This is a genomic window from Enterobacter sp. Bisph1, from assembly GCF_000814905.1.
Classification (GTDB): Bacteria; Pseudomonadota; Gammaproteobacteria; order Enterobacterales; family Enterobacteriaceae; genus Kosakonia.
Map to the genome: position 1 here is coordinate 55,599 of NZ_JXAG01000040.1, position 54,398 is coordinate 109,996.

The 54,398-nt window shown below is 55.6% G+C and carries 56 protein-coding genes and 5 tRNA genes (1 of these 61 only partly in view); 35 read left to right on the forward strand and 26 right to left on the reverse strand.

The annotated features are described in order from the left end of the window. Nucleotides 1-266 carry the 3' end of a sigma-70 family RNA polymerase sigma factor gene (locus tag RW65_RS12470; RefSeq protein WP_039057072.1) on the forward strand. 289 nt of this gene lie to the left of the window's left edge, so only the last 266 of its 555 coding nucleotides appear in the window; its start codon lies off the left edge, out of view; the stop codon is at nt 264-266. Beyond that, a complete protein-coding gene (locus tag RW65_RS12475; RefSeq protein WP_039057073.1) occupies nt 253-897 on the forward strand; it encodes a DUF1109 domain-containing protein in 645 nt (214 codons plus the stop codon). Before RW65_RS12470 ends, RW65_RS12475 begins: the two co-directional genes overlap by 14 nt. Before the next feature lie 18 nt (nt 898-915). On the opposite strand, the gene RW65_RS12480 is transcribed toward RW65_RS12475, so the two are convergent. From RW65_RS12480 to RW65_RS12490, 3 genes are all read right to left on the reverse strand, one after another. Beyond that, nucleotides 916-1,989: an ABC transporter ATP-binding protein gene (locus tag RW65_RS12480; protein ID WP_039057074.1), complete on the reverse strand. Its 1,074-nt coding sequence runs from the start codon at nt 1,987-1,989 to the stop codon at nt 916-918. Further along, nucleotides 1,982-3,751 carry an ABC transporter permease gene (locus RW65_RS12485; protein ID WP_039057075.1) on the reverse strand — a complete coding sequence of 590 codons (1,770 nt, stop codon included), beginning with the start codon at nt 3,749-3,751 and terminating at the stop codon, nt 1,982-1,984. Before RW65_RS12485 ends, RW65_RS12480 begins: the two co-directional genes overlap by 8 nt. An 83-nt stretch (nt 3,752-3,834) precedes the next feature. After that, nucleotides 3,835-4,923 carry an ABC transporter substrate-binding protein gene (locus tag RW65_RS12490; protein WP_039057076.1) on the reverse strand — a complete coding sequence of 363 codons (1,089 nt, stop codon included), beginning with the start codon at nt 4,921-4,923 and terminating at the stop codon, nt 3,835-3,837. A gap of 451 nt (nt 4,924-5,374) precedes the next feature. Here RW65_RS12490 and phnC point away from each other — a divergent pair, with 451 nt between their 5' ends. The 4 genes from phnC (at nt 5,375) to phnE (RW65_RS12510) (ending at nt 9,026) form a co-directional block, all read left to right on the forward strand. Next, entirely contained in the window at nt 5,375-6,217 is an 843-nt protein-coding gene (gene phnC, locus RW65_RS12495; RefSeq protein WP_039057077.1) for a phosphonate ABC transporter ATP-binding protein, read from the forward strand. 35 nt (nt 6,218-6,252) lie between these two features. After that, nucleotides 6,253-7,194, forward strand: coding sequence for a phosphonate ABC transporter substrate-binding protein (gene phnD / locus RW65_RS12500; RefSeq protein ID WP_039057078.1), 942 nt, complete (start codon nt 6,253-6,255; stop codon nt 7,192-7,194). An 81-nt stretch (nt 7,195-7,275) separates the two neighbouring features. Continuing rightward, nucleotides 7,276-8,148 carry a phosphonate ABC transporter, permease protein PhnE gene (gene phnE, locus RW65_RS12505; protein WP_039057079.1) on the forward strand — a complete coding sequence of 291 codons (873 nt, stop codon included), beginning with the start codon at nt 7,276-7,278 and terminating at the stop codon, nt 8,146-8,148. After that, nucleotides 8,145-9,026, forward strand: a complete 882-nt coding sequence (gene phnE / locus RW65_RS12510) for a phosphonate ABC transporter, permease protein PhnE (RefSeq protein WP_039057080.1) — start codon at nt 8,145-8,147, stop codon at nt 9,024-9,026. Before phnE (RW65_RS12505) ends, phnE (RW65_RS12510) begins: the two co-directional genes overlap by 4 nt. On the opposite strand, the gene RW65_RS12515 is transcribed toward phnE (RW65_RS12510), so the two are convergent. Continuing rightward, entirely contained in the window at nt 9,013-9,684 is a 672-nt protein-coding gene (locus RW65_RS12515) for an HAD family hydrolase (RefSeq protein ID WP_039057081.1), read from the reverse strand. The genes phnE (RW65_RS12510) and RW65_RS12515 overlap by 14 nt on opposite strands. A gap of 215 nt (nt 9,685-9,899) precedes the next feature. Here RW65_RS12515 and RW65_RS12520 point away from each other — a divergent pair, with 215 nt between their 5' ends. The 4 genes from RW65_RS12520 (at nt 9,900) to tcp (ending at nt 14,030) form a co-directional block, all read left to right on the forward strand. Continuing rightward, complete coding sequence (locus RW65_RS12520; RefSeq protein ID WP_039057083.1) at nt 9,900-10,211, forward strand: ArsR/SmtB family transcription factor; 312 nt, start codon at nt 9,900-9,902, stop codon at nt 10,209-10,211. A 2-nt stretch (nt 10,212-10,213) separates the two neighbouring features. Beyond that, the gene (locus RW65_RS12525) at nt 10,214-10,738 is read left to right on the forward strand and encodes a rhodanese family protein (protein WP_039057084.1); all 525 of its coding nucleotides are present in this window, start codon (nt 10,214-10,216) and stop codon (nt 10,736-10,738) included. A 78-nt stretch (nt 10,739-10,816) separates the two neighbouring features. Continuing rightward, the gene (locus RW65_RS12530; RefSeq protein ID WP_039057085.1) at nt 10,817-12,232 is read left to right on the forward strand and encodes a DNA cytosine methyltransferase; all 1,416 of its coding nucleotides are present in this window, start codon (nt 10,817-10,819) and stop codon (nt 12,230-12,232) included. A gap of 133 nt (nt 12,233-12,365) precedes the next feature. Continuing rightward, nucleotides 12,366-14,030, forward strand: a complete 1,665-nt coding sequence (tcp, locus tag RW65_RS12535) for a methyl-accepting chemotaxis citrate transducer (protein ID WP_039057136.1) — start codon at nt 12,366-12,368, stop codon at nt 14,028-14,030. A 112-nt stretch (nt 14,031-14,142) separates the two neighbouring features. On the opposite strand, the gene RW65_RS21985 is transcribed toward tcp, so the two are convergent. Next, on the reverse strand, nt 14,143-14,301 hold the full coding sequence (locus tag RW65_RS21985; RefSeq protein ID WP_039057086.1) for a YqaE/Pmp3 family membrane protein: 159 nt from the start codon (nt 14,299-14,301) through the stop codon (nt 14,143-14,145). 179 nt (nt 14,302-14,480) lie between these two features. Here RW65_RS21985 and RW65_RS12545 point away from each other — a divergent pair, with 179 nt between their 5' ends. Together RW65_RS12545 and alaE are read left to right on the forward strand one after the other, a co-directional pair. Beyond that, entirely contained in the window at nt 14,481-14,660 is a 180-nt protein-coding gene (locus RW65_RS12545; RefSeq protein ID WP_039057087.1) for a GDFGVC terminal motif YodC-like protein, read from the forward strand. A 448-nt stretch (nt 14,661-15,108) separates the two neighbouring features. After that, the gene (gene alaE, locus RW65_RS12550; protein ID WP_039057088.1) at nt 15,109-15,558 is read left to right on the forward strand and encodes an L-alanine exporter AlaE; all 450 of its coding nucleotides are present in this window, start codon (nt 15,109-15,111) and stop codon (nt 15,556-15,558) included. A 26-nt stretch (nt 15,559-15,584) separates the two neighbouring features. Here alaE and RW65_RS12555 read toward each other — a convergent pair whose 3' ends face one another. After that, a complete protein-coding gene (locus RW65_RS12555; protein ID WP_039057089.1) occupies nt 15,585-15,929 on the reverse strand; it encodes a DUF2002 family protein in 345 nt (114 codons plus the stop codon). A 162-nt stretch (nt 15,930-16,091) separates the two neighbouring features. On the opposite strand from RW65_RS12555, the gene RW65_RS12560 reads away from it, so the two are divergent. The 14 genes from RW65_RS12560 to emrB all read left to right on the forward strand — a co-directional run bounded on the left by RW65_RS12560 (nt 16,092) and on the right by emrB (nt 30,121). Next, the gene (locus RW65_RS12560; RefSeq protein WP_039057090.1) at nt 16,092-16,418 is read left to right on the forward strand and encodes an ElaB/YgaM/YqjD family protein; all 327 of its coding nucleotides are present in this window, start codon (nt 16,092-16,094) and stop codon (nt 16,416-16,418) included. Between the two features lie 240 nt (nt 16,419-16,658). Further along, nucleotides 16,659-16,919, forward strand: coding sequence for a glutaredoxin-like protein NrdH (nrdH, locus tag RW65_RS12565; RefSeq protein ID WP_197058889.1), 261 nt, complete (start codon nt 16,659-16,661; stop codon nt 16,917-16,919). Next, nucleotides 16,916-17,326, forward strand: coding sequence for a class Ib ribonucleoside-diphosphate reductase assembly flavoprotein NrdI (gene nrdI, locus RW65_RS12570; RefSeq protein ID WP_039057092.1), 411 nt, complete (start codon nt 16,916-16,918; stop codon nt 17,324-17,326). Before nrdH ends, nrdI begins: the two co-directional genes overlap by 4 nt. Further along, on the forward strand, nt 17,299-19,443 hold the full coding sequence (gene nrdE, locus RW65_RS12575; protein ID WP_039057093.1) for a class 1b ribonucleoside-diphosphate reductase subunit alpha: 2,145 nt from the start codon (nt 17,299-17,301) through the stop codon (nt 19,441-19,443). The genes nrdI and nrdE overlap by 28 nt, the downstream gene beginning before the upstream one ends. Nucleotides 19,444-19,453: 10 nt before the next feature. Then, nucleotides 19,454-20,416, forward strand: coding sequence for a class 1b ribonucleoside-diphosphate reductase subunit beta (gene nrdF / locus RW65_RS12580; RefSeq protein ID WP_039057094.1), 963 nt, complete (start codon nt 19,454-19,456; stop codon nt 20,414-20,416). 386 nt (nt 20,417-20,802) lie between these two features. After that, nucleotides 20,803-22,005, forward strand: coding sequence for a glycine betaine/L-proline ABC transporter ATP-binding protein ProV (gene proV / locus RW65_RS12585; RefSeq protein WP_039057095.1), 1,203 nt, complete (start codon nt 20,803-20,805; stop codon nt 22,003-22,005). Then, nucleotides 21,998-23,062 (forward strand): glycine betaine/L-proline ABC transporter permease ProW, encoded by a 1,065-nt coding sequence (proW, locus tag RW65_RS12590; protein ID WP_039057096.1) that lies wholly within the window; start codon nt 21,998-22,000, stop codon nt 23,060-23,062. Before proV ends, proW begins: the two co-directional genes overlap by 8 nt. Nucleotides 23,063-23,120: 58 nt before the next feature. Then, complete coding sequence (gene proX / locus RW65_RS12595) at nt 23,121-24,122, forward strand: glycine betaine/L-proline ABC transporter substrate-binding protein ProX (protein ID WP_039057097.1); 1,002 nt, start codon at nt 23,121-23,123, stop codon at nt 24,120-24,122. 161 nt (nt 24,123-24,283) lie between these two features. After that, on the forward strand, nt 24,284-25,468 hold the full coding sequence (locus RW65_RS12600; RefSeq protein WP_039057098.1) for an MFS transporter: 1,185 nt from the start codon (nt 24,284-24,286) through the stop codon (nt 25,466-25,468). Between the two features lie 129 nt (nt 25,469-25,597). Next, on the forward strand, nt 25,598-26,335 hold the full coding sequence (locus tag RW65_RS12605) for an AzlC family ABC transporter permease (protein WP_156123999.1): 738 nt from the start codon (nt 25,598-25,600) through the stop codon (nt 26,333-26,335). Further along, nucleotides 26,328-26,663 (forward strand): L-valine transporter subunit YgaH, encoded by a 336-nt coding sequence (ygaH, locus tag RW65_RS12610; RefSeq protein ID WP_039057099.1) that lies wholly within the window; start codon nt 26,328-26,330, stop codon nt 26,661-26,663. Before RW65_RS12605 ends, ygaH begins: the two co-directional genes overlap by 8 nt. A gap of 90 nt (nt 26,664-26,753) precedes the next feature. Continuing rightward, a complete protein-coding gene (gene mprA / locus RW65_RS12615) occupies nt 26,754-27,284 on the forward strand; it encodes a transcriptional repressor MprA (RefSeq protein ID WP_039057100.1) in 531 nt (176 codons plus the stop codon). A 116-nt stretch (nt 27,285-27,400) separates the two neighbouring features. Next, on the forward strand, nt 27,401-28,573 hold the full coding sequence (gene emrA, locus RW65_RS12620) for a multidrug efflux MFS transporter periplasmic adaptor subunit EmrA (protein WP_039057101.1): 1,173 nt from the start codon (nt 27,401-27,403) through the stop codon (nt 28,571-28,573). A 15-nt stretch (nt 28,574-28,588) separates the two neighbouring features. After that, on the forward strand, nt 28,589-30,121 hold the full coding sequence (gene emrB / locus RW65_RS12625) for a multidrug efflux MFS transporter permease subunit EmrB (RefSeq protein ID WP_039057102.1): 1,533 nt from the start codon (nt 28,589-28,591) through the stop codon (nt 30,119-30,121). Nucleotides 30,122-30,168: 47 nt separating this feature from the next. On the opposite strand, the gene luxS is transcribed toward emrB, so the two are convergent. From luxS to mltB, 18 genes are all read right to left on the reverse strand, one after another. Next, a complete protein-coding gene (gene luxS, locus RW65_RS12630; RefSeq protein WP_039057103.1) occupies nt 30,169-30,684 on the reverse strand; it encodes an S-ribosylhomocysteine lyase in 516 nt (171 codons plus the stop codon). Between the two features lie 151 nt (nt 30,685-30,835). Continuing rightward, entirely contained in the window at nt 30,836-32,380 is a 1,545-nt protein-coding gene (gshA, locus tag RW65_RS12635) for a glutamate--cysteine ligase (RefSeq protein ID WP_039057104.1), read from the reverse strand. Nucleotides 32,381-32,460: 80 nt separating this feature from the next. Next, nucleotides 32,461-32,889, reverse strand: a complete 429-nt coding sequence (locus RW65_RS12640) for a YqaA family protein (RefSeq protein ID WP_039057105.1) — start codon at nt 32,887-32,889, stop codon at nt 32,461-32,463. Next, a complete protein-coding gene (yqaB, locus tag RW65_RS12645; protein ID WP_039057106.1) occupies nt 32,886-33,452 on the reverse strand; it encodes a fructose-1-phosphate/6-phosphogluconate phosphatase in 567 nt (188 codons plus the stop codon). Before yqaB ends, RW65_RS12640 begins: the two co-directional genes overlap by 4 nt. A gap of 335 nt (nt 33,453-33,787) precedes the next feature. Further along, a tRNA-Arg gene (locus tag RW65_RS12650) sits at nt 33,788-33,864 on the reverse strand. 210 nt (nt 33,865-34,074) lie between these two features. After that, nucleotides 34,075-34,151: transfer RNA gene (locus RW65_RS12655), tRNA-Arg, on the reverse strand. Between the two features lie 211 nt (nt 34,152-34,362). Continuing rightward, nucleotides 34,363-34,439, reverse strand: a tRNA-Arg gene (locus RW65_RS12660). Nucleotides 34,440-34,627: 188 nt separating this feature from the next. Continuing rightward, nucleotides 34,628-34,704: transfer RNA gene (locus RW65_RS12665), tRNA-Arg, on the reverse strand. Nucleotides 34,705-34,708: 4 nt separating this feature from the next. Beyond that, nucleotides 34,709-34,801: transfer RNA gene (locus RW65_RS12670), tRNA-Ser, on the reverse strand. A gap of 335 nt (nt 34,802-35,136) precedes the next feature. Next, nucleotides 35,137-35,322: a carbon storage regulator CsrA gene (csrA, locus tag RW65_RS12675; RefSeq protein ID WP_007370562.1), complete on the reverse strand. Its 186-nt coding sequence runs from the start codon at nt 35,320-35,322 to the stop codon at nt 35,137-35,139. A gap of 238 nt (nt 35,323-35,560) precedes the next feature. Beyond that, on the reverse strand, nt 35,561-38,191 hold the full coding sequence (gene alaS / locus RW65_RS12680; protein ID WP_039057107.1) for an alanine--tRNA ligase: 2,631 nt from the start codon (nt 38,189-38,191) through the stop codon (nt 35,561-35,563). Between the two features lie 129 nt (nt 38,192-38,320). Continuing rightward, nucleotides 38,321-38,821, reverse strand: coding sequence for a recombination regulator RecX (gene recX / locus RW65_RS12685; protein WP_039057109.1), 501 nt, complete (start codon nt 38,819-38,821; stop codon nt 38,321-38,323). Between the two features lie 68 nt (nt 38,822-38,889). Beyond that, entirely contained in the window at nt 38,890-39,957 is a 1,068-nt protein-coding gene (gene recA / locus RW65_RS12690; RefSeq protein WP_039057110.1) for a recombinase RecA, read from the reverse strand. A gap of 89 nt (nt 39,958-40,046) precedes the next feature. Then, nucleotides 40,047-40,544, reverse strand: coding sequence for a nicotinamide-nucleotide amidase (gene pncC, locus RW65_RS12695; protein ID WP_039057111.1), 498 nt, complete (start codon nt 40,542-40,544; stop codon nt 40,047-40,049). 136 nt (nt 40,545-40,680) lie between these two features. Then, nucleotides 40,681-41,559: a metal ABC transporter substrate-binding protein gene (locus tag RW65_RS12700; protein WP_039057112.1), complete on the reverse strand. Its 879-nt coding sequence runs from the start codon at nt 41,557-41,559 to the stop codon at nt 40,681-40,683. Between the two features lie 12 nt (nt 41,560-41,571). Then, a complete protein-coding gene (locus RW65_RS12705) occupies nt 41,572-42,435 on the reverse strand; it encodes a metal ABC transporter permease (protein WP_039057114.1) in 864 nt (287 codons plus the stop codon). Continuing rightward, nucleotides 42,432-43,097 (reverse strand): metal ABC transporter ATP-binding protein, encoded by a 666-nt coding sequence (locus RW65_RS12710; RefSeq protein WP_039057115.1) that lies wholly within the window; start codon nt 43,095-43,097, stop codon nt 42,432-42,434. Before RW65_RS12710 ends, RW65_RS12705 begins: the two co-directional genes overlap by 4 nt. A 227-nt stretch (nt 43,098-43,324) precedes the next feature. After that, nucleotides 43,325-44,407 carry a lytic murein transglycosylase B gene (gene mltB, locus RW65_RS12715; protein ID WP_039057116.1) on the reverse strand — a complete coding sequence of 361 codons (1,083 nt, stop codon included), beginning with the start codon at nt 44,405-44,407 and terminating at the stop codon, nt 43,325-43,327. A 272-nt stretch (nt 44,408-44,679) separates the two neighbouring features. Here mltB and srlA point away from each other — a divergent pair, with 272 nt between their 5' ends. The 7 genes from srlA to gutQ all read left to right on the forward strand — a co-directional run bounded on the left by srlA (nt 44,680) and on the right by gutQ (nt 49,589). Beyond that, nucleotides 44,680-45,240: a PTS glucitol/sorbitol transporter subunit IIC gene (gene srlA, locus RW65_RS12720; protein ID WP_039057117.1), complete on the forward strand. Its 561-nt coding sequence runs from the start codon at nt 44,680-44,682 to the stop codon at nt 45,238-45,240. Continuing rightward, nucleotides 45,237-46,214 carry a PTS glucitol/sorbitol transporter subunit IIB gene (gene srlE, locus RW65_RS12725; protein ID WP_039057118.1) on the forward strand — a complete coding sequence of 326 codons (978 nt, stop codon included), beginning with the start codon at nt 45,237-45,239 and terminating at the stop codon, nt 46,212-46,214. The genes srlA and srlE overlap by 4 nt, the downstream gene beginning before the upstream one ends. 10 nt (nt 46,215-46,224) lie before the next feature. Next, nucleotides 46,225-46,587, forward strand: coding sequence for a PTS glucitol/sorbitol transporter subunit IIA (gene srlB, locus RW65_RS12730; RefSeq protein WP_039057121.1), 363 nt, complete (start codon nt 46,225-46,227; stop codon nt 46,585-46,587). 18 nt (nt 46,588-46,605) lie between these two features. Further along, nucleotides 46,606-47,385: a sorbitol-6-phosphate dehydrogenase gene (srlD, locus tag RW65_RS12735; RefSeq protein WP_039057122.1), complete on the forward strand. Its 780-nt coding sequence runs from the start codon at nt 46,606-46,608 to the stop codon at nt 47,383-47,385. Nucleotides 47,386-47,430: 45 nt separating this feature from the next. Next, a complete protein-coding gene (gutM, locus tag RW65_RS12740; RefSeq protein WP_039057123.1) occupies nt 47,431-47,790 on the forward strand; it encodes a transcriptional regulator GutM in 360 nt (119 codons plus the stop codon). Between the two features lie 67 nt (nt 47,791-47,857). Next, on the forward strand, nt 47,858-48,631 hold the full coding sequence (gene srlR / locus RW65_RS12745; protein ID WP_039057124.1) for a glucitol operon DNA-binding transcriptional repressor SrlR: 774 nt from the start codon (nt 47,858-47,860) through the stop codon (nt 48,629-48,631). Then, entirely contained in the window at nt 48,624-49,589 is a 966-nt protein-coding gene (gutQ, locus tag RW65_RS12750) for an arabinose-5-phosphate isomerase GutQ (RefSeq protein WP_039057125.1), read from the forward strand. Before srlR ends, gutQ begins: the two co-directional genes overlap by 8 nt. On the opposite strand, the gene norR is transcribed toward gutQ, so the two are convergent. Then, nucleotides 49,586-51,100 (reverse strand): nitric oxide reductase transcriptional regulator NorR, encoded by a 1,515-nt coding sequence (gene norR / locus RW65_RS12755; RefSeq protein WP_039057126.1) that lies wholly within the window; start codon nt 51,098-51,100, stop codon nt 49,586-49,588. The genes gutQ and norR overlap by 4 nt on opposite strands. Before the next feature lie 183 nt (nt 51,101-51,283). Between norR and norV the strand changes: the two genes are divergently transcribed. Together norV and norW are read left to right on the forward strand one after the other, a co-directional pair. Continuing rightward, on the forward strand, nt 51,284-52,735 hold the full coding sequence (gene norV / locus RW65_RS12760) for an anaerobic nitric oxide reductase flavorubredoxin (protein WP_039057127.1): 1,452 nt from the start codon (nt 51,284-51,286) through the stop codon (nt 52,733-52,735). Then, nucleotides 52,732-53,865, forward strand: coding sequence for an NADH:flavorubredoxin reductase NorW (norW, locus tag RW65_RS12765; RefSeq protein WP_039057128.1), 1,134 nt, complete (start codon nt 52,732-52,734; stop codon nt 53,863-53,865). The genes norV and norW overlap by 4 nt, the downstream gene beginning before the upstream one ends. Here the strand turns inward: norW and RW65_RS22880 are convergent. Then, a partial coding sequence (locus RW65_RS22880; protein WP_039057129.1) for a Kae1-like domain-containing protein occupies nt 53,846-54,398 on the reverse strand: 553 nt, incomplete at its 5' end. The two genes, norW and RW65_RS22880, sit on opposite strands and share 20 nt — an antisense overlap.

Here is a 54,398-nt window from a genome sequence, read left to right on the forward strand (position 1 = left end):
ATCTGCAACGCGAGGTACAAATCGAACCGGAGGATCTCTGGCTTGCCGGTACGCCGCAGCCGTCCACCTCCGATGATGAGCTGGCGTTGCTGCTCAACCAGCTTCCTGCACGCCAGCGGGAAGTGGTGGAGCATGTCCATTTGCGGGAAATGACGCTGGCGGAAACCGCGACGCAGCACAATTTAACGGTCTCCGCCGTGAAATCCCTGCTGCATCGCGCCCTGAATAATCTTCGTCGGTTAGGAGCACATCATGGCCGATCATGAGCAGTTAATAGAAAAATTAAGCCGGTCTGCCGCACCGGTAAAACGCCCCCTTAAACCGGGCTGGCGGACGCTGAGTTGGATCGCAGTCGCACTACCCTGCGGTATCGCGGCCGGTTTGCTGCTTAGCAGAACGCTGACGGACTGGTCGCAACCGGGCGCCGGTTGGGCGCTGGCTCAGTTATTGCTCACTTTTATTGCCGGGATGCTGGCGGTGCGTAACGCGTTTTTAATGAGTATTGCCGGGCGCGCGCCCCTCGGTTGGCCGTGGTTTGTGCCGCTGGCGGCGGTCTGGCTGGTCAGCATTGTCAGTAATCTGCACCGCGCGGTGGCGCTGCATGCGTCAGTGGAAGGGCCAAACTGTTACCTGTTTATGGTTACCGTTAGCGTGCCGATGGTGGCGATAGTGATTGCTTACCTGCGCCGCACCCGCACGCTGTTCCCGGTGCGCAGCCTCGCGACGGCGGGTTCGGGCGTCGCCTGTATGGCGCTTACGCTGCTCTCCCTTTGCCACCCGACCCATATCAGCATGATGGATTTGCTGATGCATATCGCGGCGTTCAGCACCATTGTGCTGGCAACGATAGCGCTCGGGTATAAGTGGGTGGCGATCCCGCCCATGCGCAGTCGTTAACTGCGCATGGCGTAGCTGTTAGCTTTTTTTCGGGAAGATCCACAGCTGCTCGGCGGGTAGCACCACGCGATAGTTCTGCTGGCTGCGCTGCTGGGTGCCGTAGACGCGGATAACGTAATCATCGCCGGAGGTGCGGAACAGGTACTCCCAGCGATCCCCCAGATACATGGTGGTCAGCATCGGCAGTTCCAGCGAGTTATCCTGCGGCGAGTCAGAAAGCCGCAGGCTTTCCACGCGGATCACCGCTGTCGCCTCCTGGCCCACAACGACGCCCGGTCCGGCAACGCCCCACAGTGCCCAGCTAGCCCCTTCGATGCGCGCTCTGCCGTTGACGATTTCGATCACTTTGCCATGCAGCCGGTTGTTGCTGCCCATAAACTCGGCGGTAAACAGCGTCGACGGCGTCGCGTACATCTCCTGCGGCGTGCCCTGCTGTTCAATCACCCCATTGTTGAGTAACAAAATGCGGTCGGAAATCGCCATCGCTTCATTCTGATCGTGGGTGACCATCAGCGCCGACAGGCCGAGCTTGACGATCAATTCCCGCAGAAAAACCCGCGCCTCTTCCCGCAGCTTCGCATCGAGGTTCGATAAGGGTTCATCGAGCAGAATCACCGGTGGGTTGTAAACCAGCGCCCGACCAATCGCCACGCGCTGCTGCTGTCCGCCGGAAAGCTGGTGCGGATGACGTTTACCCAGCGTGCCGAGACCAAGCTGGTCCAGCACGCTTTGTACGCGGGAGGCGATCTCCGCCGACCCAACTTTGCGCAGCTTGAGGGGGTAAGCGACATTCTCGAACACGGTTTTATGCGGCCACAGGGCGTAAGACTGAAACACCAGCCCGAGGTTGCGCTCCTCTGCGGGTACTTCGCTGCGCGGCGTGCCGTCGTAAACCACGTTTTTGCCAATGGTGATGCGCCCTTGGGTTGGTTTTTCCAGCCCGGCGACAGCGCGAAGCAAGGTAGTTTTGCCGCTGCCGGAAGGACCTAAAAGCGAGACCACTTCGCCGCGTTTTAGCTCCATGGAGACGCCTTTTAACACCGGGTTGTCACCGTAGGTGAGATGCAGATTTTCGACCGCCAGCTCAATCATGTAATTTCACTCCAAAACGCAGGGCCACGCCAAGACCGATGACCACCAGCAGAATATTGATAAACGACAGCGCGGCGACGATATCGATCGCCCCGGCCGCCCACAGCGAGACCAGCATCGAACCGATAGTTTCCGTACCGGGAGAAAGCAAATAGACGCCGGTGGAGTATTCACGCTCAAAAATCAGAAACATCAGCAGCCAGGCACCAATCAGGCCATAGCGCGACAGCGGCACCGTTACGTGACGGGTGACTTGCCCGCCGGTTGCGCCTGTGCTGCGCGCCGCTTCCTCCAGTTCCGGTCCCACCTGCAACAGGGTGGAAGAGATCAGCCGCAGGCCGTACGCCATCCACACCACGGTGTAGGCCAGCCAGACGCTGAAGATGGTATTACGCAGGGAACGCAGCCAGACAATCAGGTTCTCCCGCAGCCATTCGGCGACGGGCAAACCGGACAGCCAGCCGTTTTTCAGGGACTGGTCGAGCCACATCGGTAAAAAGAGGAATACCCATAAAAAGGCCAGCCCCGCCAGCAGACCCGGCACGGCGCGCGGTACCAGCACGCTGTAATCGAGAAACCGCGTCACATTGTCCTGCTTACGGTGCATGGCAATTCCAACAAACAAATAGCACACCACCGCCAGCGCGCCGCCAAATACACCAATCGCCATCGAGTTGACTATCGCGCGCAGGAGATTCGGCTGCTGCCAGATATTACGGAAGGTATTCAGTGAGACTTCATCCCACAGCGAAACGCCCACGCCCCAGTTAGAGATAAAGGCGCGCAAAACCACGCCGATCAGCGGTACGCCGATGGTTACCGTCAACCACGCCACTACAACGGCACCGGCCACCCAGCGCCATTTACCCAGTGGCAGCGCGCGCGCCTGCGAAGCTTTGCCTTTCATGGTGACGAAGCGGTTGGCGGTGCGCATCAGGCGGCGCTGCAACATCACCAGCGGAATGGTGATACAGATCAGCACCACGGCGACGGCGGCCATCAGATGATAAGAAGGGGTGCCCAGTTTGTTGGTGAGTTTATACAGGTAGGTGGCGAGCACCATATTGCCTTCCGGATCGCCGAGCACCAGCATCAGACCAAAAACCTCCAGCCCCAGGAAGAAGAGCAGCACGCAGGCGTATAAAATGGACGGACGCACCATCGGCAGACTCACGGCGGTCATCACCTGTAGCGGCGTTGCGCCCACTGTGCGCGCGGCTTCTTCCACGTCCGATCCGACGCTGCGCAGGGCCGAAGAGATATAGAGATAGGCATGGGGAACGTGGGTCAGCCCGGCGATCACCACGATGCTGAACATCGAGTAAATATTCCACGGCACAAAACCGATAAGCTCCTGCGCCCAGCGCGAGAAGAAGCCCACCGGCCCGGCAGAGACCACATAGCCGAATGCGAGCACCATCGGCGAGACAAAAATCGGCACGAGGATCAGCGGCTCGATAAAGCGGCGTCCGGGTAAATCCGTGCGCACCATTAAAAACGCCAGAATCCCGCCCAGCGGAATGGCAATCACCACCAGGCCGAAGGCGAGAATAAAGCCGGACTTCAACGCCAGATAAAAATCGGGATCGGTAAAAATAAATTCAAATGCTTCGAGACTCAGCTCTTTAGAACGAACAAAAAAGGGCGCCGAGAGAAAGCTCTGCACCACAATAAATAACAGCGGAATATAGATAACCAGCGCGGTAATTAACACAATGACGCCGCGCGGCAACCCTTGCCATTTTCTGCGCACACTATTCATACATCATCCCTTCGGTCAGGAAACTGCAAACCTGCCTGCTGCAAAAAGGTTGTGCGCCGTTACGCGCACAACCGGTTCGGGCATTATTTCGCGGCGGCAGTGCGCCACTGTTTTATAAATTCCAGACGTTTTTTCGGCTCAAGATATTCCAGCAACGACTCGTCCACCGCGATCGGCTTCAGGGCGTCGCCAAGCTGTTTGGTCAGGCCGTCGATATCGTTTTTGCCTTCAATATCGTTACGCAGGGAGGGAATATCCGCCTGGTTGGCAAGAATGGACTGCCCTTTTTCCGATAACACATAGTCAAACCACAGTTTTGCGGCGTTGCTGTGTTCCGCTTCAGCACTGATAAAGGAGACGCGCGACAGCACCAGCACATAATCTTTCGGGTAGGCCACGCCCAGTGAATTGTCCCCTTTCGCCCGCGCTTCGGCGTAGGAGCCGAGGATATTGTAACCAATCAGGTTTTCACCGGAGGAGACGCGTTCCATCATCGTGCCGGTGGAAGATTGCACCGTTAACCCGCCTTTGGCGACATCGGCCAAATGGGTGAAGTAGTCCTTGTCATGTTTGCTGTCTTCTACCGCCAGCATAAAGCCGAGGCCCGATTTTTCGATATCGTAAGTGGTGACTTTGTTTTTGAATTTATCGGGCTGGCCGGCAACCAATTTGCCCAGCGCGGTATGGGAATCCGGGACTTCACCCGCCGGGATCAGGCGCTTGTTATAGATGATAATCACCGGTTCATAAGTGGTGCCGTAAGCTTTTTTCTGCCACACCGCCCACTTGGGTAATTTATCCAGCTCCGGCGAGGCGTACTCTTCGGCGTAATCCGTTGCCAGTTTCAGCGCGGTGTCCATTGATGAACTCCAGACCACATCGCCGCTGCCGCCGCCGGAGGCCTGTTCGCTAAGATAACGGTTATACAGTTCGGTACTGTTCATATCGTTATATTCGACTTTGATGCCCGGATATTGCGCCTCAAACCCTTTGATCAGCGGCCCGGCGGCTTTGGTGTCGGTGGTGGAATAAATCACCACTTTGCCCTCTTTGGTCGCAGCGTCGACGATTTTCTGGTAATCCGCCGGATATCCCTGCGGCACGGCGGCCAGCGCGGCGCCGGAAAAGAGCGTCGCCAGCGTCACCGCCAGAACCTTTAATTTCTTATCCATGCACAAACCCCTTTGTTATCATTTTTCAACACAAATTTAACATATAGCCTGCGAAACGGCCGGTGTAACGCGGGCGCAGGCTTTTTTCCAGTTTTTGTGACGCTGGTGTGATTTAAAAAAGGGGGTTGCACCTTAACGGGGAACAAAAGCTTAATTATTTATAAATCAGCTAAATAGATGAAAATTTTATTTCACGGGCAAGAAGATTAAATTATTCACAGCGAGGAAGGCGTATTAAAAAGAATTACCCCGGATAAACGCGTTTTTATTTGTTATGCAGCAAGCAAGGTAATTAACGCTATTCATTACCAGGCATCAGCGTAAAGCGCCCGCAAATAGAATTTACCGCCGCCAAAACTCGACGTTCACTATTTGTTCGCTTTTTCGTCATAAAACAGTCATCACCTTTGCCCTTAATGGTCGCCAGCTTAATGATAAATGCGGAAGAGTTATGAACAGCGCGCTGGCAAAAATCTCTGAAGATCACTATTCAACGTTGCCGCCATTAAACACGGTGCCAAAGCAAAAGGTATTGAGCGTAAAGAACTTACGCAAAGCCTATAACGCGCATCAGACGGTGCTGCAGGATATCAGTTTTGACCTGCACAGCGGTGAAATGGTCGGCGTGATTGGACGCTCCGGCGCGGGGAAATCCACCCTGCTGCATGTGTTGAACGGCACTCATAGCGTCACCTCCGGGGAGATTTTGAGTTTCCCGGAAGTGGGTATGCCGCGCAATGTCGCCCATCTTAAAGGGCGCGCGCTGAATCAGTGGCGCAGCCAGTGCGGGATGATTTTCCAGGATTTTTGTCTGGTACCGCGCCTTGATGTGTTGACCAATGTGCTGCTTGGCCGCTTAAGCCAGACCTCAACGCTGAAGTCGCTGTTTAAACTCTTTACCGATGAAGACCGGGCGAAAGCCATCGCGCTGCTGGAGTGGCTCAATATGCTGCCTCACGCGTTGCAGCGCGCGGAAACCCTCTCTGGTGGGCAGATGCAGCGTGTCGCTATTTGCCGGGCGCTGATCCAGAACCCCTCTATTTTACTGGCGGACGAACCTGTCGCTTCGCTGGATCCGAAAAATACCCAGCGCATCATGAATGTGCTGCGCGAAGTCAGTGCGCAGGGCATCAGCGTGATGGTCAATCTGCACTCGGTGGAGCTGGTGCAGGAGTATTGCACGCGCGTTATCGGCGTATCCCAGGGACGGCTTATTTTTGACGATCATCCGTCGCAGTTAACGCCGGACGTGCTGCACGCGTTGTACGGCGATGAGATCGCTCAATTGCATTAATGATTCCTTCCAATGAGACGACACAGGCAATGACAATGAAAAAAACTATTTCGGGCGCATTACGTTTATCGGCATTGATGGCAGGTCTGCTGCTGGCATGGCAGGCAACGGCTGCAGAACAGCCGAAGGAATTGAACCTCGGCATTATGGGCGGGCAGAACGCCACGCAACAGATTGGCGATAACCAGTGCGTTAAAGATTTCCTCGATAAAGAGCTGAATGTCGACACCAAACTGCGCAACTCGTCCGACTATTCCGGCGTTATCCAGGGCCTGATCGGCGGCAAAGTGGATGTGGTTTTAAGCATGTCCCCCTCCTCTTATGCCTCCGTCTATATCAATAACCCGAAAGCGGTGGATATTGTCGGGATTGGGGTCGATGACAAAGACCAGTCGCGCGGTTATCACTCGGTGGTGATTGTCAAAGCCGACAGCCCGTATAAAAAGCTGGAAGATCTGAAAGGTAAAGCGTTTGGCTTCGCCGATCCGGATTCCACTTCCGGCTACCTGATCCCGAACTACTCCTTTAAACAGAAGTTCGGCGGCAATGCGGATAATAAATTCAATAACTACTTCTCCAGCGTCACCTTCTCCGGCGGCCACGAGCAGGACATTCTCGGCGTGCTGAACGGTCAGTTCGCCGGCGCGGTCACCTGGACCTCAATGGTCGGCGATTACGATTCCGGCTACAGCGTCGGTGCGTTTAACCGCCTGATCCGTATGGATCACCCTGACCTGATGAAAAAAATCCGCATTATCTGGGAATCGCCGCTGATCCCGAATGGCCCGATCCTCGTCAGCAACAATCTGCCGGCGGATTTCAAAGCGAAAGTGGTGAGCGCGGTGAAAAAACTTGATACCGATAATCATGCCTGCTTCGTCAAAGCGATGGGCGGCACCCAGCATATCGGCCCGGGCAGCGTCGACGATTTTAAACAGATTATTGAGATGAAGCGCGAGCTGGTTAACGCCCGTTAATCCGTTATTGCCGCCTTTCACCGGCCCCTGCGTAAAAACAGGGGCTTTTATTCGAATGTCATCGAGGATTTAGCGCAACGCATGAACAGGTCGAATACCGCGTTTGAGCACTACTATCAGCAGGTCAGAATGCGCCAGAAGCGCGACAGCTTAGCCTGGTCGCTGGTGATTGTTAGCCTCTATCTGGCCGCCGGCAGCGCGGCGGAATTTAATCTCGCCACCATCTGGCACTCCCTACCCAACTTTCTTGATTACATGCGCGAAACGGTGCCGACGCTGCACGGTTCGCTGCTGTTTGCTGATAGCCATACCAAAGGTTCGCTGGCCTATTGGGGTTACCGGCTGCCGATCCAGTTACCCCTCATTTGGGAAACCCTACAGCTGGCGCTGGCGGCGACATTGGCCTCCTTCGCTATCGCCGCGGTACTGGCCTTTCTGGCGGCGGGCAATACCTGGTCTCCCCCACCGGTGCGCTTTGCCGTACGAACGCTGGTGGCTTTTTTGCGTACCATGCCGGAACTGGCGTGGGCGGTAATTTTCGTCATGGCCTTCGGTATTGGCGCTATCCCCGGCTTTCTGGCGCTGGCGCTGCATACCGTTGGCAGTCTGACCAAGCTGTTTTATGAGGCGGTCGAGAGCGCACAGGAGAGGCCGGTGCGCGGGCTGGCGTCCTGCGGTGCCACGCATTTCCAGCGTGTTCGCTTCGCGTTGTGGCCGCAGGTGAAACCGATTTTTCTCTCCTACGCCTTTATGCGCCTCGAAATTAACTTTCGCTCCTCCACCATTCTTGGGCTGGTGGGCGCGGGCGGCATCGGCCAGGAGCTGATGACCAATATCAAACTCGACCGCTACGATCAGGTCAGCATCACGCTGCTGCTGATTATTATGGTGGTTTCCGCACTGGATACGATCTCTGGCCGCCTGCGCCAGTGGGTGCTGGAGGGGAAAAAATGAGCCACTGGCAAGGGATACCCGACGTGGCGTTGAGCCGTCAACTCAACGGGAAATTGTTTCAGGCGCAGGGGCGCTATTTACGCCGTCTCGGGCTGATAGTCCTGGCGGTGCTGCTCTATTACGCCTGGTTCTTTATGCAGTTCGGCATTCCTGTCGAACAAGCGTTGACCGGCGTACAGCAGATTGGCCGCTATATTGCGCGCATGTTCGTGTGGCACGATTTCTGGAACTGGCCGTTTGCCTACTACTTCACGCAGATTGGCATTACGCTTGCGATCGTCTTTGCTGGCACCCTCACCGCCACGCTGTTTGCCCTGCTGCTGTCGTTTCTGGCGGCGCGAAATATTATGAAAGGCGGCATCGCGGCGGGCATCGCCTTCTGTATGCGACGCCTGTTCGATGTGCTGCGCGGCATTGATATGGCGATTTGGGGGCTGATCTTTGTCCGCGCCGTTGGCCTTGGGCCGCTTGCCGGGGTGCTGGCGATCGTTATGCAGGACACCGGTCTGCTCGGGCGTCTATACGCCGAGAGTCACGAAGCGGTCGATCGCGCCCCGGCGCGCGGCTTAACGGCGGTGGGCGCGGGCGGCTTGCAGAAACACCGTTTTAGCACCTTTACCCAATCTTTCCCGACCTTTCTGGCCCTTAGCCTTTATCAAATCGAGTCCAATACCCGCTCGGCGGCGGTGCTGGGGTTTGTCGGCGCGGGCGGCATTGGCCTGATCTATGCCGAGAATATGCGGCTGTGGAACTGGGATGTGGTGATGTTTATCACCGTGATTCTGGTGGCTATCGTGATGATCATGGATAGCGCGTCGGCCTGGCTGCGCCGACGCTATATTACCGGTAAATCGATCCCGCTGTTTAAACCGCAGTAAGCCGCCAGTTGAGTACTGGCCAGCCCATTACTTCGCCGTGGGCGGCCAGTTTCTGGCACGGGTTCACCAGATAAACGCGATCGGCGCGCTGGCACAGGGGCAGATCGTTAATCGAGTCCGTATAAAAAACAACCTCCCCGTCATACTGTGGATGGCGGGCGAGAAAGTTGTCCAGACAGGCGATTTTGCCCTGCTGGTAACTCGGCGTACCGTCAATCTCACCGCTGTAGCAGCCGTTTCGGGTTTTCACCTCCACGCCGATCCCATGCTCAATGCCGAGCACCGGCGCAATGGCGTTGACCAGCAAACTGACGGAGGCAGAAATAATCAGCATCGGCTGGTTTTGCGCCCGTAGCTCGGCAATCAGCGCCCGCGCCTGCGGGTAAATACGCGGCACAATCTCCGTTGCCACGCAGTTCGCCACCAGACGGTCCACCTGTGCTATCGGCATAGCGGCTAGCGGCGAGAGAGTCAGCGCCACGTATTCATGGAGATCCATTTCACCACGCGCGTAATCCGCCATTAACCGTTCTTCATGGTGTAAATACTCCCCGCTATCGGCGATGCCCTGGCGCACTAAATAGCGGCTCCAGTAAGTGCTGCTGTCACCGTGGATTAACGTATTATCGAGATCGAAAACATACAGCGCTTGCTCCATTGTCCCTTCCTGTTGATTAACTTCTGCGCCCACCAGCCTGGCGAAAAAAGATGACAGCTTAAAGAATCTTGCCCTCAATAAGTTATACACCAGCGTGAGGACGTTCCTGCCAACTGCGGGTGGAATACGCGCAACGATAGCTCGCTCAAGTACGCCCTTGCATTTCACGCCCCTTTATTTTAGTATTATCTAAATTAAGTAAAAGCTAAAACAATATGACAACTCCTGATATCACCCAACTACAAACGCAGGCAGAGAAAGCTTCTGGCCTGCTGAAAGCGATGAGTAACCCGCATCGCTTACTGATCCTCTGCATGCTGTGCGACGCGCCCGGCACGTCGGCGGGGGAACTCAGCACCATTACCGGTCTTAGCCCTTCAGCCACGTCACAGCATCTGGCGAGAATGAAAGAGGAAGGCCTGATCGAAAGCCAGCGTCAGGCGCAGCGGGTGAACTACTTCATTAAAGCGCCGGCCATCAGAACGCTGGTGCAGACGCTAAAAAACATTTACTGCCCGGAGGCTTAGCTATGCGTTACACCTTGATTACTCCCAAAGAAGCCCGTACCCAGCAGCAGAACGGCGCGCCGGTAGTGGATATTCGCCAGCCGGATGAATTTCGTCGCGAGCATCTACCTGACGCGGTTTCCCTGCCGTTAGATGAGCTGCTTGCCGGAAAAGCCGTTTCGCAGGCGGCAAGCGCACAGACGGTGATTTTCCACTGTCAGTCCGGGATGCGGACGCAACAAAATGCCGACGCGCTGGTACGTGCCGCGTCGCCGGCCAATGTGCTCATCATCGAAGGCGGTCTTAATAACTGGAAGCAGGAAAAGCTGCCGACCGTCGAAGATAAACGCCAGCCGCGCCCGCTAATGCAGCAGGTGCAGATTGTTGCCGGTAGCCTGATTCTGCTCGGCGTGGTGCTGGGTTATGCCGTTGACATCCGCTTTTTCCTGCTGTCGGGCTTTGTCGGCGCCGGGCTACTGTTTGCTGGCCTGAGCGGCTGGTGCGGTATGGCGCTACTGCTGGCGAAAATGCCGTGGAACCGTCGCTAGCGCACAGCGTGGCTTTTGAAGATTCTCCTCTGGGTCAAATGAGTGATATATTTCCCGGCCTAAACCCAAGGAGATGCCATGGCGGAATATGATTCACTTGCGCAGGATGTGCTGGCGCAGGCAGACACTGACCAGCAGCGACAGCAGGACCGGGCTTTACTGGATCAGGTGCTGGAGATTTACGGTCAGAAATATGTGGCGGAGCAGCTTAAACATGCGGGCAAAGCTGAGTGGAGCCGTGAATCCCTTAACCGCTGGGTGAATGGCAAAGGCAGCGCCAAAACCTTCACCGCTGCCGAAGTGGCGCTGCTGCGCAGCCTGTTGCCCTCCCCGCTCGCCCATCATCCCGCGTATCGCTTTCGCTTTATCGATCTCTTCGCCGGGATTGGCGGCATCCGCAGCGGTTTTGAAGCCATTGGCGGGCAGTGCGTTTTCACCAGCGAATGGAATAAAAACGCGGTGCGTACCTATAAAGCCAACTGGTACAACGATCCTGCCGCTCATACCTTTAACCAGGATATCCGCGAAGTGACCCTGAGCGGTAAGCCGGACGTTTCTGAAGCCGATGCTTACGCGCATATCGCCGCGACCATTCCCGATCATGATGTGCTGCTAGCCGGTTTCCCCTGCCAGCCCTTTAGCCTGGCGGGCGTCAGCAAAAAGAATGCGCTGGGCCGCGCCCACGGCTTTGAGTGCGAGGCGCAGGGCACGCTGTTTTTTGATGTGGCGCGCATTATCAAAGCCCGCCGCCCGGCGATTTTCGTGCTGGAAAACGTGAAGAATTTAAAGAGCCACGACAAAGGTAAAACCTTTAGCGTCATCATGAATACCCTTGATGAATTGGGTTATGACGTGGCCGATGCCCGGCTCAACGGTAAAGACGATCCGAAGGTTATCGACGGCAAACATTTTTTACCCCAGCATCGCGAACGGATTGTGCTGGTCGGTTTTCGCCGCGATCTCGATCTTGCCGAGGGCTTTACCCTACGCGATATCAGCCGTTTTTACCCTGCGCGTCGGCCCGCCTTTGGCGAACTGCTGGAGCCGACCGTTGATAGCAAATATGTGCTGTCGCCCAAGCTGTGGGATTACCTCTATCGCTATGCGAAAAAACACGCCGCCAAAGGCAACGGGTTTGGCTTCGGGCTGGTTGATCCTACCCGCGCCGATAGCGTAGCGCGCACCCTTTCCGCGCGTTATCACAAAGACGGTTCGGAGATCCTTATCGATCGCGGCTGGGATAAAGCACTCGGCGAGGCGGATTTTACTCACGCAGAGAACCAGGCGCGCCGCCCGCGACGGCTGACGCCCCATGAATGCGCGCGCTTGATGGGTTTTGAAAAGGTCGGCGAACAGCCGTTTCGCATCCCCGTTTCCGACACTCAGGCCTATCGCCAGTTTGGCAATTCAGTGGTGGTTCCGGTGTTTGCCGCCGTGGCAAAGCTGCTGGAACCGCGGATTGCCCTCGCCGTAAAACGGCGCAGGAAAAGTTAAATGTGCTGCCCGGCATGCAACGTGCCGGGTCACTGTTTACGCGCTAAACAAGTGTTTAAAAAGTGATCATAAAGTTAATGCAGGCCAGGTCGATATTACTGGAGCAATCCCGACTCTTTTATGGACTATGGCCATGCTCAAAAATATACGGGTTATTACCGGCATCATTATCGCTCTTACCTTTTTTTGTCTTCTACAATTCGTCACCGGTGGTCTGTTCTATTCGGCGGTCAATAACGACCGGGTGAACTTCCAAAACAGCGGTGTTCTTAACGCACAGCAGGAAAATTTGGGTGACAGCGTTATTACGCTGATCAAAACCCGTGTTACCGTGACCCGCGTAGCGATCCGCTTTTTGAAAAACCAGCGCGATCCGGCTTCATTAGCAAGCATTGAAAAGTTGCTGAATGCGGCGGAGGATTCCCTTAAAAAATCTGAAGGTTTTTTCAACAATTACAAAAACACGCCTCGCGTCAACGGGCAAGACAGCGCTCTGGCGGATGAAGTCTCGCAGAACATCATCAAAATGCATGATGTGCTGCAACAATCGATAACCTACCTGCGCGCCAATAACTACGAAGCCTACGGCAATCTGGATGCGCAGAAGGCCCAGGAAGAGATGGATGCCAGCTACGATAAATGGCGGGCGGAAAACAACACCTTCCTGCAAGCCGCCGCACAGGAAAACCAGAGCAGCTTTACCAGTATGCAATGGACGCTGGGCATTATTTTGCTGGTGGTGATTGCGGTGATGACGGTTATCTGGCTCGGTCTGCAGCACCTGCTGCTGCGCCCGCTGCACAGCGTGATGGGCCATATACGCGCGATTGCCGGTGGTGATTTAACCCAGAGCATTTCTGCCCAGGGGCGTAACGAAATGAGCCAGCTCGCCGCCGGTCTCCATGAGATGCAATCCTCGCTGGTTAAAACCGTCAGCGCAGTACGCAACAGTTCCGACTCGATTTATACCGGCGCGAGCGAAATCTCTACCGGCAATAACGATCTCTCATCGCGCACGGAGCAGCAGGCATCCTCACTGGAAGAGACCGCCGCCAGCATGGAGCAGTTAACGGCCACGGTGAAACAGAACACCGACAACGCCCGTCAGGCTTCGCAGCTGGCGAAAAACGCCTCGGATACCGCCGCACGCGGGGGCCAGGTGGTAAGCACGGTGGTGCGTACCATGAGCGAAATCTCCGACAGTTCTCAACAGATTGCCCATATCACCGGTGTGATTGACGGCATTGCTTTCCAGACCAATATCCTCGCGCTTAACGCCGCAGTAGAAGCAGCGCGCGCAGGTGAGCAGGGCCGCGGCTTTGCGGTGGTAGCCGGGGAAGTGCGTACGCTGGCCAGCCGCAGCGCGCAGGCGGCGAAAGAGATCAAAACGTTGATTGAGAACTCCGTCAGCCGCGTCAACTCCGGGACCACACAGGTCGCGGAAGCCGGCGATACGATGAAAGAGATCGTCAATGCCGTAACGCGGGTAACGGATATTATGGGTGAAATTGCCTCTGCGTCCGAAGAGCAGAGCAAAGGGATTGAGCAGGTTAGCCTCGCGGTATCACAGATGGATAGCGTGACGCAGCAGAACGCCTCGCTGGTGGAGGAATCCGCCGCCGCCTCGGCGGCGCTGGAAGAACAGGCCGAGCAGTTACGTCAGGCGGTTGCTGTGTTCCGTATTAATGGACACAGCACCGTGCCAGGCGTGAAGGCAGGTAAACCACCGGTCGCCACGCTGCGCCCGGCGGTAGCCGCCAGCCAGCCCACCAGCGATAAAAACTGGGAAACTTTCTAATACCCGCAAAAAAGCCAGCGCGATGCCGTGCGTCGCGCTGGCCGTTCTGTTCTTTCATCCGGGATGAAGCTTGACGAGAAGATTTGCTGCGTGGCAAACCACCCGCCAGGGGTTAATCGCGGGTTTGCACCCAAAAGGCGTGAATCAGGCCAGGGAAGTAGCCCAGCAGTGTAAGCAGGATGTTAATGATAAAGGCCATACCTAAGCCCTTACCCAGCAGTACGCCCAGCGGCGGCAGAATAATTGTGATAACAACACGCCAGAAACCCATATAAGCCTCCTATGCAAAGTAAATCCAGCTGATTGAAAAGTAAGACAATCCATTTAAGCCTAGCTGCTCAAATGGCATATGCCAATCGGATTGGTCGCTTTTACCCTCTTTTACGCTGTACCCGGGCTGACGTTCAGGCTATGTTTATCTTCACAAACTCATTACAAAAGGAGCAACACATGTTTTCTATTGGCGATATTGTGCAACCGCGTATTGGCGGTGCGACATTAAAAGTGGTTGAAGTGCATGAGGATCAGATTGTCGCGGTGCCTGCGAGCGACGAACAGGCGGCGAAAATTACCTTAAAAGCGGAAGATGTTTCCCTGTATCAGGAAGACGGAGATTTCGGCGTCTGCTGATCGGCTGCGGTGGGATTCTTCCCACCGCACCAAATCGCATATTCAATCACTATTCCCGCATAATTAAACGCATTCATTTCCAGCATTAAATACTGCCATTTACGCTTAACCAGTATAAAAATGCTGCCTGCGCCGTTAGTCCCCCCGCCAAAGCATAGCGCGCTAAATTCTCTTTTTTACCGACTCTTGTGCGGCTGCATCGTCGTGGAAAATATACACAATACACTGATTTAATAAGACTTTTATAAACATACCAACGTAAATAATGCGACAGGCAAAAAATACGCAGCGGCAAAGCACTTTATCCAAACAATCGCCGAAATTAAAAATTTATCGCTAGTTGTTACTTTACAGGCAGATGGATAACCTATCCTCGTTAATCCAGCCGTTGTAAAACGCTAAAAAAATCGTTCACCGACCTGTTTATTGCTTATCAAGGAGCGCGTTCATGTTCTCTTCGCAGTCTCGCCTGCGTCACGCCGTAGCGGACACCGTTGCCATGGTGGTCTACTGCTCGGTAGTGAACATGCTGATTGAAATATTTCTCTCCGGAATGAGCTTTGAGCAGTCACTTTCATCGCGGCTGGTGGCGATTCCCGTCAACATTATTATTGCCTGGCCCTACGGACTGTATCGCGATCTGTTTATGCGCTACGCGCGCCGCATTAGCCCGTCAGGCTGGATGAAAAATCTGGCGGATGTGCTGGCCTATGTGACCTTTCAGTCACCGGTATATGTGGCGATCCTGCTGAGCGTGGGTGCCGACTGGCCGCAGATTATCGCTGCCGTCAGTTCGAATATCGTGGTGTCAATGATGATGGGCGCGGTATACGGCTACTTCCTCGATTACTGCCGCCGCCTGTTCCGGGTGAGCAATTACCATCAGGCCAAAGCCTGATGGTGGGCGGCACAAGCGGCTCTCGTTTAGTGCGACTCGCCAAATAATCCGCTAATAAACTTTTCCAGCGCCACGCGCGAACTAAAGCCGTGCGGAATGCCGTAATGCTCCTGCGCGTCGCCGCCAAAGTAGAGCGGAAAGTTCTGGTAGTGATCGCACAATTTGATGTCCGAGGCGGGGTCCGCAAGTGATGAACTGCGTTCTTTCAGCGTGGGATGAATAACCAACGCCGTGCGTCCCATACGCGCTTCGCGGTTAACGTAAACGTAATTTTCGCCACGGCGATAACCATAGGTTTTCGGCGTCGCGACATCCATAGTGAATCCCACTTTTTCCAGTACGCGTGCCACTTCATCGGGTCTTAAATACATAGATTTTCCTCGTCATCTTTCCACAGCCTCGCCACCTTACATGACAGAGCATGGACCGTGACTCAGATAATTCCACAAACGGTGCTGAAAGACGTGATTGCCGTCTGGCATTGAAATTTATGGTCTAAACTTAGATTCACACCTAAAACGAGGGAGGATCTTATGCTTAACAGACCGAATCGCCGTGACGTAGATGAAGGTGTCGAGGATATCAACAACGATGTTAACCAATTAGCCGATAGCCTCGAATCACTGCTGAAATCCTGGGGCAGCGATGCGAAAGATGAAGCAGAGACTGCAAGACGCAAAGCACAAGCGCTGCTAAAAGAGACCCGGGCGCGCATGCACGGTCGCAACCGCATGCAGCAGGCGGCGAAAGACGCCGTAGGATGTGCCGATACATTTGTTAAAGACAGGCCCTGGAGCAGCGTTGGCGCTGCCGCCGCGGTCGGGATTTTTATCGGCGCCCTGCTTAGCCTGCGCCGCTAGTTCTCTCCCCATAAACCCCTGCCGGGATCGCCCGGCAGGGGTTTTTCTTTGCCTTAAACTCCCTGTTTCTGTGTAAAACGCGTACACACTCCCCTTACCCACGGTTTCTCTCCTTTCGGTAAATCCCATGGCAATTTCCTATATATGGTATGGTTGAAACTTTTTATAACTACATCTAGTATTTTCTCAATGATACACCGACTCACTGACGCGACCTTTCGCGCCGTTCCTTCATTCTAAATGGAAATACGAATCATGAGCATTACTATTTACACCAGAGATGATTGTGTTCAGTGCCACGCCACAAAACGCGCGATGGCCAGCCGCGGTCTGGCGTTCGAAATGGTGAACGTTGACCATCAACCGCAAGCGGCGGATGAATTGCGGGCCATGGGTTTTCGCCAGTTACCGGTGGTTATCGCAGGTGACACACAATGGTCCGGCTTCCGCCCGGATCTGATTAACCGCTTACCTCTCCTGCCCGGCGTTGCTAACGCATGAGCACCCTCGTCTACTTCTCCAGCAGCTCAGAAAACACCCGGCGTTTTATTGAACGTCTCGGGCTGCCGGCGGTGCGTATTCCCCTTAACGAGCGTGAACGCATTCAGGTAGACGAGCCTTTTATCCTGGTAGTACCCAGCTACGGCGGCGGTGGAACGGCGGGCGCGGTACCGCGACAGGCGATCCGCTTTTTAAACGATCCCCATAACCGGGCGTTGATTCGCGGCGTGATTGCCGCAGGCAATCGCAATTTCGGTGAAGCCTTTGGCCGTGCTGGCGATGTGGTGGCGCAGAAATGCGGCGTCCCTTATCTGTATCGCTTTGAACTGATGGGCACGCAGCAGGACATCGACAATGTACGTAAAGGAGTGACGGAATTTTGGCTACGACAACCGCAGAGCGCGTGATGCAATCCGCGCCCGATTACCACGCGCTGAATGCGATGCTCAATCTTTATGATAAAGAGGGGCATATTCAGTTTGAGAAAGACCGCGAAGCGGTGGATGCTTTTATGGCAACCCATGTGCGGCCCAACAGCATGACCTTTACCAGCCAGCAGCAGCGGCTTAGCTGGCTGGTGGCGGAGGGGTATTATGATGAGAGCGTGCTGGCGCGTTACGACCGCGACTTTGTTATTGCGTTGTTTGCCGAGGCGCACAACAGCGGTTTTCGCTTTCACACCTTTCTTGGCGCATGGAAGTTTTACACCAGCTACACGCTGAAAACCTTCGATGGCAAACGCTATCTGGAAGATTTTGCCGATCGCGCCTGTATGGTCGCGCTGACCCTGGCACAGGGCGATACCACCCTGGCGCGCCAGTTAACCCATGAGATCCTCTCCGGGCGTTTCCAGCCCGCCACGCCGACCTTTCTTAACTGCGGTAAACAGCAGCGCGGCGAGCTGGTCTCCTGCTTCCTGTTGCGTATTGAAGACAATATGGAGTCCATTGGCCGGGCGGTAAATTCCGCGCTGCAGCTCTCCAAACGCGGCGGCGGCGTGGCCTTTCTGCTCTCCAATTTGCGTGAAGCCGGTGCGCCGATTAAGCGTATTGAAAACCAATCTTCCGGGGTGATCCCGGTGATGAAGATGCTGGAAGATGCTTTTTCCTATGCCAACCAGCTTGGCGCGCGCCAGGGCGCGGGCGCGGTTTACTTACATGCGCATCACCCGGATATACTGCGCTTTCTTGATACCAAGCGCGAAAACGCCGACGAAAAAATTCGTATCAAAACCCTGTCGCTGGGCGTTGTTATCCCGGACGTTACCTTCCAGCTGGCGAAGGAGAACGGCCAAATGGCGCTCTTCTCGCCTTATGATGTGGAACGGCTGTACGGCAAACCCTTTGGCGATGTGGCAATAAGCGAGATGTACGACACGCTGCTGGCGGACGATCGCGTGCGCAAACGCTTTATTAACGCCCGCGATTTCTTCCAGACGCTGGCAGAAATTCAGTTTGAATCGGGCTACCCCTACATCATGTTTGAAGATACGGTCAATCGCGCCAACCCGATTGCCGGACGCATTAATATGAGCAACCTGTGCTCGGAAATTTTGCAGGTTAACAGCGCCTCGACGTTCGATGAGAACCTTGATTACGCCGACACCGGGCGCGATATCTCCTGCAATCTCGGGTCGCTGAATATTGCCCATACCATGGATTCGCCGGACTTCGGTCGCACGGTGGACATTGCCATTCGCGGGTTAACGGCGGTATCGGATATGAGCCATATCCGTTCGGTGCCGTCGGTAGAAAACGGCAATGCTGCTTCGCATGCCATCGGGCTTGGGCAGATGAATCTGCACGGCTATCTGGCGCGGGAAGGCATCGCCTACGGCAGCGCGGAAGGGCTGGATTTCACTAATTTCTACTTCTACACCATCACCTGGCATGCGCTGCATACCTCCATGATGATTGCCCGCGAGCGCGACCAGCATTTTGCCGGTTTCCCGCAATCTCGCTACGCCAGCGGTGAGTACTTTAAGCAGTATCTGCAAGGCGACTGGCAGCCGAAAACCGAGAAAGTGCAGGCGCTGTTTGCCCGTGCCGGAATTACTATTCCGACGCGCGAGATGTGGTTGCAGCTGCGTGAAGATGTGATGCGCTACGGGATCTATAACCAGAATCTCCAGGCGGTGCCGCCGACGGGATCGATCTCTTACATCAATCATGCGACATCAAGCATTCACCCGATTGTGTCGAAAATTGAGATCCGCAAAGAGGGCAAAACCGGCCGCGTGTACTACCCGGCTCCCTTTATGACCAATGATAATCTGGCGCTGTACGAAGATGCTTATGAAATCGGCCCGGAGAAGATTATCGATACCTATGCCGAAGCCACGCGCCATGTCGATCAGGGCCTGTCGCTAACGCTGTTCTTTAAAGACACCGCCACCACCCGCGATATCAACAAAGCGCAGATTTACGCGTGGAAAAAAGGTATTAAGTCGCTGTATTACATCCGCCTGCGCCAGCTTGCGCTGGAAGGCACCGAGATTTCCGGCTGCGTATCCTGCGCGCTATAAGGAGAAAAGGATGAGCCAACTATCCCGCGTAAGTGCGGTGAACTGGAACAATATCGAGGATGATAAAGACCTGGAAGTGTGGAATCGCCTGACCAGCAACTTCTGGCTGCCGGAAAAAGTCCCGCTGTCGAACGATATTCCCGCCTGGCAAAGCTTAAGCCCGGCGCAGCAGCAGCTGACGATTCGCGTATTTACCGGCTTAACGCTGCTCGATACCATTCAGAACACCGTTGGCGCACCCTCGTTAATGGCGGATGCCCTCACGCCCCATGAACAGGCGGTGCTGTCGAACGTTAGCTTTATGGAAGCGGTGCATGCTCGCTCTTACAGCTCGATTTTTTCCACGCTGTGTCAGAGTAAAGATGTCGATGCCGCCTACGGCTGGAGCGAAGAAAACCCGGCGCTGCAGCGTAAAGCACAACTGATACTGGAGTATTACCGCGCCGACGATCCGCTGAAGAAGAAGATTGCCAGCGTGTTTCTGGAATCCTTCCTCTTCTACTCCGGCTTCTGGCTGCCGATGTACTGGTCGAGCCGCGGCAAGCTCACCAATACCGCCGATCTGATTCGCCTGATCATTCGCGACGAAGCGGTACATGGCTACTATATTGGCTATAAGTACCAGAAAGGGCTGGAAAAAGTGAGCGCCGAGCAGCGTGAATCTCTGAAGAACTTCGCGCTGGATCTGCTGATGGATCTCTATGATAACGAGCTGCGTTATACGGAGGATCTGTACGCCGACAGCGGCTGGGCTGAGGAGGTAAAAGCGTTTCTCTGCTACAACGCCAATAAGGCGCTGATGAACCTCGGGTATGAAGCACTGTTCCCGGCGGAAATGGCCGACGTCAACCCGGCGATTCTTGCCGCCCTTTCGCCAAACGCCGACGAAAACCACGACTTTTTCTCCGGTTCCGGTTCGTCTTACGTGATGGGCAAAGCCGTCGAAACGGAAGATGAAGACTGGAATTTCTGACTGCTTATTCCTCTGCCGATCGGCAGAGGAATATTCCCGCTTAAAATACATTTAAAATAACCCGCCACTTTTAAAGGTTATCGCCGCGGTGATAATAAGCTGACAATTTCTCAGCATAATATGCTGAGTGCTTCTACACTGTAATTTGCACGTCATTTCCATCTGAATCCCTCTATTCAGGTGCGATCCCCTGAACAATTGGAAAAATTATCATCGCCCGCCAGCCCTTATCTCATGGGAAATAGCGGCGATTATCATAACCTTAAATTAACAAAGCTGACGGATTGAGGCTTGTCTCAGATTCTGAGTATGTTAGGGTATGGCCAGTCAATTATTCGCACCGGGTACCATATCGATACAATAAATAACAGGAACTTAATTATTGCATGGCAATTAAATTAGAAATAAAAAACCTCTATAAGATATTTGGCGAGCATCCGCAGCGGGCTTTCAAATATATTGAAAAAGGACTTTCAAAAGAGCAAATACTGGAAAAAACGGGGCTATCGCTTGGCGTAATAGACGCCAGTCTGGCCATTGAAGAAGGCGAGATATTTGTCATCATGGGATTATCCGGATCGGGTAAATCCACTCTGGTACGCCTTCTCAATCGCCTGATTGAACCCACCCGCGGCAAGGTACTGATTGATGGCGTGGATATCGCCAACATCTCGGACGCCGAATTACGCGAGGTGCGCAGGAAAAAGATTGCGATGGTGTTCCAGTCATTTGCATTAATGCCGCATATGACGGTGCTGGATAATACTGCATTTGGTATGGAATTAGCCGGCACGCCGCCGCAGACGCGCCAGGAAAAAGCGCTGGATGCGCTACGTCAGGTGGGTCTGGAAAATTACGCGCACGGTTATCCCGATGAGCTCTCCGGCGGTATGCGCCAGCGCGTCGGTCTGGCGCGGGCATTAGCCATTAATCCCGATATTTTATTAATGGATGAAGCCTTCTCGGCCCTCGATCCCTTAATTCGTACGGAAATGCAGGATGAACTGGTGAAGCTGCAGGCGAAACACCAGCGCACCATTGTCTTTATTTCCCACGATCTGGATGAAGCGATGCGTATTGGCGACCGGATTGCCATTATGCAAAACGGTGAAATAGTGCAGGTCGGTACGCCGGATGAAATTCTGAATAATCCGGCCAATGATTATGTGCGCACCTTCTTCCGCGGCGTGGATATTAGCCAGGTATTTAGCGCAAAAGATATTGCCCGGCGAACGCCGGTGGGGCTGATTCGTAAAACGCCGGGCTTCGGTCCGCGTTCGGCGCTCAAATTGCTGGAAGATGAAGATCGTGAATTCGGCTATGTGATTGAACGCGGCAATAAATTTGTCGGCGTTGTCTCCATCGACTCCCTGAAAGAGGCGCTGCGCCAAAGCCAGGGGATCGAGGCGGCGCTTATCGACGCCCCCCTTGCGGTGGATGCCGAAACACCGCTCAGCGAGTTGCTCTCCCACGTCGGGCAAGCGCCCTGCGCCGTACCGGTGGTGGGTGAAGAGCAACAGTACGTCGGCATCATCTCGAAACGGATGCTGCTGCAGGCTTTAGATCGCGAGGGGGCAAACAATGGCTGATCAAAATAACCCGTGGGAAAGCGCGCCCGCAACGGACAACGCGGCACAGTCGGCGGATGCATGGGGCGGCAGCAGCGCCGCACCGACCGATGGCAGCAGCGCCGACTGGCTGCACAGCGCACCGGCACCTGCGCCGGAACACTTCAACATCATGGACCCGTTCCATAAGACGCTGATTCCCCTCGACAGCTGGGTGACGCACGCTATCGATTGGGTGGTGCTGCATTTTCGCCCGCTGTTCCAGGGCATTCGCGTGCCGGTGGATTATATCCTCAGCGCCTTTCAGCAGATGCTGCTGGGAATGCCCGCACCGGTGGCGATCATTCTCTTTTCGCTGATCGCCTGGCAGATGAGCAGCGCCGGAATGGGCATCGCCACGCTGGTATCGCTGATTGCCATTGGTGCGATTGGTGCCTGGTCGCAGGCGATGATAACCCTGGCGCTGGTATTAACCGCGCTGCTGTTCTGCGTGGTGATCGGCTTGCCGATGGGCATCTGGCTGGCGCGCAGCCCGCGTGCGGCGAAGATCGTTCGCCCGCTGCTCGATGCGATGCAGACGACTCCGGCGTTTGTTTACCTGGTGCCGATCGTCATGCTGTTTGGCATTGGCAACGTGCCGGGCGTAGTGGTGACCATTATCTTCGCCCTGCCGCCGGTGGTGCGCCTGACCATTCTTGGCATTAACCAGGTACCGGCGGATCTGATTGAGGCTTCGCGCTCCTTTGGCGCCAGCCCGCGCCAGATGCTGTTTAAAGTCCAGTTACCGCTGGCCATGCCCACCATTATGGCGGGGATTAACCAGACGCTGATGCTTGCCCTCTCCATGGTAGTGATCGCCTCAATGATCGCCGTCGGCGGGCTTGGCCAGATGGTACTGCGCGGTATTGGCCGTCTCGATATGGGGCTTGCCACCGTCGGTGGCGTCGGGATTGTGATCCTCGCCATTATTCTCGACCGCCTGACGCAGGCTGTCGGTCGCGATTCCCGCAGCCGGGGAAATCGTCGCTGGTATCAAACCGGCCCGCTGGGTCTGCTGACCCGTCCATTCGCTAAATAAGCTGTCGCCCGGCGCAGGCCGGGCCAACGCTATTCCACCTGAAAAAGAAGGAACAACGATGCGACATCGCGTACTTTTTGCCACAGCGTTTGCCACCCTTGTCTCCACCAGCGCATTCGCTGCGGATGCATCACTGCCGGGTAAAGGCATCACCGTCAAACCTTTTCAAAGCACTATCGCCGAAGAGAGCTTCCAGACACTGCTGGTTAGCCGCGCGCTGGAAAAACTCGGCTACACCGTGAACACCCCCGATGAAGTGGATTACAACGTCGGTTATACCTCGCTGGCCGCAGGCGATTTGACCTTTACCGCCGTCAACTGGCAGCCGCTGCATGACGATATGTACGCCGCAGCCGGAGGCGATAAGAAATTCTATCGTGCAGGCACCTATGTGACCGGCGCGGCGCAGGGCTATTTGATCGACAAGAAAACCGCCGATAAATACCACATCACCAATATTGAGCAGCTAAAAGATCCAAAAATCGCCAAACTGTTTGATGGCAACGGCGACGGAAAAGCCGACATGATGGGCTGCTCGCCGGGCTGGGGCTGCGAAACGGTAATTAACCACCAGCATCAGGCTTACGGGCTGGAGAACACGGTAACCGTCAGCCACGGCAACTATTCGGCGATGATGGCCGATACCATTACCCGCTTTAAAGAGGGCAAACCGGTGCTCTATTACACCTGGACGCCATACTGGGTGAGCGACGTGCTGAAACCGGGTAAAGATGTGGTCTGGCTGCAGGTGCCGTTCTCCTCACTGCCGGGCGAGCAGAAAGCTATCGACACCAAACTGCCGAACGGCATGAATTACGGTTTCCCGGTGAACACCATGCATATTGTTGCCAATAAAGCCTGGGCGGAGAAAAACCCGGCGGCGGCGAAGCTGTTCGCAGTAATGAAACTGCCGCTGGCGGATATCAATGCCGAGAACGCGATGATGCATGCAGGCAAATCGTCGGAAGCGGATATTCAGGGCCACGTTGACGGCTGGATCAAGGCCCACCAGCAGCAGTTCGACGGCTGGATCAAAGAAGCGCTTGCCGCGCAGAAATAACGCCTTCTCTTCATTGCCAGCGCCAGCGGGTTAAAACCGGTGGCGTTTTTTTTATCCCGCAGATAAGTATTAACCGCAGGTTCCGACACCCGATCTTTGTCACAATTTTCAAACTATTGGCTATCATGAGCTCTGGAAAAATCTGCTGACTAATCACACTTATGACCAAACCGAACCAGGGCCTTAGCCCGGCGCTGATTGCGCTGATGTCCGTCGCCACCGGCCTCGCCGTCGCCAGCAACTACTATGCGCAACCGCTGCTTGATACCATTGCCCGCGCGTTTTCCCTCTCCCCGAACCAGGCCGGATTTATTGTCACCGCCGCTCAGCTTGGCTACGCCGCCGGTCTGCTGTTTCTGGTGCCGCTGGGGGATATGTTTGAACGGCGCACGTTGATTGTGGTGATGACGTTACTGGCGGCGGGCGGCATGCTGATTACCGCCAGCAGCGCGTCGCTTGGGATGATGATCCTCGGCACGGCGCTGACCGGGCTGTTTTCGGTGGTGGCGCAAATCCTGGTGCCCTTTGCTGCGACGCTGGCGACACCGGATAAACGCGGCAAGGTGGTTGGCACCATTATGAGCGGTCTGCTATTGGGGATTTTGCTGGCGCGCACCGTGGCCGGGTTGCTCGCCGAAGTGGGTGGCTGGCGCACGGTGTACTGGGTGGCCAGCGTACTGATGGCGCTGATGGCGCTGGCGCTGTGGCGCGGGCTGCCCACGCTCAAGCAGGAGAACCATCTTAACTACCCGCAGCTGCTCGGCTCGGTGTTTACCCTGTTTGCCCGCGACAAACTGTTGCGTACGCGCGCCCTGTTAGGCTGCCTGAGCTTTGCCAATTTCAGCATTCTCTGGACCTCGATGGCGTTTTTGCTGGCGTCACCGCCGTTTCACTTTTCGGAAGCGGTGATCGGCCTGTTTGGCCTGGTCGGTGCCGCGGGCGCGTTAGGCGCACGTCAGGCCGGTGGGCTGGCGGATCGCGGACATGCACATCTCACCACCACCGGCGGGCTGGTATTATTACTGCTCTCCTGGCTGGCTATCTGGCTGGGGCAGAGTTCAGTTATCGCTTTGATTATCGGCATTCTGCTGCTGGATCTGACGGTGCAAGGGGTGCATATCACTAACCAGACGGTTATCTATCGCGTGAAGCCCGACGCGCGAAATCGCCTGACCGCAGGCTATATGACCAGCTATTTTATTGGCGGCGCGGCGGGCTCGCTGATCTCCGCTTCCGCCTGGCAACATGCCGGATGGACGGGCGTATGCCTCGCCGGTAGTTTACTGGCGCTGATGAATTTACTGGTGTGGTGGCGAGGATTTCACCGTCAACCGGCGGCAATATAAGCAACTGCCCACGTTAATGCCTTTCCCGGAAAAACCGGGGTGTTAAGCAGTCCTTCAGTCTGTTAAGGTTATGGGACTTGTTTATCACGGTTATATTAACGTGGGTGATATATACCAAACATTATGGATATGGATCGTTCAGCAACCAACGCCACACCTGACCAGCAAGCCACTTTTTCTGAAGGCATCAAAGACAGTCTTCCCATCGTTTTAAGCTATCTTCCCGTTGCGTTTGCCTTCGGAATGAATGCCACCAAACTGGGTTTCACCCCACTCGAAAGCGTTTTCTTCTCCTGCATTATCTACGCGGGTGCCAGCCAGTTCGTGATTACCACCATGTTGGCTGCCGGGAGTGCCTTATGGGTCGCAGCCTTAACGGTAATGGCTATGGATGTGCGCCATGTGCTCTACGGTCCGTCCCTGCGCAGCCGCATTGTACAACCGCTGCAAAAGACGAAAACCGCCGTCTGGGCCTTTGGTCTGACGGATGAGGTATTTGCCGCCGCCACGGCGAAACTGGTGCGCGATAACCGCCGCTGGAGCGAAAACTGGATGATGGGCATCGCCCTCTTCTCCTGGCTCTCATGGGTGGCGGGTACGATGCTGGGCGCTTTTTCCGGTAATGGCCTGCTGGAGGGTTATCCGGCGGTAGAATCGGCGCTAGGCTTTATGCTGCCCGCACTGTTTATGAGTTTCCTGCTGGCGTCGTTCCAGCGCCGTCAGATAAGCGCCGTCACGGCCGCGCTGCTCGGCGCGCTGGCGGGCGTCACGCTGTTTTCTATTCCTGCCGCCATCCTCGCCGGGATTTTCGCCGGCTGTCTGACCGCGCTGGTGCAGGCGCTATATCAAGGAACTGCCGATGCGTAACGAGGTGCTGCTGCTGGGCCTGCTGGTGGGCTGCGTCAATTTTTTATTCCGCTATCTTCCTCTGCGCATCCGTGCCGGAGAGTCGCGTCCGGCAAAACGCGGCGCCGGCGGCGTATTGCTCGATACCATCGGCATTGCGTCAATTTGTGCGCTGTTGGTGGTGTCCTGCGTACCGGAAATCATCGCCGACAGCCGTCGACTGCTGCCGACGCTTATCGGCTTCGCCGTGCTCGGAGTGAGCTTCTGGAAGACGCGCAGCATTATTCTTCCCACGCTGCTCAGCGCTTTCGCGTATGGAATCGCCTGGAAACTGCTGACAGACGTATAGATAAGGCAAATTTATTACTACAAATAATACATTTACTTTATTTGTCACTGTCGTTACTATATCGACTGCAATTAATGAGGTCATACCCAAATGGATAGTTCGTTTACGCCCATTGAACAAATGCTTAAGTTTCGCGCCAGCCGCTATGAAGATTTCCCGTTTCAGGAAATTTTGTTAACCCGCCTGTGTATGCATATGCAGGGTAAACTGCTGGAAAACCGCAATAAGATGCTGAAAGCGCAGGGCATTAACGAGACGTTGTTTATGGCGCTGATTACCCTGGAATCCCAGGAGAATCACAGTATTCAGCCCTCTGAGCTGAGCAGCGCGCTGGGATCGTCGCGCACCAACGCAACGCGTATCGCCGATGAGCTGGAAAAACGCGGCTGGATCGAGCGCCACGAAAGCGATAACGATCGCCGCTGCCTCCATTTGCAACTGACCGACAAAGGTCACGAATTCCTGCGTCAGGTTCTGCCGCCGCAGCACAACTGTCTGCATCAGCTGTGGTCTTCTTTAAGCGTGAGCGAAAAAGATCAGCTGGAACATATCACCCGAAAACTTCTTAACCGTCTCGATCAGATGGATGAAGAAGGCGTCATTCTAGAGGCGTTGCGCTAACGCGCTTAAACGTCCGCATTACCAACCTATAAATATATGAAGCCAGTATCTGCTGGCTTTTTTGGCGAAAACAGGCCGGCGTTTGCCGGAAGAAAAATAAGATTGTGGAGAAAAGCATGAGCGCAAGTGCGGAGAGTCAAACGCCGCAGCAACCGGTCAAAAAGAGAGGCAAACGTAAAGGCGCCCTTCTTCTGCTGACCTTGCTCTTTGTTGTTATTGCCGTTGCATACGGGATTTATTGGTTTTTGGTCGTGCGTCATTTTGAAGAGACCGATGACGCTTACGTGGCAGGGAACCAGGTACAAATCATGGCGCAGGTATCCGGCAGCGTGACGAAAGTCTGGGCCGATAATACCGATTTCGTTAAACAGGGCGATGTGCTGGTAACGCTGGACGCTACCGATGCCCAGCAGGCGTTTGAAAAAGCGCAAACCGCTCTTGCGACCAGCGTACGTCAAACCCGCCAGTCAATCATTAACGGTAAGCAGCTGCAGGCGAGCATTGAGCTGAAAAAAACCGCCCTTGCTCAGGCACAGAGCGATTTGAATCGCCGTGTGCCTCTCGGCAGCGCTAACCTGATTGGCCGTGAAGAGCTGCAGCACGCTCGTGACGCGGTGACCAGCGCGCAGGCGGCACTGGACGTTGCGGTTCAGCAATACAATGCCAACCAGGCGATGGTACTGGATACGCGGCTGGAAGATCAGCCAGCAATAAAACAAGCGGCGGCGGAAGTGCGTAACAGCTGGCTGGCGCTGCAGCGTACCAAAATCGTTAGCCCGATTACCGGTTATGTATCCCGTCGCGCCGTGCAGCCTGGCGCGCAGATCACCACCTCTACCCCGCTGATGGCTGTAGTACCGGCCAGTGGCCTGTGGGTGGATGCGAACTTTAAAGAGACGCAGCTGGCGCATATGCGCATCGGCCAGAGCGCAACCGTGATTAGCGATATTTACGGCGACGAAGTGAAGTACACCGGTAAAGTGGTCGGCCTCGATATGGGGACCGGCAGCGCCTTCTCTTTGCTGCCAGCGCAAAACGCCACCGGTAACTGGATCAAAGTGGTTCAGCGCCTGCCGGTGCGTATTGAGCTGGATGCGAAGCAGCTAACGGAAAATCCGCTGCGTATTGGCCTCTCAACGCTGGTGAAAGTCGATACGGAAAATCGTGACGGTCAGGTGCTGGCAAGCCAGGCACGTACCGCGCCGGCGTATGAAAGCAACGCCCGGGAAATTAACCTTGAGCCGGTCAACACGTTGATTGAAAACATCGTGAAAGCCAACGCCGGTTAACCTGAGGTGAGTGCAATGCAACAGAAACCGCTGGAAGGCGCGCAGCTGGTCATTATGACCATTGCGCTGTCCCTCGCGACCTTCATGCAGGTGCTGGACTCGACCATCGCTAACGTTGCTATTCCGACTATTGCCGGTAACCTTGGTTCCTCCTTGAGCCAGGGCACCTGGGTGATCACCTCTTTTGGGGTGGCGAACGCCATCTCGATTCCGATCACCGGCTGGCTGGCGAAACGCGTCGGGGAAGTGAAGCTGTTCCTCTGGTCGACGGTGGCCTTCGCCATCGCCTCGTGGGCGTGCGGCGTCTCCAGCAGTCTTAATATGCTGATTTTCTTTCGCGTGCTGCAGGGGATTGTCGCCGGGCCGCTGATCCCGCTATCGCAGAGTCTATTGCTGAGCAACTATCCGCCCGCCAAACGCTCTATTGCGCTGGCGCTGTGGTCAATGACGGTGATCGTCGCGCCGATTTGTGGGCCGATCCTTGGCGGTTACATCAGTGATAACTACCACTGGGGCTGGATCTTCTTTATTAACGTGCCGATTGGCGCGCTGGTGGTTCTGCTGACGCTGCAAAGCCTGCGCGGTCGCGAAACCCGTACCGAACAGCGGCGTATTGATGGCGTCGGGCTGGCGCTGCTGATCATCGGTATCGGCAGCCTGCAGGTGATGCTTGACCAGGGTAAAGAGCTGGACTGGTTTAACTCGACGGAGATTATCGTGCTGACGGTTATCGCCGTGGTGTCGATAAGTTTCCTGGTGGTCTGGGAGTTGACCGACGATAACCCCATTGTTGACCTGTCGCTGTTTAAGTCGCGCAACTTTACTATCGGCTGCTTATGTATCAGCCTGGCCTATATGCTCTACTTCGGCGCGATTGTGTTGTTGCCGCAGCTATTGCAGTCGGTTTATGGCTATACCGCGACCTGGGCCGGACTGGCTTCGGCACCGGTGGGCGTGATCCCGGTTCTGTTATCACCGATAATTGGCCGCTTCGCCCATAAGCTCGATATGCGTCGTCTGGTGACCTTTAGCTTTATTATGTACGCGGTGTGCTTCTACTGGCGCGCCTATACCTTCGAGCCGGGGATGGATTTTGGCGCGTCGGCGTGGCCGCAGTTTATTCAGGGTTTCGCGGTGGCCTGCTTCTTTATGCCGCTCACCACCATCACCCTTTCGGGCTTGCCGCCTGAACGGCTGGCGGCGGCGTCGAGCCTGTCGAACTTCGCCCGTACGCTGGCGGGCTCCATCGGGACCTCGATTACCACGACGCTGTGGACTAACCGTGAATCGATGCACCATGCGCAGCTAACGGAGTCCATAAGCCCGTTTAACCCGAACTCGCAGGAAGTCTATAACCAACTGCAAGGGATGGGGATGTCGCAACAGCAGGCGTCAGGCTGGATAGCGCAGCAGATAACCAACCAGGGGCTGATAATCTCGGCGAACGAGATTTTCTGGTTCTCGGCGGGAGTTTTCTTGATACTGCTGGGGCTGGTGTGGTTTGCCAAACCGCCATTTGGCGCGGGCGGCGGCGGTGGCGCGCATTAATCTGCTTACGATGCCGCCTTCTGGGTGCAGAAGGCGGCATAAGGGAACTAGATGTGTAGTTCCTGCAGTTTCTCTTTCGGCAGGGCCAACTCTTCGTTGCTGTTAACACGAACATCTTTCTCAAGGATATGGCGCGCGATCTCTTGCGCCTCTTCCAGAGAGTGCATCTGGTAAGTCCCGCACTGATAGACGTTCAGCTCCGGGATCTGATTCTGCTCTTTAACCTTCAGCACATCGGCCATCGCCGCTTTCCATGCATCGGCGACGCGCTGCTCGTCCGGCGTACCAATCAGGCTCATATAGAAACCGGTGCGGCAGCCCATTGGCGAGATGTCGATAATCTCAACGCCGTTGCCATTAAGGTGGTTACGCATAAAACCGGCGAACAGATGCTCCAGCGTATGGATCCCTTTTTCCGGCATCACTTCTTTATTGGGAATGCAGAAACGCAGGTCGAATACGGTAATGGTGTCGCCGTGCGGCGTGTCCATAGTTTTGGCAACACGGACGGCAGGCGCTTCCATACGGGTATGATCGACAGTGAAGCTATCCAGTAATGGCATTTAGTCACCTCCACAGTGATTTTTTTTAAATAAAAATGAACTCTTCTTTCCCGTGCGAGTCTGAGTATATGAAAGACGCGCATTTGTTATCATCATCCCTGATTTCAGAGATGAAATTTTGGCCACAGAGATGTGGCCTTTTTCTTTTGTATCAGGCGTGACGCGCAAGTAACGCGTCAAACGACTCCGTATCGCCAGCCTCAATCTCTGCCTGACGCGCCAGCGACGCTTTACCCTCGGCGATAAAATCTGCATCCTGCAGGATTTCCAGCGGCTCTTCACGCAGCTGGGAACGGTACTGCTCACCCAGCGCTTTGCCCGTCCCACCAATGCCATTATCAATCATCGAGCGCAAAATACGCGCGGAGAAAGTTAATTCTGGATCGTCGAAGCTGGCAACCAGCTGGTCGCAGACGGTTGCATACTCATTGCCACCGTACACGCCATCCAGCGTCTGTGCTACTCGTTTCAGATCCCTGAACAGATCCTTGCCAACCTGTGCGAGAGGGAACTGCGCTGTTTCACAGCCCATGCCAAGGGTCAGGCCCGGCTTGCGCCCTTCCAGAATCACGCGATTCCAGTTAGTACGCGTACATTGCAACTCGTCGCTGCTCATCTCTGGTGCATCCGCCAGCACGCACCAGACCATAAACAGATCGAGGAAGCGCACCTGCTGTTCGTCAACGCCAATGGCGGTGAACGGGTTGATATCCAGCGAACGAACTTCAATGTACTCAATGCCGCCGCGCAGCAGCGCATCCGACGGTGCTTCGCCGCTGCGGGTGACGCGTTTCGGGCGAATCGGCGCATACAACTCGTTTTCTATCTGCAGAATGTTGGTATTGATCTGCAAATACTTACCGTCTTTCTGCAGGCCAATTTTGGCATATTCGTCAGAAGGCGTTTTAATGGCGCGCTTCAGGGCCGTCACATAGTCGTGCAGGTTATTAAAGGTGATGCCGAGATTGCTCTGGGATTTATTGGTATAGCCCAGATCGCTTAAGCGCAGCGACGTCGCGTAGGGCAGGTACAGCATCCCGTTCGGTGTCTTTTCAAACGGCAGCGTTGTCGGTTTCCCCTGCAGGAACGACGAGCAGATGGCAGGAGAAGCGCCAAACAGATAGGGGATCACCCAGCCAAAACGGTAGTAGTTACGAATCAGGCGGAAATAGCCGTCCGATACCGACTCCTTATCGGTGCTGCCGCTTTTCGCTTCCCAAAACGCCATCGGCAGCGAGAAGTTGTAATGCACACCGGAGATGGTTTGCATCAGCGCGCCGTAGCGGTTTTTCAGCCCTTCACGATAAAGGGTTTTCAGACGGCCAATATTCGAGGTGCCATATTGCGCCAGTTCAATCTCCTGCCCCTCTTCGATTTTGCACGGCATGCTCAGCGGCCACATGCGTTCGTCGCCAATCTGGCGCGCGCTGTAGCGATGAATATCACGCATGATAGTCAGCATATGATTGATATCGCCATCTACCGGTGTAATAAATTCCAGCAGCGCTTCGGCAAAATCAGTGGTGATCCATTTGTGGGTCAGTGCCGAGCCAAGCGTGGCCGGATGACCGGTTGTTGCCAGCGAACCATCCGCCTTTACACGCAGTGTTTCACGCTCAAGACCACGTTGGATCCCCTTGAGCGCCTGAGGATTTTTTTCCAGCCAGGACAATGCCTGTGATACGTCCGGGATCAAATTGACCTCCCGCCTGTCATATTCATTTTATTAAGCATAATTGTAATGGTTGACGATTAAAGGTCACTCACTCAGTCCAATTAGTGCCACCACGTCATGCCCTGCAGCGTTACTAAGGCGATAGCCAAATAGCGTAACGCTTTGCCAAAGCATAAAAAAAACAGTACTGGCCCCCAGGCGAGGCGCATCCAGCCTGCCAGCAGACACAGTAAATCGCCTATTACAGGCACCCAGCTCAACAACAGCGCAGCCGCGCCGTATCGTTTGAGCCAGTCGGTCGCTTTTTCCTGCCAGCGCGATGGTTTGCGTTGTGGAAAGAAACGCCCAAGAATAACGTTAGTCATGCCTCCAAGGCTATTACCCATTGTTGCTATTACCACAAGCAGCCAGGGCTGGCTGACGTGAGAAAGCAACATCGCGACCAGCACGACCTCAGAATTGCCCGGCAATAATGTGGCGCTCAGGAAGCTGCTGGTAAACAGCGACAGCAAAGATAAGGTTTCGCTCACAATAGGCGTACATCCACCGCGTCCATACCGGCAGCGCGTGCCGCCTGAAGGCCAAAATCCGCATCCTCAAAAACTACGCACTGCGTCGGTTCAACATTCATCCTTTGCGCACAAAGCAGGAACGTATCGGGCGCGGGCTTGTGGTTTTTGACATGATCGGCGGCGACAACCGCGCTGAAATAATGTCGCAGCCCCAGGTGCGCCAGCAGCGCCTCGGCAATCGCGCTTTCGCTGCCGGTACCCACCGACATCGGGCGGCGACCGTGCCAGGCTTTAACCACCTCAATTAAGGGTAGCGGACGTACAGAATCCAGCAGCATCGCTTTAACCGCCGCCGTTTTTTCTTCTGCCAGCAGGAAAGGATCGAGATCGCTCTGATTAGATTCAATGATGAATTGCGCTATACGCCAGGTTGGAGAGCCGTTGAGACCAATCATCACCTGCTCATCGAAACGCATGCCATAACGTCCAAGCACTTCATGCCAGGCCTTACGGTGCGTGGGTTCCGTATCGAGGATGGTGCCATCCATATCAAAAATGAGACCCGCGTAACGTTCGTACATCATCTTCTCACAAAGCCGATAACAAACATTTACTTTAACGTAAACAGTGACTTTTGTCGCTGCCAGCGCGTAATAAGCAGGGAGAATAAGGGGGCTACTACTGAGAGGTGAAGAGAAGGTGGAACGGGAAAACGGGAGTTTCGCTAAGGATTAAAGCTCTGGCGCATCTGAAAGAATAGTTCTGCGGTAAACCTGGAGAATATGGTGCATCCGGGAGGATGACTCGGCTGCGCCTCGCCCTGCGGGCCGTTGCTAAAGCAACGTTATCCTCCCTGGTGCCAACGGCAACAACCAAGATACCTGAGAGAACAGTTTTTCTTTTAATTCGCAGAAGATGGTGCATCCGGGAGGATTCGAACCTCCGACCGCTCGGTTCGTAGCCGAGTACTCTATCCAGCTGAGCTACGGATGCATCAGGATTACTGCTTTGACGAAGAAACTGCGTGGAGCAATGGCTTCGAAAGTCTTTATCTTTGAGATTGCAGAATATGGTGCATCCGGGAGGATGACTCGGCTGCGCCTCGCCCTGCGGGCCGTTGCTGAAGCAACGTTATCCTCCCTGGTGCCAACGGAAACAACCGTGATACCTGAGAGAACACTTCTTCTGTTAATGCTCAGAAAATGGTGCATCCGGGAGGATTCGAACCTCCGACCGCTCGGTTCGTAGCCGAGTACTCTATCCAGCTGAGCTACGGATGCATCGGGATTACTGCTTTGACGAGGAAACTGCGAGGAGCAATTACTTCGAAAATCGTTCTTCTGTAATTTTACAGAAAATGGTGCATCCGGGAGGATTACTCGGCTGCGCCTCGCCCTGCGGGCCGTTGCTGAAGCAACGTTATCCCCCCTGGTGCTAACGGTAACAACCGTGATACCTGAGAGAACAGTTCTTCTGTTATTTCGCAGAAGATGGTGCATCCGGGAGGATTCGAACCTCCGACCGCTCGGTTCGTAGCCGAGTACTCTATCCAGCTGAGCTACGGATGCATCAGGATTACTGCTTTGACGATGAAAACGCAGGAACTACGATTTCACTGAATAATGGTGCATCCGGGAGGATTACTCGGCTGCGCCTCGCCCTACGGGCCGTTGCTGAAGCAACGTTATCCCCCCTGGTGCTAACGGTAACAACCGTGATACCTGAGAGAACAGTTCTTCTGTTATTTCGCAGAAGATGGTGCATCCGGGAGGATTCGAACCTCCGACCGCTCGGTTCGTAGCCGAGTACTCTATCCAGCTGAGCTACGGATGCAAAATGGCGGTGAGGCGGGGATTCGAACCCCGGATGCAGCTTTTGACCGCATACTCCCTTAGCAGGGGAGCGCCTTCAGCCTCTCGGCCACCTCACCACACGCGTCTCTTTCGAGTGCTTCGACTAACTCGTTAAGAGCTCTTCGTCGCTGCGTGGCGCACATATTACTTTCTGGGACTTATAAGTCAAACAATTTTTCCAGCCCCGGAATTGATTGCACACTTCGCAGACAATTCGCCTGTAAAAAGGGCAAAAAGGATGTTTTATCAGCAGAATTTCTCCCGTTTCGCTGCGGAAAAATAGCATGCGCAAAGCCGCCTAAAAGTATGCAGCCGGGGAAAAACGATAAGTGAAATAAAAAGGAAACGTAATGCAGAGAAAATCGAAGGAGTGTTGCGTCTCGCCGGGAAACAGCGAGACGCGATAATGGCATCAGTAGTTCGACTGCTGTGATTTTTCAGCCTGGATACGCTGGTAGATCTCTTCACGGTGTACGGAAACTTCTTTAGGGGCGTTAACGCCGATACGAACCTGGTTACCCTTAACCCCTAATACAGTCACAGTGACCTCATCCCCAATCATGAGGGTTTCACCAACTCGACGAGTCAGAATCAGCATTCTTTGCTCCTTGAAAGATTAAAAGAGTCGGGTCTCTCTGTATCCCGGCATTATCCATCATATAACGCCAAAAAGTAAGCGATGACAAACACCTAAGTGTAAGCAGTCACGGCATTACATTCTGTTAAACCTTAGTTTAGCCGATCTACAAGACTTTAACCTGACTTTATCGTTATCAATAGCGTAGTGGCAAAAACGCCATAACCGCAAGGTTATGGCGTCTGCTTTCGCTTTGTAATTATGACAGTTTGGCGCTGACCCAGTCTTTTACGCTGGCGAGCGCGGCTGGCAGTGCGGCCGCATCGGTACCACCGGCTTGCGCCATGTCCGGACGTCCACCACCTTTACCCCCAACCTGCTGGGCAACCATGCCAATCAGTTCCCCTGCTTTCACACGGTCGGTGACATCCTTCGACACGCCCGCAATCAGAGAAACTTTTCCTTCCGCCACGGTGGCAAGAACAATCACTGAAGCACCGAGCTGGTTTTTCAGATCGTCCACCATGGTACGCAGCATCTTCGGCTCGACGCCCGCCAGATCGCTCACCAGCAGCTTAACGCCGTTAAGATCGATGGCTTTACCGGACAGGTTTGCGCTCTCCTGCGCTGCCGCCTGCTCCTTAAGCTGCTGCAACTCTTTTTCCAGCTGGCGGGTGCGCTCGATAACCGTACGCACTTTCTCACCCAGATTCTGACTATCGCCCTTCAGCAACTGCGCAATATCGTGCAGCTGATCGCTTTGCGCATGCAGGCTGGCCACCGCACCTTCGCCGGTAACGGCTTCAATACGGCGCACGCCCGCCGCGGTGCCGGATTCGGACACAATGCGGAACAGGCCGATATCACCGGTACGCGAGGCGTGAGTACCGCCGCACAGTTCGGTGGAGAAATCGCCCATGCTCAATACGCGCACGCGATCTTCATACTTCTCACCGAACAGCGCCATCGCGCCCTTCGTTTTTGCCGCTTCCAGATCCATGATATTGGTTTCGATCGGCAGGTTACGGCGAATTTGCGCGTTAACCAGATCTTCTACCGCACGGATTTCAGTCGGTTTCATCGCTTCAAAATGGGAGAAGTCAAAGCGCAGCACTTTGTCATTCACCAGCGAGCCTTTCTGCGCAACGTGCGTACCGAGCACTTCGCGTAACGCGGCATGCATCAGGTGCGTTGCGGAGTGGTTCAGGCGAATGCGCGCGCGACGCGCTTCATCGACTTCGGCTTTCACGCCGTCGCCCACTTTCAGCGAACCGCTGCTCAGCTTGCCAAGATGACCAATCGCCTGGCCATATTTCTGTGTATCCTGCACGGCAAAGGTAAAGCCATTGCCTTTCAGTTCGCCTTTATCGCCCACCTGGCCACCAGATTCGGCATAGAACGGCGTCTCGTCGAGCACCACTACCGCTTCCTGACCGGCTGCAATTGAATCTACTGGCTTACCATCCACAAACAGCGCGGTCACTTTGCCGTTCAGTTCCAGATGGTCATAGCCTTTAAATTGTGACGCGCCGTCAACGCGGATCATCGCGTTGTAATCCGCGCCAAAACCGCTGGATTCGCGGGCGCGACGGCGCTGCTCTTCCATCGCGGCTTCGAAGCCTGCTTCGTCCACTTTCAGGTTGCGCTCACGGCACACATCGGCGGTTAAATCCACCGGGAAACCGTAAGTGTCGTACAGACGGAAGGCGGTTTCGCCGTCCAGCGTATCGCCCTGCAGTTTTGCCAGCTCTTCGTCGAGCAGCGCCAGACCACGCTCCAGCGTACGGGCAAACTGCTCTTCTTCGGTTTTCAGCACCTGCTCAACCTGAGCCTGCTGGCGCTGCAGATCTTCACCCGCAGAGCCCATCACTTCAATCAGCGGCCCAACCAGCTTATAGAAGAAGGTCTCTTTCGCGCCGAGCATGTTGCCATGACGAATCGCGCGACGAATGATACGACGCAGCACATAGCCACGGTTCTCATTGGACGGGATCACGCCGTCGGCAATCAGGAAGGCACAGGAGCGGATATGGTCAGCAATCACGCGCAGTGATTTATTGCCCAGGTCCGTCGCGCCGGTCACTTTAGCAACCGCCTGAATCAGCTTCGCGAACAGGTCGATTTCATAGTTGGAATTTACATGCTGCAGTACCGCAGCTACGCGCTCGAGGCCCATACCGGTATCCACCGAGGGTTTCGGCAGCGGTTCCATAGTGCCATCGGCCTGGCGGTTAAACTGCATAAAGACGATGTTCCAGATCTCAATATAGCGATCGCCATCCTCTTCCGGGCTACCCGGAGGGCCACCCCAGATATGATCGCCATGATCGTAGAAAATCTCGGTGCACGGGCCGCACGGACCGGTATCGCCCATCTGCCAGAAGTTATCAGAAGCGTAAGCGGCGCCTTTGTTGTCGCCGATGCGGATAATACGCTCGCGCGGCACGCCCACTTCTTTTTCCCAGATTTCGTACGCTTCGTCGTCCGTTTCGTACACCGTCACCCACAGACGATCTTTCGGCAGGTTGAACCAGTTTTCACCGGTCAGCAGTTCCCATGCGTACTGGATGGCATCATGTTTGAAATAGTCGCCGAAGCTAAAGTTGCCCAGCATTTCAAAGAAGGTGTGATGGCGTGCGGTGTAACCGACGTTTTCCAGGTCGTTGTGTTTACCACCGGCACGAACGCAACGCTGTGCTGTGGTCGCGCGGGAATAATTACGCTTGTCGAGCCCAAGGAAAACATCCTTGAACTGGTTCATCCCGGCGTTGGTAAACAGCAGAGTTGGGTCGTTATTCGGCACCAGGGAGCTGCTGGCAACTACCTGATGTCCTTTACTATGGAAAAAATCGAGAAACGCCTGACGGATCTCAGCGGTGCTCTTGCTCATAATTATCCTGAAATCAAGCTAACGAAATGTGGTAACCGGCCGTCAACATACATGCCCAACGCGCCAGCTACTGGAAAAAGTGGGAATAAGATAAGTTTTCTTTACTACGAAGTAAAATCCCGTATGCGCTCAGTCGGCAAAATTTCGCCATATTTCCTGAATATCTTCCTGCATAAAGCCGCGATAGAGTAAAAAACGCTGCACTTTGACTTTCGCCGCATACTCAACGGGGAGCGGCTCGCCATACTTGCGCTGCGCCTGCTCGCGGGCGTTCGCCACCCAGTCAATATCGCATTCCCGTAGTGCGTTTTCACAGGCTTCCCGTGCAATGCCTTTTTGATTCAACTCCTGACGAATGCGCGCCGGGCCATAGCCTTTACGCGCACGGCTGGCGATAAAGTGGCCGACAAAGCGCGTGTCGTCGAGAAAGTTATGCTCTATGCACCACGCGACCACTTCTTCTACTTCTTCCGGCGTGATATCCAGCGCTTCCGGGCCATTTTTAGTCATCACCGGCGCGGTGAGTTTGCGGCGAAACTCTTTTTCACTGTGGTCGCGCATGCCGAGGATGCGCATCGCCCGGTCGCGCAGGCGGGCAACGGCGGAGCGGCGGGAAGGGTTATCTGACATGACGTAATCCTCGGATCGTAAAATGCAAAAGGGCTGCATCAGCAGCCCTTGATTTACGCTTCAAACTATCAGAAATCTTCGTTGGTTTCTTCAGCGTCTTCGCTACCGCTGTCCACTGAGGTTTCAGCCGTCGTCGCGTTCTGGTTGCTGAGCAGGATTTCACGCAGCTTTTTCTCGATCTCTTTCGCCGCCGCCGGGTTCTCTTTCAGCCAGGTGGTTGCGTTCGCTTTACCCTGACCGATTTTGTCGCCGTTGTAGCTATACCAGGCACCCGCTTTTTCAATCAGCTTCTCTTTCACGCCCAGATCGACCAGCTCGCCGTAGAAGTTAATGCCTTCGCCGTAGAGGATCTGGAATTCAGCCTGTTTGAACGGCGCTGCGATTTTGTTTTTCACCACTTTCACGCGGGTTTCGCTGCCGACAACGTTGTCGCCCTCTTTCACCGCGCCGATACGGCGGATATCCAGACGCACGGAGGCGTAGAATTTCAGCGCGTTACCGCCGGTGGTGGTTTCCGGGTTACCGAACATCACACCAATTTTCATACGGATCTGGTTGATAAAGATCAGCAGCGTGTTGGACTGCTTCAGGTTACCCGCCAGTTTACGCATCGCCTGGCTCATCATACGCGCCGCGAGGCCCATATGAGAGTCGCCGATTTCGCCTTCGATTTCCGCTTTTGGCGTCAGCGCCGCAACGGAGTCGACCACCAGCACGTCAACCGCACCGGAGCGCGCCAGCGCGTCACAGATTTCCAGCGCCTGCTCACCGGTATCCGGCTGAGAGCAGAGCAGGTTGTCGATATCAACGCCCAGCTTGCGTGCGTAAACCGGATCCAGCGCGTGTTCCGCATCGATAAACGCACAGGTTTTGCCTTCACGCTGCGCAGCGGCGATCACCTGCAGGGTCAGCGTGGTTTTACCTGAAGATTCAGGTCCGTAAATTTCGACGATGCGCCCCATCGGCAAGCCGCCAGCGCCCAGCGCGATATCCAGCGAGAGGGAACCGGTAGAGATGGTTTCCACGTCCATGGAACGGTCTTCACCCAGACGCATGATGGAGCCTTTACCGAATTGCTTTTCGATCTGACCCAGTGCGGCTGCAAGCGCCTTTTGTTTGTTTTCGTCGATAGCCATGATTACTCCTTCATGCAGAGTGAAGCGCATTACGCTCCGCGGTGAATAACTGTTCTGTTGTCGCAATTATACTGTATGCTCATACAGTATCAAGCGTTTTGTAGAAAATGTTGCCAAAGGGTTTGCAGGGCGTAAGCCGTTGCCTGTCTGCGTACCGCTTCGCGGTCGCCCGAGAAGCACTCGCGCCGCGTGATCCCTTCCCCGTTGACGCTACAGATAGCAAACCAGACGGTGCCAACGGGCTTCTCTTCACTGCCGCCATCCGGCCCGGCGATGCCGCTAATGGAAATAGCATAATCCGCGCGCGCCGCTTTCAGCGCCCCGATCGCCATCTCTACGACCACCTGCTCGCTCACTGCGCCGTGCGCATCAAGGGTAGCAGGCTGCACGCCAATCATCTGCGCTTTCGCTTCATTACTGTAGGTAACAAACCCGCGTTCAAACCAGGCGGAACTGCCGGCAATATCGGTGATAGCCTTCGCCACCCACCCGCCGGTACAGGACTCCGCCGTGGTCAGCGTCGCACCGCGCGCCTTGAGCGCCAGCCCAATGCGTTCGCTCAGCTGCATTAATTCGTTATCCGTCATGATGGCTCCCGTGCGTCAAAAAACCGTGGCGGAAAAGATACCACTTTCCGCATAAATATGGAGACGGGATGATGAATTTACGAGGAGGTATGTAAAAAAAGGCCAGCCGAGGCTGACCTGAGAGGTTTATTGCCTGTTACTTCATACTGTTAAAGATAGTCTCAACGTTATGGCGAAAGGCTTTCAGATAGGTGTCCGCCACGCCGCCTTTCGCGCTCAGCGCTTCCGGATAGAGCTCACCGCCCGGCTGCGCCCCGGTGGCGCTGGCGATCTGTTTCACCAGCCGCGGATCGAGCTGATTTTCCATAAACCACACTTTTACGCCGTCGGCTTTAATCTGCTTAATGATTGCCGCCACCTGCGCGGCACTGGCTTCACTCTCCGAGGAGTATCCCTGCGGCGCGATAAAATCGACGCCATAGGCGCGGCCAAAGTAACCGAAGGCGTCATGGCTGGTGAGCACTTTACGTTTTGCTTGTGGCACCGCGCTAAAGCGTGATTTCGCCCAGCTATCCAATTGTTCGAGCTGCCCGATATAGCGCTGCCCGGAGGCGTTTAGCGCCGCTTCGTCGGCCGGATCGGCTTTTACCAGCCCGGCGAGAATGTTTTTCGCATACAGCGCGCCATTAGCAGCACTGTTCCAGGCGTGGGGATCGGTCACCGTTGCGCCATCTTCTTCCAGACTATGGGTCGACACGCCGGTCGATGCCACAACCAGCTGGCCTTTAAAGCCGGAGGCTTTTACCAGCCTGTCCAGCCAGCCCTCCAGCCCCAGCCCGTTTACCACCACCACATCGGCATTATTTAACAGCGCGCTGTCTTTTGCCGAAGGCTCAAAGGTGTGGGGATCGCCATCCGGCCCCACCAGCGTGGTCACATGGACATGATCGCCGCCTATCTGCTGCGTCATATCACCAAGGATCGAAAAGCTGGCGACTACATTAATGGTTTTAGCCATTGCGCCCTGCGCTGCCAGGCCGAGCGCCAGCGCCAGAATAAGTCCTGTCCGTTTCATTATTTCCCCTTGCTACGTTAAAAGTGTGCGCAGGCTGTGTGCCAGCCCGCTGCGCTTGCCAAATAAAATGGAAAAAAAGAAGCCTGCGCTGGCGGTGAGCACAATCGCCGGTCCGGCGGGTAATCCCGCCATCCACGACAGGCTCAGACCGAGCCAGGCGCAGAGCGCGCCAATGCCTGCCGCCAGCACTAATAATCCCGGTAAGGTTTGCACCCAGCAGCGCGCCGCCACGGCGGGCAGCATCATCACACCCACCGCCATTAAGGTACCGAGCACCTGGAATCCGGCCACCAGATTGAGCACCAGCAGCGCAAGAAACAGCCCGTGCAACAGCCCCGGCGCGCGGGGCGCGTTCACCTGCAAAAAGTCGCTGTCAAAGGCTTCACTGACAAGGCCGCGATAGCAAAACGCCAGCACCATAAGCGTCAGACTGGCAACGCCCGCGACAAACAGCGCCGCATCGCTATCGACAGCCAGAATCGAACCAAACAGCAGATGTAGCAGATCGACGCTGGAGCCGCGCAGGGAGACCAGCGTCACGCCCAGCGCCAGCGAGCCCAGATAAAACCCGGCAAAGCTGGCGTCCTCTTTTAGCGGGGTCCGACGGCTGACCCAACCGGCCACCAGCGCGACGGTAATCCCGGCGATAAAGCCGCCCAGGCTCATCGCCAGCAGCGACATCCCGCTCAGCAGGTAGCCAATAGCCACACCGGGCAGGATGGCGTGGGAGAGCGCATCGCCCATCAGGCTCATGCGGCGCAGCAGTAAAAAGACGCCGAGGGCAGTGGTGCTCACCGACAGCGCCAGGCACACCACCAGCGCGCGGCGCATAAAACCAAACTCGATAAACGGCTGGAAAAAGAGATGCCAGATCATGCTCTGCATACCTCTTTTGTCGGCGCGGTAGCGCCCCACTGCGCAACGCCTTCACCCAGCCGCAAGGTTTGCGGGAAATAGCGCGTCACCCGCTCGCTATCGTGTAGCACCGCAAGAAGGGTTTGCCCTGCGCGATGCATATCGACAATTTGCTCCATCAAGAGTTGCGAGGTGGCTTCATCGATGCCGGTAAAGGGTTCGTCGAGCATCACCAGCGGTGCGTTCTGCACCCAGACGCGGGCAAACAGCATGCGCTGAAACTGCCCGCCGGAAAGGGTATCGATGGTTTCGTCAGCCATTGTCATCAGGCCAACCCGTTCCAGCCCCTCGGCAACCCGGCGGCGGGCATCGCGGCTCAGCCCGCGAAACAGGGAAAAACGCGGCCAGCAGCCCATGCTCACCACATCCTGTACCCGCAGCGGAAACTGTGATTCCAGCGCGTGGCGCTGCGCCAGCCAGCCGATGACAGGCCGCGTGGGTTGCCAGCGCAGCACGCCGCTGACGGGTGGTAAAAAGCCGGCCAGGGTTTTTAGCAGCGTTGATTTTCCGCAGCCGTTCATGCCGACAATCGCCGTCATGCTGCCGCGCTCCAGCGTGCCGCAGAGCGCTGGCGTGACCGCCTGACTGGCATAGCCAGCAACTAAATGATCAAGTTCAATCATGGCAGCGCCACCGCCCACACCGTCAGCAGCCAAAGCACCACCAATAGCATTGCCGCCAGCAGCAGGCGCAGGATGCCGGAAAGGGAAAAAAGCGTTAGGGGAATCATTCATACACCTCATATGTTATAACATAACAATAATTCGCATGAATGATTTAGTAAAGCGGTAAACGTAACGGGAGTACGGCGAAATGTTTCTGTATCCCCTCCGACGGGAGGGGATCGGGATCAGCGAACGCGCGCCAGTGAAACCGCCTGGCCAAGCTGCCAGACCGCCATTGCGTAATGGGTGCTGTGGTTATAGCGGGTAATGGTGAAGAAGTTTGGCAAACCGTACCAGTATTCATAGCCGGTACCGACATCGAGACGCAGCAGGCTGGCCTGTTGATGATCGCCCAACGGCTGCTGCGGCGTTAACCCTGCCGCCGCCAGTTGCCCGACGCTGTAGTTGGTCTTAAAGCCATTCTCAAGCCCCGGTGCCTGTCCGTTGGCCGGTACCGCCACCAGATCGCCCTTCACCCAGCCGTGCTGTTTGAAGTAGTTCGCCACGCTGCCGATGGCGTCGACGGGATCCCACAGGTTGATATGACCATCGCCGTTGAAATCGACGGCAAACTGTTTGTAGGAAGAGGGCATAAACTGGCCGTAGCCCATCGCCCCGGCGAAAGAGCCTTTCAGCTCCAGCGGGTCATCGCTCTCATCGCGCGCCATCAGCAGGAACGTTTCCAGCTCGCTGGCGAAATATTTAGCACGACGCGGATAGTCAAAGGCCAGCGTCGCCAGCCCATCAAGAATGCGCGTTTTCCCCATTACGCGGCCCCAGCGGGTTTCCACGCCAATAATGCCGACGATAATTTCCGGAGATACGCCGTAGACCATCCAGGCGCGGTCCAGCGCGTCCTGATACTGGTTCCAGAAGGCGACGCCGTTTTGTACGTTATCCGGCGTAATAAACTGCTTACGATAGCGCAGCCAGGCGCCGTTCGGCCCGCTCGGACCTGCGCTGGTCGGGGCTTGTTTCTCCATCAGACGCAGCACGTAATCGAGGCGTTTCGCCTGCGAAAGGATTTCATGCAGCTGCTGTCGGTCGAAGCCGTGCTTGCTGACCATCATATTGATGAACTCTTCTGCCGCCGGGTTATTGGCAAAGTCGCCGCCGGTCATCAGAACGTTATGCTGCGGCTGGAGCAAAAACCCACCGGTCGGTGTGGGCGACACGGTTTGCGGGGTTTCAGCAGGACGAGGTTTACTACTACAGGCAGTAAGCAAAACAAACGCAGGCAGTAATGCTGCGTAACAACGCTTTGACATGGGACATCCACTTTAAACGAATTCAGCCAGGGGCAAGTATGGTAAAGCATCTGGCTCCCTACAAGGAAGCGTCATAACGCCTGCGAGCGCAATCTCACTTCACCTGCCCTCTTTCAGTCCACGTTCATTTTACTCCGTGCCACCTCGCAAAAACTTTCACAATGATCGCTTTTACTTTCATAATGAGATCTTAATAACACATCTTAAACTTTCAAAGTGATTATTATATTGCACGGTTAGACAACAAAACGAGAACCCTACAGGAGAGAACAATGGAAACCATTACCCATGGTGCCGAATGGTTCATCGGGCTGTTTCAGAAAGGCGGCGAAGTGTTCACCGGCATGGTGACCGGTATTTTGCCGCTGCTGATAAGCCTGCTGGTTATCATGAATGCGCTGATTAATTTTATTGGCCAACACCGTATCGAAACATTTGCCCAGCGCTGCGCCGGTAACCCGGTCGCCCGCTATTTGCTGTTGCCCTGTGTCGGCACCTTTGTCTTTTGCAACCCGATGACGCTGAGTCTCGGGCGCTTTATGCCAGAGAAGTACAAACCGAGCTATTACGCCGCCGCGTCATATAGCTGCCACTCGATGAACGGCCTGTTTCCCCATATCAACCCGGGTGAACTGTTTGTCTATCTGGGCATTGCCAGCGGTTTGACCACCCTCGGTTTACCCCTCGGCCCGCTGGCGGTGAGCTATCTGCTGGTGGGTCTGGTAACCAACTTCTTCCGCGGCTGGGTAACGGATCTCACCACGTCGATTTTCGAAAAGAAAATGGGCATTCAGCTTGAGCAACAGGTTCGTCTCGCCGGAGCAACATCATGACGCGCATAGTGATTGAAAAAGGTGCCGGCGGCTGGGGCGGCCCGCTGGAGATTGACGCTAGCCACCAGAAGAAAATTGTCTATATCACCGCCGGAACCCGCCCGGCCATCGTCGACAAACTGGCGCAGCTTACCGGCTGGCAGGCGGTGGACGGTTTTAAAGAGGGCGAACCGCCACAAGAGGAGATCGGCGTCGCGGTCATTGATTGCGGCGGCACGCTGCGCTGCGGTATCTATCCCAAACGCCGCATCCCGACGGTGAATATCCACGCGACGGGGAAATCCGGTCCGCTGGCGCAGTTCATTGTGGAAGATATCTACGTCTCCGGCGTGAAAGAGGACAATATTCGCCTGCTCGGCGAAGCGGCACCAAAAACGGCAACCGCAGCGCCCAAAAAACCTGCCGGCCGGGATTACGACACCAGCAAAAAGATCACCGAACAGAGCGATGGCCTGCTGGCGAAAGTCGGTATGGGCATGGGATCGGCGGTGGCGGTGCTGTTCCAGTCCGGGCGTGACACCATCGATACGGTGCTAAAAACCATTCTGCCGTTTATGGCCTTCGTCTCGGCGCTGATCGGCATCATCATGGCTTCTGGCCTCGGCGACTGGATTGCCCACGGTCTCGCGCCCCTTGCCAGCCACCCGCTGGGGTTAGTGACGCTGGCGTTAATCTGCTCTTTTCCGCTGCTGTCGCCGTTTCTCGGCCCTGGCGCCGTGATCGCGCAGGTCATTGGTGTATTGATTGGCGTGCAGATCGGTCTTGGCAATATCCCGCCGCATCTCGCCCTGCCCGCGCTGTTTGCCATTAACGCGCAGGCGGCGTGCGACTTTATCCCGGTAGGTCTTTCCCTTGCAGAAGCGCGCCAGGAGACGGTACGCGTCGGTGTGCCATCGGTACTGGTCAGCCGCTTCTTAACGGGTGCGCCGACGGTGCTGATCGCCTGGTTTGTTTCCGGTTTCATTTATCAGTAAGGGTCGTTGTATGCCTGTTATTTATCAAACCACTATTACCCATATCGGCGAAAGCGCCCCGGATGCGCTGAGCGACAACATGCTGATTACCTTCCGCGAAGGTGCGCCTGCGGATGTCGCCGAGTTCTGTTTTATCCATAACCACGGTGCGCTTTCGGGCGCGCTGTTACCCGGTGCCGCGTTTGAACTGGGCGAGCATCGCTACCCGGTTACCGCCGTGGGCGATGTCGCGGAGCAAAACCTGCGTGAACTGGGCCATATCACCCTGCGTTTCGATGGACAAACCCAGGCGGAATATCCAGGGACGGTCCATGTCGCAGGCCCGGTGCCGAACGGTATCGCCACCGGCTGTATTTTAAAATTTGTCGCTTAAGTCTTTAAGGAGAAGTCTATGAAACAGGTTGCCGTAGTCATTGGTGGAGGACAAACCCTCGGGGCGTTCCTCAGCCGTGGGCTTGCCGCAGAAGGCTACCGCGTGGCGGTAGTGGATATTCAAAGTGATAAAGCAGCGAACATCGCCCAGGAGATCAACAGCGAGTTTGGCGAAGGAATGGCCTACGGATTTGGCGCGGATGCCACCAGCGAACAGAGCGTGCTGGCGCTGGCGCGCGGCGTGGATGAGATTTTTGGTCGTGCGGATTTGCTGGTCTACAGCGCCGGGATCGCCAAGGCGGCGTTTATCAGCGATTTTGCCCTCGGCGATTTTGACCGCTCATTACAGGTGAACCTGGTGGGCTATTTCCTCTGCGCACGGGAATTCGCAAAACTGATGATCCGCGACGGCATTCAGGGGCGCATTATCCAGATTAACTCCAAATCCGGCAAAGTCGGCAGCAAGCACAACTCCGGCTACAGCGCGGCGAAGTTCGGCGGTGTGGGCTTAACCCAGTCGCTGGCGCTGGATCTGGCAGAATATGGTATTACCGTACATTCGCTGATGCTGGGCAACTTGTTGAAGTCGCCGATGTTCCAGTCGCTGATCCCGCAGTACGCCAGCAAACTGGGCATCGCGGCGGATAAAGTCGAGCAGCACTACATCGACAAAGTGCCGCTAAAACGCGGCTGTGACTATCAGGACGTGCTAAATGTGCTGATGTTTTATGCCAGCGCCAAAGCGTCCTACTGTACCGGCCAGTCAATTAATGTCACCGGCGGCCAGGTGATGTTCTGATTTAATGGCCCTCCTTGCGAGGGCCTGCGTATAAAGGAGATGAGCATGGTTTCAGCCCTTATCACCGTCGCCGCCATCGCCTGGCTTTGCCAGATGGCCCTTGGCGGCTGGCAAATCCGCCAGTTTAACAAAGCCTTCGATATTTTATGCCAGCGCGGGCGCGTCGGCGTGGGGCGATCCGGCGGGCGTTTTAAACCGCGCGTGGTGCTGGCCGTCGCCTTCGATAAGCAGGATCGGGTGATCGACACCTTGCTAATGCGCGGCGTGACCGTCTTTGCCCGGCCAACAAAAATTGATCGCTTAATCGGGGTAAAAAGAGATGAATTAGAGCCCGATGTGATCTTTCCCCATGATCAAGGCTGTCAGAATGCTCTATCATTAGCGCTTAAAATGAAACATGGATAATTTCGTTGTGAATGCTAAAAGCTTGCGAAATTATCATTTCGCAACGTAACGCAGGAAATCAGCGCCTATGAAACCACGTCAGCGTCAGGCGGCTATTCTTCAGCATCTGCAAAAGCAGGGAAAATGTTCAGTTGAAGAGCTGGCCGCCAGTTTCGACACCACAGGCACGACCATACGGAAAGATTTAGTCGCGCTGGAGCAAGCCGGTGCGGTGATCCGCACCTATGGCGGCGTGGTGCTTAACAAAGACGAAGCCGATCCGCCTATCGATCACAAAACGCTGATCAACACCGTACAGAAGGGAATGATTGCCGAAACGGCCGTCGGCTTTATTCATGATGGCGACTCTATCATTCTCGATGCTGGCAGTACGGTGCTGCAAATGGTGCCGCTACTGAGCCACTTCAATAACATCACCGTGATGACCAACAGTCTGCATATTGTTAATGCGCTGTCGGAGCTGGATAACGAGCAGACCATTCTGATGCCCGGCGGCACCTTCCGTAAAAAATCCGCCTCCTTCCACGGCCAACTGGCGGAAAACGCCTTCGACCATTTCAGCTTCGACAAGCTGTTTATGGGCACCGACGGTATCGATCTGAACGCCGGTGTGACCACCTTTAACGAAGTGTTTACCGTCAGCAAAGCGATGTGTAACGCCGCCCGAGAAGTGATCCTGATGGCAGACTCCTCCAAGTTTGGTCGCAAAAGCCCGAACGTGGTCTGTAGCCTGGAGAGCGTGGATAAACTGATCACCGACGCCGGGATTGCCGCCGACGTGCGCGCCGCGCTGGAAGCGAAAGGCGTAGAAGTAATTATTGCCGGAGAAAAAGATGAGTGAGTCACTGATTAATGCCGCACGGCAGACTCTGCTGCTGGAGCTACAGGAAGCCAGCCGCCTGCCGGAGCGCCTGGGCGAAGGGTTTGTGCGCGCCGCTGAGAAGGTCCTCAACTGCGAAGGAAAAGTGATTGTCTCCGGCATCGGCAAGTCCGGTCATATCGGCAAGAAGATTGCCGCAACACTTGCCAGCACCGGTACGCCCGCTTTTTTTGTCCATCCGGCTGAAGCGCTGCACGGCGATCTCGGCATGATCGAGAGCCGCGACGTGATGCTGTTTATCTCTTACTCCGGTTCGGCGAAAGAGCTGGATCTGATCCTGCCGCGCCTTGAGGAGAAATCCGTCGCGCTGCTGGCGATGACCGGCAAACCGCGCTCCCCGCTGGCGCTGGCCGCAGATGCGGTACTGGATATTTCGGTGGAGCGGGAAGCCTGCCCGATGCATCTGGCTCCAACCTCCAGCACCGTCAATACGCTGATGATGGGCGACGCGCTGGCGATGGCGGTGATGCAGGCACGCGGGTTTGATGAAGAGGATTTTGCCCGCTCCCACCCGGCAGGCGCACTTGGCGCGCGCTTGCTTAATAAAGTGCATCATTTGATGCGCAAAGAGGAGCAGATCCCGCAGGTGCAAATTACCACCAGCGTGATGGACGCCATGCTCGAGCTTAGCCGCACCGGTTTAGGCCTGGTGGCGGTATGCGATGACCAGCGCCTCGTCAAAGGGGTGTTTACCGACGGCGATCTGCGCCGCTGGCTGGTGGCGGGCGGCGCATTAACCGACTGTGTGAGCGAGGCGATGACCCCCGGCGGCATCACCCTTGAGGCGGGCAGCCGCGCGGTAGATGCCAAAGAGCGCTTGATGCAGCGTAAAATCGCCGCCGCCCCGGTAGTGGATGAGGCGGGTTTGCTGGTTGGCGCAATTAACCTGCAGGATTTCTGGCAGGCGGGCATTCTTTAACGCTTCAGCCCTAAACGCTTCGCCAGCCGGTGCAGGTTGGCGACGTCCATCTCCAGCGCACGCGCGCAGGCAGCCCAGTTACCGCCCTGCTCCTGCAGCGTGCGCGAGATAAATGCCCGCTGAAAATCCTCCGTCGCATCGCGCAGGTTTTGCTCGACCGACACTGGCGTTACCGGTGCAGATGGCTGTACCGGTTCATCGCTAAGGGCGAAATGACGCGCTTCCAGTACCACGTCGTCAGAGTTACGTGTCCCGCGCGCCAGCACCACCGCGCGGTGAATAGCGTGTTCCAGTTCGCGCACGTTCCCCGGCCAGCCGTAACTTAGCAAATGCGCCCGCGCGCCGGGGCTTAACGCCACTCTTCCCAACCCAAGGCGCAGGCGGCACTGCTCGCAGAAATAGCCCGCCAGCAGCACCACATCTTCCCCGCGCTCGCGCAGAGGCGGCACCGACAGCGGAAAGACGCTTAAGCGATGGTAGAGATCGGCGCGAAAACGCCCCGCCAGCACCTCTTCGCGCAGGTCGCGGTTGGTCGCCGCCAGCACCCGCACATCGACACGCAGGCTGCGATCATCGCCGACGCGCTGAATATCGCCATACTGCAGCACGCGCAGCAATTTTGCCTGTAGCGACAGCGACAGCTCGCCGATTTCATCAAGAAACAGCGTACCGTTATCCGCCATTTCGAATTTCCCGCTGCGGTTGCTGATAGCCCCGGTAAACGCCCCTTTTACATGACCGAACAGCTCACTCTCCGCCACACTTTCCGGCAGCGCGGCACAGTTGAGGTAGACCAGCGGATTGATCGCCCTTGGCGATCCTTCATGAATCGCCTTCGCCACCAGCTCTTTGCCGGTGCCGGTTTCCCCGCTGATCAACACGTTCAGATCGGAGGCGGCGACGATATCGATCTCTTTTTTCAGCTGCGCAATACCCGGTGAAAGCCCGATCATTTCGCTGTGCGCAACCTGCTCAAAGGTCGCTGGCGCGCCGGGCAGCATATTCTGGCTCTCCAGCTGCTCAATCAATAGCGCGTTGTTCAGCGCACCCGCCGCCAGCGCGGCAATCAGCCGCAGCTCTTCATCGCTAAAGGTATCGAACTGATCCGGCGACATACCGTCCAGCGTCAGCGCGCCAATCAGATTCTGCCCGGCAAACAGCGGCAGCCCGAGACAGGCATGCACTTTGAGGCTCTCCTGGCCGGGAATCAGACCGTCGTAGGGATCCGGCAGATCGCTGTCGGCGGGGAACCGCACCACATCCCCGGCGCGGGCAATCGCCTCCAGCCTTGGGTGGCCCTCCAGCGTAAAGCGTCTGCCGAGCACATCCTGCGCCAGCCCGTCGATGGCCAACGGGATAAATTGCCGTGATTCATAGCGCAGCAGCGCCGAAGCGTCGCACGCCAGCACCTGGCGCAGGGTGGCGATCAAACGCTGGAAACGGTCAGCGTGACCAATACCGCGTTGCAGTTCGATGGCGATGGTCGCCAGCACATTCAGGGAAAAACTCATCGCTACCTCACTGTCTTTTTGACAATGCAGAGTGTCATATTGACAGCATTTTTCATAGTCATTATGACAATTTTATTTTCCATTAAAATTACAAAACCTATAAAAATCAAACTAATAAAAACCTGGCACGCAACTTGATACAGGTCATTCATCAATTTGAATTTACTGCACAGGACCACAGCTATGACTATTCATGTAAAAAACAACATTCACTGGGTTGGACAACGTGACTGGGAAGTCCGCGATTTTCACGGCACCGAATATAAAACCCTGAAGGGCAGCAGCTATAACAGCTACCTGATCCGCGAAGGCAAAAATGTGCTGATCGATACTGTCGATCATAAGTTTAGCCGTGAGTTCGTGCAGAACCTGCGCAGCGAAATCGATCTTGAGATGATCGATTACATCATTATCAACCATGCCGAAGAAGATCACGCTGGCGCGCTGACGGAGCTGATGTCGTACATTCCCAATACGCCCATCTATTGCACCAACAACGCCATCGACTCGATTAACGGTCATCACCACCATCCGGAGTGGAACTTCAAGGTAGTGAAAACCGGTGACTCGCTGGATATCGGCAACGGCAAGCAGCTTATTTTTGTCGAAACGCCGATGCTGCACTGGCCCGATAGCATGATGACTTACATGACCGGCGACGCTGTGCTGTTCAGTAATGACGCCTTTGGTCAGCACTATTGTGACGAACGCCTGTTTAACGACGAAGTGGATCAGGCGGAACTGTTTGAGCAGTGCCAGCGCTACTACGCCAATATCCTTACGCCGTTCAGCCGCCTGGTGACGCCGAAAATCACTGAGATCCTCGGCTTCAACCTGCCGGTGGATATGATTGCCACCTCCCACGGCGTGGTGTGGCGCGACAACCCGACGCAAATCGTTGAGCTGTATCTGAAATGGGCGGCAGATTATCAGGAAGATCGCATCACGATTTTCTACGACACCATGTCGAATAATACCCGCATGATGGCCGATGCCATTGCGCAGGGCATTAACGAAGTCGATCCGCGCGTGGCGGTGAAGATTTTTAACGTCGCACGCAGCGATAAAAACGACATTCTGACCAACGTTTTTCGTTCAAAAGGCGTACTGGTTGGAACATCAACGATGAATAACGTGATGATGCCGAAAATCGCCGGGCTGGTGGAAGAAATTACCGGGCTGCGTTTTCGCAATAAACGCGCCAGCGCCTTTGGCTCCCACGGCTGGAGCGGCGGCGCGGTGGATCGTCTCTCCACCCGTTTGCAGGACGCCGGTTTTGAAATGTCCATGAGCCTGAAAGCGAAATGGCGCCCGGATATGGACGCGCTGGAAATTTGCCGCCAGCACGGACGCGAGATTGCCCGCCAGTGGGCGCTGTCACCGCTGCCAGAAACGCAAAGTACAGCGCCGACCAGCCCGCAGCAGGCCTGCGCCTGTGCCGCCGCGGCCGCCGCAGATTTAGGCCCAAGCATGCAGTGCAGCGTCTGCCAGTGGATCTATGACCCGGCGAAAGGTGAACCGATGCAGGACGTCGCACCGGGTACGCCGTGGAGCGACGTGCCGGATAACTTCCTGTGCCCGGAATGTTCATTAGGCAAAGAGGTGTTTGACGAACTGGCAACGGAGGCAAAATGAGCGCAGGTATTGTCATTATCGGTTCGGGCTTTGCCGCCCGGACGCTGGTAAAAAATATTCGCAAGCTCGACAGCGCCGTACCACTGACGCTGATTGCCGCCGATGGCATGGAGGAGTACAACAAGCCCGACTTAAGCCATGTGATAAGCCAGGGGCAGCGCGCGGAAGAACTGATTCGTCAGTCAGCGGGCGAGTTTGCCGAGCAATATAACCTGCGCCTGTTCCCGCACACCTGCGTCACCGCTATCGACGCCGAAGCGCGGGTGGTGAAAAGCGCCGATCGGCAGTGGTCGTACGATAAGCTGGTGCTGGCGACCGGGGCAAAAGCTTTCGTACCGCCCTTACCGGGGCACGAAAAGATGCTGACCCTCAACAGCCTGCAAGAGTATCAGCGCGTCGAGGCCACCCTGCGCGATGCAAGCCGCGTGCTTATTGTCGGTGCCGGGCTGATTGGCTGCGAACTGGCGATGGATTTTAGCCGCGCGGGTAAACGCGTGACCGTAGTGGATAACGCCGCCAGCATTCTGCCAACGTTAATGCCGCCGGAAGTGAGCGGCCGCCTGCAACACTGCCTGACGGCGATGGGCGTGCGCCTGCTATTGAATACGCGTCTGGAAAGAATTGATGAACAGCAGCAGGGCGTGCGTGCGCAGCTGGATGACGATCGCGTTGTTGATGCAGATGTGGTTGTCGCGGCAACGGGGCTTACGCCACAGGTTGCGCTGGCACAAAGCGCCGGGCTGGAGGTTGAACGCGGGATCGTCGTTGACGGCACGCTGCAAACCAGCAACCCGTATATTTTCGCTCTCGGCGACTGTGCGCAGATCAACGGCCATCTGCTGCCGTTCCTGCAGCCGATCCAACTGAGCGCCATGACGCTGGCGAAAAACCTCACCGGTATTACCACGCAGCTGACGCTACCGGCGATGCTGGTGAAGGTGAAAACGCCGCTGATGCCGCTGCATCTGGCGGGCGAAACCCGGCGCAGCGATCTGCGCTGGCACATTACCGCCGGAGCCGACGGTATGGTGGCTAAAGGGCTTGATGCGGACGATAAACTGCGCGCCTTCGTGGTCAGCGAAGACAAAATGAAAGAGGCTTTTGCCCTGCTTAAAGCGCTGGCGGTATAAGCCGCGCCGCTGCCACCAGCCCCTGGCCGAAGGCGATACCGCCATCTCCGGCCGGGAGCTGGTGGGCAAACAGCAGGGTAAAACCCGTCAGCTTTTGCTGTAAGCGTTTTTTCAGCAGGCGGTTATGCATTACGCCGCCGCTGAACACCAGCGTCTTAATCCCGCGCAGTGTTGCTTCGCGGCGCGCAAGGGTTGCCAGCCCTTGTGCCAGCGCATCATGAAAGGCCCACGCCCGTTCGGCGGGCGTCGCCTGCCAGTTAAGCCAGCTTTGCCAGAACAGCGCCAAATCAAGCAGGTTACCGTTGAGGGGCATCACTAGCGGATGCTCAGCAGCATCAATGGTTGCCGCCAGCGCTTCCAGCCGACAGGCCGCTTCCCCTTCATAGCTCAGATGCAGCGGTGCGCAGCCCAGCGCGCAGGCAATGGCGTCAAATAAGCGCCCGCAGGAAGAGGCTTTTGGCGCGTTGATTCCGCGCTCAATCGCCCGCACCAGCAGCGGCCAGTTCTGCTGCTGGATAACGGCGGTTTCCGGG

What these genes read in the sequence shown, in the direction of transcription:
- RW65_RS12475 (WP_039057073.1), top strand. Translation starts at nt 253, where the DNA reads ATGGCCGATCATGAGCAGTTAATAGAAAAATTAAGCCGGTCTGCCGCA.
- RW65_RS12480 (WP_039057074.1), bottom strand. Translation starts at nt 1,989, where the DNA reads ATGATTGAGCTGGCGGTCGAAAATCTGCATCTCACCTACGGTGACAAC.
- RW65_RS12485 (WP_039057075.1), bottom strand. Translation starts at nt 3,751, where the DNA reads ATGAATAGTGTGCGCAGAAAATGGCAAGGGTTGCCGCGCGGCGTCATT.
- RW65_RS12490 (WP_039057076.1), bottom strand. Translation starts at nt 4,923, where the DNA reads ATGGATAAGAAATTAAAGGTTCTGGCGGTGACGCTGGCGACGCTCTTT.
- phnC (WP_039057077.1), top strand. Translation starts at nt 5,375, where the DNA reads ATGAACAGCGCGCTGGCAAAAATCTCTGAAGATCACTATTCAACGTTG.
- phnD (WP_039057078.1), top strand. Translation starts at nt 6,253, where the DNA reads ATGAAAAAAACTATTTCGGGCGCATTACGTTTATCGGCATTGATGGCA.
- phnE (WP_039057079.1), top strand. Translation starts at nt 7,276, where the DNA reads ATGAACAGGTCGAATACCGCGTTTGAGCACTACTATCAGCAGGTCAGA.
- phnE (WP_039057080.1), top strand. Translation starts at nt 8,145, where the DNA reads ATGAGCCACTGGCAAGGGATACCCGACGTGGCGTTGAGCCGTCAACTC.
- RW65_RS12515 (WP_039057081.1), bottom strand. Translation starts at nt 9,684, where the DNA reads ATGGAGCAAGCGCTGTATGTTTTCGATCTCGATAATACGTTAATCCAC.
- RW65_RS12520 (WP_039057083.1), top strand. Translation starts at nt 9,900, where the DNA reads ATGACAACTCCTGATATCACCCAACTACAAACGCAGGCAGAGAAAGCT.
- RW65_RS12525 (WP_039057084.1), top strand. Translation starts at nt 10,214, where the DNA reads ATGCGTTACACCTTGATTACTCCCAAAGAAGCCCGTACCCAGCAGCAG.
- RW65_RS12530 (WP_039057085.1), top strand. Translation starts at nt 10,817, where the DNA reads ATGGCGGAATATGATTCACTTGCGCAGGATGTGCTGGCGCAGGCAGAC.
- tcp (WP_039057136.1), top strand. Translation starts at nt 12,366, where the DNA reads ATGCTCAAAAATATACGGGTTATTACCGGCATCATTATCGCTCTTACC.
- RW65_RS21985 (WP_039057086.1), bottom strand. Translation starts at nt 14,301, where the DNA reads ATGGGTTTCTGGCGTGTTGTTATCACAATTATTCTGCCGCCGCTGGGC.
- RW65_RS12545 (WP_039057087.1), top strand. Translation starts at nt 14,481, where the DNA reads ATGTTTTCTATTGGCGATATTGTGCAACCGCGTATTGGCGGTGCGACA.
- alaE (WP_039057088.1), top strand. Translation starts at nt 15,109, where the DNA reads ATGTTCTCTTCGCAGTCTCGCCTGCGTCACGCCGTAGCGGACACCGTT.
- RW65_RS12555 (WP_039057089.1), bottom strand. Translation starts at nt 15,929, where the DNA reads ATGTATTTAAGACCCGATGAAGTGGCACGCGTACTGGAAAAAGTGGGA.
- RW65_RS12560 (WP_039057090.1), top strand. Translation starts at nt 16,092, where the DNA reads ATGCTTAACAGACCGAATCGCCGTGACGTAGATGAAGGTGTCGAGGAT.
- nrdH (WP_197058889.1), top strand. Translation starts at nt 16,659, where the DNA reads ATGGAAATACGAATCATGAGCATTACTATTTACACCAGAGATGATTGT.
- nrdI (WP_039057092.1), top strand. Translation starts at nt 16,916, where the DNA reads ATGAGCACCCTCGTCTACTTCTCCAGCAGCTCAGAAAACACCCGGCGT.
- nrdF (WP_039057094.1), top strand. Translation starts at nt 19,454, where the DNA reads ATGAGCCAACTATCCCGCGTAAGTGCGGTGAACTGGAACAATATCGAG.
- proV (WP_039057095.1), top strand. Translation starts at nt 20,803, where the DNA reads ATGGCAATTAAATTAGAAATAAAAAACCTCTATAAGATATTTGGCGAG.
- proW (WP_039057096.1), top strand. Translation starts at nt 21,998, where the DNA reads ATGGCTGATCAAAATAACCCGTGGGAAAGCGCGCCCGCAACGGACAAC.
- proX (WP_039057097.1), top strand. Translation starts at nt 23,121, where the DNA reads ATGCGACATCGCGTACTTTTTGCCACAGCGTTTGCCACCCTTGTCTCC.
- RW65_RS12600 (WP_039057098.1), top strand. Translation starts at nt 24,284, where the DNA reads ATGACCAAACCGAACCAGGGCCTTAGCCCGGCGCTGATTGCGCTGATG.
- RW65_RS12605 (WP_156123999.1), top strand. Translation starts at nt 25,598, where the DNA reads ATGGATCGTTCAGCAACCAACGCCACACCTGACCAGCAAGCCACTTTT.
- ygaH (WP_039057099.1), top strand. Translation starts at nt 26,328, where the DNA reads ATGCGTAACGAGGTGCTGCTGCTGGGCCTGCTGGTGGGCTGCGTCAAT.
- mprA (WP_039057100.1), top strand. Translation starts at nt 26,754, where the DNA reads ATGGATAGTTCGTTTACGCCCATTGAACAAATGCTTAAGTTTCGCGCC.
- emrA (WP_039057101.1), top strand. Translation starts at nt 27,401, where the DNA reads ATGAGCGCAAGTGCGGAGAGTCAAACGCCGCAGCAACCGGTCAAAAAG.
- emrB (WP_039057102.1), top strand. Translation starts at nt 28,589, where the DNA reads ATGCAACAGAAACCGCTGGAAGGCGCGCAGCTGGTCATTATGACCATT.
- luxS (WP_039057103.1), bottom strand. Translation starts at nt 30,684, where the DNA reads ATGCCATTACTGGATAGCTTCACTGTCGATCATACCCGTATGGAAGCG.
- yqaB (WP_039057106.1), bottom strand. Translation starts at nt 33,452, where the DNA reads ATGTACGAACGTTACGCGGGTCTCATTTTTGATATGGATGGCACCATC.
- csrA (WP_007370562.1), bottom strand. Translation starts at nt 35,322, where the DNA reads ATGCTGATTCTGACTCGTCGAGTTGGTGAAACCCTCATGATTGGGGAT.
- alaS (WP_039057107.1), bottom strand. Translation starts at nt 38,191, where the DNA reads ATGAGCAAGAGCACCGCTGAGATCCGTCAGGCGTTTCTCGATTTTTTC.
- recX (WP_039057109.1), bottom strand. Translation starts at nt 38,821, where the DNA reads ATGTCAGATAACCCTTCCCGCCGCTCCGCCGTTGCCCGCCTGCGCGAC.
- recA (WP_039057110.1), bottom strand. Translation starts at nt 39,957, where the DNA reads ATGGCTATCGACGAAAACAAACAAAAGGCGCTTGCAGCCGCACTGGGT.
- pncC (WP_039057111.1), bottom strand. Translation starts at nt 40,544, where the DNA reads ATGACGGATAACGAATTAATGCAGCTGAGCGAACGCATTGGGCTGGCG.
- RW65_RS12700 (WP_039057112.1), bottom strand. Translation starts at nt 41,559, where the DNA reads ATGAAACGGACAGGACTTATTCTGGCGCTGGCGCTCGGCCTGGCAGCG.
- RW65_RS12705 (WP_039057114.1), bottom strand. Translation starts at nt 42,435, where the DNA reads ATGATCTGGCATCTCTTTTTCCAGCCGTTTATCGAGTTTGGTTTTATG.
- RW65_RS12710 (WP_039057115.1), bottom strand. Translation starts at nt 43,097, where the DNA reads ATGATTGAACTTGATCATTTAGTTGCTGGCTATGCCAGTCAGGCGGTC.
- mltB (WP_039057116.1), bottom strand. Translation starts at nt 44,407, where the DNA reads ATGTCAAAGCGTTGTTACGCAGCATTACTGCCTGCGTTTGTTTTGCTT.
- srlA (WP_039057117.1), top strand. Translation starts at nt 44,680, where the DNA reads ATGGAAACCATTACCCATGGTGCCGAATGGTTCATCGGGCTGTTTCAG.
- srlE (WP_039057118.1), top strand. Translation starts at nt 45,237, where the DNA reads ATGACGCGCATAGTGATTGAAAAAGGTGCCGGCGGCTGGGGCGGCCCG.
- srlB (WP_039057121.1), top strand. Translation starts at nt 46,225, where the DNA reads ATGCCTGTTATTTATCAAACCACTATTACCCATATCGGCGAAAGCGCC.
- srlD (WP_039057122.1), top strand. Translation starts at nt 46,606, where the DNA reads ATGAAACAGGTTGCCGTAGTCATTGGTGGAGGACAAACCCTCGGGGCG.
- gutM (WP_039057123.1), top strand. Translation starts at nt 47,431, where the DNA reads ATGGTTTCAGCCCTTATCACCGTCGCCGCCATCGCCTGGCTTTGCCAG.
- srlR (WP_039057124.1), top strand. Translation starts at nt 47,858, where the DNA reads ATGAAACCACGTCAGCGTCAGGCGGCTATTCTTCAGCATCTGCAAAAG.
- gutQ (WP_039057125.1), top strand. Translation starts at nt 48,624, where the DNA reads ATGAGTGAGTCACTGATTAATGCCGCACGGCAGACTCTGCTGCTGGAG.
- norR (WP_039057126.1), bottom strand. Translation starts at nt 51,100, where the DNA reads ATGAGTTTTTCCCTGAATGTGCTGGCGACCATCGCCATCGAACTGCAA.
- norV (WP_039057127.1), top strand. Translation starts at nt 51,284, where the DNA reads ATGACTATTCATGTAAAAAACAACATTCACTGGGTTGGACAACGTGAC.
- norW (WP_039057128.1), top strand. Translation starts at nt 52,732, where the DNA reads ATGAGCGCAGGTATTGTCATTATCGGTTCGGGCTTTGCCGCCCGGACG.